Genomic DNA, 48,874 nt, shown 5'->3' with positions numbered 1-48,874 from the left:
CGCCACCGATAATTAGTGGGTAGTCTTGACCTAAGTAACCTTCAACTTTATTTAAAGCCTCTACATAAGCATTGTAGTTTGCCTCTTGTGAAAAATCTGTGAATGGTTCGTGTTTGTATGGAATCATGTCAGTTTCCTCCCAGGTATAAGTGGTGCCAAATGATTATGCACCTATTAAGATTGTGTTAATTATATAATGCAATATAATTTGGCATTAATCAACTCAAATTTTAAAACTTTTTTAATTTTTGCATCTGCTTTTCATATTGGTGTTAGAATAAGTTTAATGGAATACAGGAGGACAAAATGGATAACAATGTACTACTAAGTATTTATAAATACGTCATTGAAAAAGGCGATATGGGAATTTGTGTGGTAGACACAGAGGGCAAATTGCTTATTTACAATAAAAAAATGAGAGAATTAGAAGGCGTTAATGAGGATGAATTTGAGGAGAGGCGAGCCTTAGAGATTATTGATTTTGAAATCGAAAAAAGCGATATTTATAAGGTCCTCAGCTCTGAAACGCCAGTGCACAATATAAAAAAAACGTATTGGAATAAAAAAAATCAAGAAGTGACCTACATAAGCAATATTTATCCGTTGCACTATGAAGGCTCTTTAATAGGCGCTGTGGAATTTGCCCGAGATATTACACAGCTTGAATTCATGATGTATCAGCCATTGAGAAGGTATGGCGCTCCATTGACATTTGACATCATCACGGCTGTATCACCAGTCATGAAGGATGTCATTGAAAAAGCAAAAATTGTGGCGCTAAGTAGAATGCCTGTTGTGTTAATAGGGGAATCAGGGACTGGGATTGATATGGTTGCAGAGGGAATCCATCATGATCTAAAGGTGCAAAATGATATGTTTATTGCTTTAATTTGCCGTCGAGATGAGAAAACGGTATTAAAGCAATTTGAAAAATATATTGTGGAAAAGGAGAAAATAACCTTCTTTGCTGAGCGCATTGAATATTTATCTCTAGAAGCACAAGAAAAGATTGTTGAACTTTTTAATAATCACCCTAATCATCAGCATGTTTTAATTGCTAGTGTTGGCAAAGATCCCATTGATTTGATTCAAAAGCATGAGCTATCCAAAAAGCTTTACAGACTTTTTTCAGGTATTACGATTTATGTACCTCCTTTACGAGAAAGAAAAGAAGATATTATGCCTTTTATCGATGATTATTTCAAAAGACATCGTGATAGCTTTGGTTCATCTATTCACGGGCTTTCAGAAGAAGTGCGAGATACTTTTTTAAAATATGATTGGCCAGGAAATTTAAAGGAATTAGAAGTCCTGCTGGATGAAATAACCTCATTGATCACCAATGAAACGATAGTTGAATCACATATGCTGCCAGTGCATTTCAAATGGAAAATCCAAAGCTCTTGTGAGGAGACGGAAAAAGAGGTTTCTACGAGTGACTTGTTTGTCATTAAAAATCAACAGGATATTCGACCATTAGATGTCTATATGAAAGAGGTAGAGGAGTACTATATTTCAAAGGCATTGGATTTTCATCAAGGAAATATCTCCAAAACGGCTGCTGCATTGGGGATTCGTCGACAAAGTTTACAGTATCGAGTTAAAAACTATAAGCTCAATAAAAAAAGCGAAAACATTGATTAACCATGTTTTCGCTTTTTTGGATAGGTTCCCGAAAGTGCAGGATGGAACGATCTAACTGAAGGATAAAAACACGAAACTGATGGATAGCTTCAAGCTTGTCTAATTATTTTCCTTTTTTCGAAAGGCGACCAAGCGCAAATGCTGCTGCTCCTAAGCCAATTGCCATGTTCGTTTTTTTGTTAAACACTTGTTTTGTCACAAGTGCTACATTTTGTGGACGCTCAGCTAAACGACGCATAAAGTAACCGTACCAATCATTTCCGAATGGTAGGTATGTGCAGAAATTATAACCTTCACGAGCAAGGTCTAGCTGCATTTCTTTACGGAAACCATATAGCATTTGGAATTCGAATTTTTCATTTGGAATATTGTGTTGTTTCACAAATTGTTTTACATGGTTGATCACATTATGGTCGTGTGTCGCAATCGAAGTAAATTTACCATGTAGCAAATGATATTCAATTAGTTTTAAATAATTATGGTCAATATCAGTTTTAGATTGATAAGCCACATTTTCAGGTTCTTTATAAGCACCTTTTACAATACGTAAGCGGAAGTTTTTATATTTCTCAATATTTTCCTCTGATTCGAAGAAGTAAGCTTGAATAACTGTCCCTACGTTATCATACTCTTTGTGTAATTCCTCTAATAATTCAAAAGAGCTATGTAAACGCTCGTAGTTTTCCATATCAAAATTCACGAAAATATTATATTGATGTGCAAGAGCTACGATTTCTTTTAAGTTTTCATAGCAAAATGCGTAATCAATATCTAAACCTAATTGTGAAGGTTTAAGAGAGATGTGTGCATCAAGCTGTTCATCATGAATAGCTTGTACAACAGCTAAAATATTATTTTTGGCAGCAATTGCCTCTGATTTTTCGTAGACGAACTCGCCTAGATTATCGACTGTACAAGAAATATTGGCCTTGTTTAATTCTTTAATCGATTGCACAACTTCTGGTAAACTTGTGCCAGCAACAACACTTTGCGCACCCATTTTCAAACCATATTTTTGTGCAGCGCTGTTTAATAATTTGTTCTCGGATAAGTAAATGAAAAAGTCACGTAATACCATTATATGCCTCCAAAAATGAAAATTTTAAATTCTTGGCGATTATAACACTTTTTTTGAAAAGTAAAATGGTTTGATTTTCAGAAAAAATATTTTTTAAAGCCTGTTAGTGAGATAAAACTATTGCAGTCATTGACTTTTTCATGGAAAAAATTTAAATTAAAAATTTTTTTCAAAAAAAAAGGACTTTTCAAAATAAAAGATTTGCTTTATGTTAATTAGTATATGTCTTAATTTGCGCATAGGCATAATGGTATTTAGGACTTAAAATATATAATTATTATTTTAATATAATTTATTAGTGGGTATTCTTTGAAGTGATTCTTAGATATCCACTTTTTCATTTTTCAATTTAAATATCATATTAATAGTAGTTTATAGTAAAAAAAAACAGGGTGTATTATAATAAAATGGTATATAATCAATATTAAATTATGTACGTTTTGTGAATTTAAAGTTACTTTTGATTTAGAATAGTGTGTCTATATAAACAATATAAAAGGGAATATGACTACTCTAAACTAAGATAAGGTGGAAAGTATGGCAAGAGGCAGAAAATTTAATTCAAATGGCGAACAAAGTAAACAACTATTACTTGAAAAAGCGATAGAGCTATTTTCTGATAAAGGTTATCATCACACAAAAATTAGTGACATTGTAAAGGCTGCCAATGTAACTCAGCCTACTTTTTATCTCTATTTTAAAAGCAAGGATGCCCTTTATAACGATTTGAATGCGCAATTTCAAAGCGGATTCTTGGCAGTAATGAATAGTAAGTCAACTGACATTATTGAATATGGATTACAGGGTTTTATCACGCTATTAGAGCAAAAGTTATTGAACTTGTTCGTATACATAATTGAAAATCCTGAATTAACAAAAATAGGTTTTATTGAATCCAAGCAAGCACAATTGGTGAAAAACCAAATGACACAGCAATTGATCCACCTTATTTATCTGCATGATTGTGACAAAGATCTACAACTGTATAGTGTGGATATAAAAATCATGATAGATAGTTTAGTAGGCTCAATAGAAAGACTCATCATTACGAATTTATTAGAAGAAAAAAGGTTACCTGCAGAACTTGCAAATGATATTGTACAATTATATTTTTGGAAAACCAAAGATGTAATATAAAAAACTGTCATCGATACTTATTATCGATGACAGTTTTTTTAATTGCTTATTTTTATATGCTGATAGTAGCCTTTGTGATCTTTGCTCTTTGGGTGAATAAGTAGCATATATTCCTGATTCGGTGATAAAGCACTCTTAGGTGTAACAGTTATTGAACGACCTTCAATTTTAACTGCTACGGGTATTTCCTTAGCTCCTAAAGCAGCCAGTTGAATGTTGCTCTTAGCAATTTGAGAAGTAAGCCCTGTAGGAATTTTCACTGTAAATTTGTGTGTATCTGCTATATTTTTTACCGTGGAAAGTTGTTTATATTTAGGATATTTCTCCTTTAATGCATCGTAATGTGCCTGGAAAATAGGGGCTGTTGTGGTTTGAACATTTGGCTTAACGCCGACTTCATGAATAGTATGACCCGCAGGACCCGTAAATTTACCAACTGTAAGCTTTAAGTAGCTTCCATCCTGTAATGTGTAAAAGCCTTGCATAGCACCTTTCCCATAGGTTGTTTCTCCGTATAAAATAGCAGCCTTCTGGTCTTTCAGTGATGCGGAAAGCATTTCAGAAGCACTGGCACTATAGCGGTTTACAAGAATACGGGTATCTTTAGGAAACTTTGTGTCTTGTTGAACTGCTGGGATGGTATAAGAGTTATGTGCTTCTTCTAATAAATACGCAACTTTAGCAGATTGGAATAATCCTGTTAGTTCTTCAGCTGTTGTCACATAACCTCCACCATTATTTTGTAAATCTAAGATGAACGATGTTGCACCACGTTTTTTTAAGTCTATCAGCGCATTTTTAACAAGCTGTGCACCATCCTCTGAAAAGGAAGCCAACGAAATATAGCCCACATTTCCAAATAGTAGGTCAGTTTGTACATTCGGTAATGTGAATTTCTTACGTGTAATAGTTTTGGTAGTTTTTGAACCGTCACTATTCTTTAATGTAACTTCCACCCTAGTCCCTTCATTACCAATTAAAAGGGAAGAGGCCTCTTGTGTAGAACGCCCGATAATAGATTCACTATTAACGCTAATAATGATATCTCCAGCCTGAACACCAGCCTCAAAGGCGCCACTGCCTTCGATTACTTGTAAAATATGAATTCCATCTTCGTGTTCTTCAATCACCACACCTATACCTATAGTAGATAGGTTAATGCTATTCATATAATTTTCAAATTCTTGCTTAGTGAAGTAGGTTGAGTAAGGATCAAGCATACTCATGATTTCTGAGATGGATGTAGCCTTCTCTAAGTTTCCATTAATTGTTCCAACGTAAGTATCTTTCACAATCTCCTTAATTTCCTTGATAAGCTGTGGATCATTTTCAGCAGCGATAGTAGTTGTAAAAGGGAGAAGGAAGAAGCCTAGAACAAATACGAATGACCATAGTAACTTTTTCATTGGACACCTCTTTTCTAGAACTCAAAATAGAATGTATCATTATTAGGTATTAAATGGATGGTTACATTATGCAATTGAGTATCTGATTTTTATTATACATGAAGCCATAGCCATAGTGGTGGACTTATATGAGATAGAAAAAAAATCTACTTGTCACTATGGGCAAGTAGATTCTTCTAAATTATTTTTTTATCAATTTATGAATAATAAAACCAATTGATGCACCAACAATAGCTGGTAAAAGCCAGCCTAAATTTTGTTCATACATTGGCAATGCCTTTAGGATAGTTTCATAAGGTGTAATTTCAACTTTCATTTGTTTTAAGCCATCATATAGACTGACAAGGAAAGTTGGAACGAGCGCTAAAATATAAACAATTTGTCCACCTTTAAAGAAATGATCTGCTAGTGACAAGACCATCAATACCATAGCTAAAGGATAAATGATTAATAGAACAGGTAGTGACGCACTAATAATTGTTGAAAGTCCCACATTTGTAATAGCTGTACTAAAAATAGTGAAGACAACTAAAAACGTTTTATATGAAATTTGAGGGAATAGCTTATGGAAAAATTGTGCATTAGCAGTTAATAAACCAACAGCTGTGGATATACAAGCTAGTAAAATAGTCGCAGACAAAATAATGCTTCCAAGGTTTCCAAAGAGCACCTCAGCTGATTTTGCAATAATATTTCCGCCATTATCAGAAATACCGATTGCATTGATACTTGTATTACCAATATGCCCTAGAGAGATATAGACAAAGGATAACCCTATTGCAGCAACGACCCCTGCAAAAATCGTTGTTTTTACTTGTTTTCTCGTATCTTTCATACCCATATCACGCAAGGCCTGTAAAATGACGATACCAAAAACAAGAGCACTTAGAACATCCATCGTTAAGTAACCTTGTACAAAGCCTTCAGCTAAAGGTGACACCTTATAGTTTCCTACGGCTTCTCCTGGTTCACCCATAGGAGAGATGAAACTTTTAACAGCAAGCAATAAAATAACGAAAAGCAGCGCAGGTGTTAAAATTTTACCTACTCGATCAACGAGCTTCGAAGGATTAATAGATAAATATAGAATTAACGTGAAAAACACAATAGATGTGATAAAAAGTGGCGCCCAATGATCTCTCATACCTTCAGAAAGAAATGGCGCAATGCCTATTTCAAAGGACACAGACCCAGTACGTGGTACAGCAAAGAACGGTCCAATTGCTAAGTAGACGATGGAGGTGAAAATCACCCCAAAAGCAGGACTAACACGGTTAGCAAGCAGTTGTAAATCGCCTCCTGCTTTGGCAACAGCAACAATCGCTAACAATGGTAGACCAACACCTGTTATAAGGAAACCAATCATGGCTACAGTGACGTTTTCACCTGCTTGTTGGCCCAATAATGGTGGGAAAATAATATTACCAGCACCCAAGAACAAGGCAAATAGTAGTAATCCTACTGCTAAATTTCCTTTGATGAAATGCAAGATGTTTTTCATAAGTATATTAACTCCTTTAAGATTGAAAAGCTAAAACTTTCTAAAAATTTTAAATACAGAAGTGTATGTTATCATAGGAACACTAATCTTGCAATGAAAACAATATTTCAATATAGTCGGATTTCGTCGTATTCTATAAGTTTCCTATAATGTTTGAAAAATAGTCAGTTTTTCCGATTTTTCATGCAATAGTTATCTAGTATGATAGACACACAAGGGAATATTCTAGCACGAACGGAGGCACTTTGGTATGCAAAAGACAAAAAAATGGAGAATTCTTGTTCTAAGTACTTTAGCAACTTCATTTTTAGCATTACAAACAGCAGAAGCAGCAACATATACTGTACAAAAAGGAGATACTTTAACGAAAATCGCCCAAAATCATCAAGTCACGATTGGGGATATTATGAAGTGGAATAATCTATCGAAAGATACGATTTATGTAGCTCAAAAGCTTGAGATTCCAAAACAATCAACGAATGAGGGAGTAAAGCCCGCCACTCCATCAACATCTGGAAAACCAGCAACTAGTTCTCATACAGTAGCAAAGGGTGACACATTATCAAAAATTGCAAAGCTATATAATGTGACAATTAAGGATATAATGGATTGGAATAAGCTTGAAAAAGACACAATTTTTGTTGGACAAGTACTGAAGCTTTCTTCAGCTGCAGTGATACCCGATGGTGATTCTATACATAATAATGTGACTTCAGGTACGGGCACTCCATCAAAAGTAACAGCGAAAGATCCTACAGCTAATGGACAAGCAATTTATAACAAAACAGTTGAAGTTGCCAATACATTGGTTGGTACACCCTATCTATATGGTGGAAATACACCTGTAGGGCTTGATTGCAGTGGCTTTATTTTTTATGCCTTCAATCAAGGTGGTTTAAAAATAGGAAGAGCAAGCAGTGAGGGCTATTTTTACGGTAATACTACTCATGTAGAAAATCCAGTACCTGGCGATTTAGTGTTCTTTGAAAATACGTATAAAGAAGGTATTTCTCATATGGGAATTTATCTCGGTGATAATAAATTCATTCATGCGGGTACAGATGGTGTAGAAGTTTCGGATGTTACGTACTCTTACTGGTCTTCTAAATTAGTAGCCTACAAACGTTTTGATAGTGTGAAATAAAAAGTAGCGATTTTTGTCTGGGCAAAAATCGCTTTTAACAAAACCCCCTTTCTTCTAAAACAGAAAGGGGGTTTTAGGTTATTGTGTTACACGCGCTGTCCAACGAGAGAGGTCAGCACCTTTTGGATTTACTAATTGGGCAGGGAAAATAAATGTCCATGGCTTTGTTGAATTAGGCTGAACTGTTAAGATAGGATCCATTTTAAATGAACCTTTTGCTATTTGTTTTCCTCTCGCATCAATAATCTCAAGAGGTAGTTGTTCCAAGTTTATAGCCTTATTATGACCATTACGAATAAATATAGAGACATTTAAGCTGCCATTATTCATAAATTTAGCTTGCAAACCTGTAAAGTTTACTTCAGTTTCCCCTAATTTGGGTAAAGATTTAACAATTTTGGCAAGTTCCTCTTTTTGTTCTGCTGGTAACTGTTCTTCCCAGGTAGGGTCTAATTCTAGTTGATGGTCACGTAATGATACTAGATTAAAAGCCAATTTCCAGCCTTCTTCTGGTATCTCATCAATTTTAATAGCTGACTTTTCAAATTCAAATACCCAAGGGCGAGCACTTTTCGCAGGGATTGTACCAAGTGCTTTAAAATCAAATTTTTTAGAAGCTACAAGCTTATCGTTTTTATCCATGATAAAAAGTTCGATTTCACCAAGTTCAATGGCTTCAGAAAGCGAAGAACGGAAAAATGCTCGTACTTGCCATTTTCCAGAGCGATCCTCATCAATACTAATTGAAGAAAGAGATAATTGATTTGGTTTTAATGGTTCTAGCTCATTAGCAAGGAAGTTAAAGATGTATTTTTGCTCCTGAGGTACATCCCAATCTGGGTGGAAAGAAAGTTTTGTTTCAATAATATCCTCATTACTGTCATGTGAAGAAGTGTTTCCTAGTAAGTCCTTTGAGTCAATAGTATTTTCTTGACCAACTTTGTCTGATTTTTTAAAGAATGAAAATAAGCCCATTATTTATTGCTCCTCCTGTTGCGCTTCGATTGTTTTCATAAATCCAATAATTTCTATAATGATCGTACGGCGTAATTCTTGGAAGTTTTTAGCGAATAATTCTAAGCCTTCTCGTTGATAAATACGCATAGGATCTTCTTGTTGATAGTGGCGAAGTCCAATTCCTTCTTTTAAGTGAGCCATAGACTCTAAGTGCTTAATCCAACCACTATCTAAGTTGCTTAACATGATCTGAGGGATGACATCTATTACTTGTTCATTTTGAGCAAACGTATCCATTTTTGCAGTTAACTCATCTACAGGGGCTTGTAGGGAGTCTAAAATAGGTATAACCTTTCCAACTTCTCTATCAATTGTAATAGGAGATAGGAAGAGACTATTTAAAGTTGCCTCTATACCATCATAGTCCCATTCAAACGGTGGAATATCATCAGGTGTAGCATCGCGAACTGCAAAGTCTACTGTTTCATATAACATTTGCTTTAATTGATCTAATAAATCTTCTCCACCTAAAATTTTGTCACGAAGTCCATAAAGAACGGTACGTTGGTCATTGATAACATCGTCTAATTTTAGGTTATATTCTCGCATGCCATATTGGGAACCTTCAACGATACGTTGTGTTCGGTCAATAAGCTCTTGAACCTCTTTATTTTGAATAATACCCTTATCATCTACAATCATTTTTGCAGAGAATTTTTCTACTTCTTCTTTTGCGTAACGGCGGAACATATCATCTTCAATAGAGAGAATGAAGCGGCTTTCACCTACATCACCTTGACGGCCTGAACGCCCACGTAGCTGATTGTCTACACGACGGCTCTCATGCTTTTCTGTCCCAATTACATATAAACCACCAAGCTCGTGTACACCATCACCTAACATGATATCTGTACCGCGACCAGCCATGTTTGTCGCTACCGTAATACGACCCTTTTGACCTGCCTGTGAAATAAGCTCAACTTCTTGTTCAACTGTTTTTGCATTAAGTAATTGGAATGTTAATTTTTCCTTTTTCAGATAGTCAGCTACAGTTTCAGACTGTAAAATCGATGTTGTCCCAATTAAAATTGGCTGGCCTTTTTCATGACGTTTTTTAACCTCAGCTGCAACATACTTATATTTTGCTTCCTGTGTGCTAAAAATAAGATCAGGCTGATCAATACGCTGACGCGGACGGTTTGTTGGGATTTGCACAACTTCCATGCCGTACACTTCACGAATTTCTTTTTCCTGTGTTTTTGCTGTACCCGTCATCCCAGAAAGCCTTGGATACATACGGAAATAGTTTTGAATTGTTACTTGAGCCATTGATTTATTTTCATCTGTAATCGTTACGCCTTCTTTCGCTTCAATCGCTTGATGTAAGCCATCAGAAAGTGAACGACCTTCTAAAATACGACCTGTAAACATATCAACAAGCTCGATTTTGTCTTCTTTGACAATGTAATCAACATCGCGCTTAAACATAACATGTGCACGTACTGCTTGGATTACGTAATGGAAGAGTGTTTGGTGTTCTAAGTCATATAAATTATCGATATTGAAGGCAGCCTCAACCTTTTCAATACCTTTATCCGTTAGAGAAGTAGCCTTTGTTTCATCGTCAAAGTCATAATCTTCATCTTTCTTGAATCGTTTGGCTAACATAGCAGCAATGCGGTGTAATTCCTCATTAGAAGGCATTTTACCTGCGATAATTAAAGGTGTTTTAGCCTCGTCGATTAATACACTATCTACTTCATCGATAATAGCGAAGTGATAAGGACGTTGTACTTTATCTGCTAAGCTATAGGCCATATTGTCACGTAGATAGTCGAAGCCAAATTCAGTACCTACACCGTATGTAATATCTGCGTTATAGGCTTCTTTCTTTTCACCAGGTTCCATCATCGGTACATTTAAACCTACAGTTAAGCCAAGGAAACGATGGATTTGACCAACTAGCTCATAGTCACGCTTTGCTAGGTAATCATTAACCGTGATGACATGAACACCTTTACCTTCTAATGCACGCACATAAGAGGGAAGGGAGGCAACTAGAGTTTTACCTTCACCTGTTGGCATTTCAGCAATATTACCTTCTGTTAATACTAGACCACCGATAAGCTGCACATCAAAATGACGCATTCCTAATACACGCTTTGAGGCTTCGCGTACAACAGCAAATGCGTCGGGGATAATCGATGTAAGAGGCTCACCTTGTTCTAATTGCTCTTTGAAAATAAAAGTCATTTCTCGTAATTCGGCATCTGACTTGTTAACATATTTTTCTTCAAGATTATTAATTTGATCTACTATTTTGTAGTAGCGTTTTAATTGACGAGCACTAGTTTGCTCTTTGTTACTTTTGAAAATTGAGAACATGAAATATACGCTCCTTTAATGTTGTCTACATGCTAGACACACCATTATTCTATCAAATTTTACTTATGGTGACTACAATTGACTATATAGGAATCTATTAATGCTAAAATGTACAAAATATTTGTGAAATCGTGGAAAATGTTTAGAAAAAGTATATTTCAATGCTTGTTCATGCTATAATCAATTTGGATTTCAATGTAGATTATTTATTTGAGGAGGAGAGACATGCTTTACGTGTCTTTAATAGCAGCGTTTGTTGCATCCATTTTGTTAACTCCATTAGTGAAACGTTTAGCGTTTAGAATAGGTGCAGTTGATGCACCAAACTATCGAAAAGTACATGCTCGAATTATGCCAAGACTTGGCGGTTTAGCCATTTTCCTTGCCTTTATTATTGGCGTGACGATTTTATACTCATTCTTAGTTCATACAAAACATGGTAGTAATGAGGCTTTATTAGCTATCATTATTGGTGCTTGTATAATCGTAATCACAGGTGTTATTGATGATATGCGTGAGATTTCTGCGAAAGCAAAAATGCTTGGTCAGCTAGTTGCTGCACTGATTGTTGTTTTTGTAGGCGGTATTGAAATTGAAATGGTTAATCTACCTTTCTTAGGTACATTAGACTTTGGTTTATTAAGTATTCCATTAACGATCATTTGGATCATCGGTATTACGAATGCCATTAATTTAATCGACGGCCTTGATGGTCTAGCTGCAGGTGTTTCTACGATTGCACTGATTACATTAGCTGTCATGGCATTTATTATGAGCAATGTGTTTGTTTTAGCTTTAGCAGCCATCTTAGCTGTAGCTTCACTTGGTTTCTTATTTTATAATTTCCACCCAGCAAAAATCTTTATGGGTGATACAGGGGCATTATTCTTAGGATTTATGATCTCTGTGTTAGCGTTACTTGGTTTTAAAAATATTACATTCGTAGCTTTAATCATCCCAATTATTATCCTTGGTGTTCCGATTTCTGATACATTTTTTGCGATTGTTCGTCGTGTTCGCATGAAAAAGAAATGGTCTGACCCAGATAAATCACATTTACACCATCGATTACTTGATATGGGCTTTACACATCGACAAACAGTCCTAATTATTTACGGAATTGCAGTAATGTTTGGATTAGCAGCTATCATTTTCTCTATGGCAAAGGTTTGGGGAGCTATATTACTTGTAGCGGTCATCCTAACAGCTATTGAAATCTTTGTAGAGGTCATCGGGTTGGCTGGTAAAAACTATAAACCATTATTAAATTTTGTACGGATATTTAGTAAATAAAATATAAGCAATCATACAATTTGTATGATTGCTTTTTTGTTGTTAAATAGGGTTACTATTAAAGTCATTAGACACTGAGAAATTCTTTTAAACCGATTATATATAGGGAATGGAATAGAAGGTAAACTTAAATAAACTTGTTTATCGATTACTAGGAGAGGTAAATGAAAAGGGTAGTCAATCAATGGAGAAGCCACATAAAAAGACCATAGACAAGTTGTTTGTCTATGGTCTGAAAGGTCTATTCAGTAACTGAATTGTCATCGCTGCTAGCAGCACTATCTGTTCCAGTATTGCCACTTGTTAGACTTGATGATTGTTCATTTAGGCCAAGATGGTTTTTGAAAATCTCTTTTGTTTCTTCCACAGAATCTTGATTTAACTGGTAATAATAAATACCTGTAGATGTATCATCCGTGCCATCTAATGTTAAGGAATCGATACGTGGTGCACCTTTTGATAAATAAGATAAGAAGGACTTCATTTCAGTGAATGTCATATCTGTTTTCATGTTATCACCAAGAGCTTTAATGACATCATCATATTTCGTAACAGACTTAACAGAAGCGACTTTTTTAATAATCGAAGTAAGAATTTCCTGTTGACGTTTACCACGCTCAATATCACTATCTTGCTTACGAGTTCTTGCAAGGGCAAGGGCCTGACTACCATTTAAATGCTGTAACCCTGGCTGTAAATTGATTGTAAACTTATCAAACTCATCTAATTCATGTAAAGCATATGGTACTTCAGCTTCAATACCACCTAAAGCATCGACTACATCAATAAAGGCGTTGAAATTCATACGTACATAGTAATTGATAGGAATATCAAATAGTTCCTCTACTGTTTCAATAGTAGTAAGCGTTCCACCCATAGCATGTGCGTGAGTAATTTTATCTTTATAACCTACTTTAGGAATATAAACATATGAATCTCGAGGAATGCTTAGCATTTTAATTGTATGGGTTTTATTATTTAATGTAGCTAAAACGAGTGCATCGGAGCGTGAATGATCCGAACCTTGCCCTCGATTGTCACTATCATCAACACCTACAAATAAAATAGAGACATTGTCTTGTACAGGCTCTACTTTCTCTACACGTTGCGTTGAAACCTCTCGACCTTCTAACTCCTCATATGCTGAGTCTGCAGCATGCTCTACCTGTTTTGTAAGGTAAACAGCATAAGCCGTTACACAAATCACCAAGCTTGCAACAAGGAGTAGTGTAACTTTTATAATTAATGAAGCTTTAGAAGACCTCTTTTTAGTCGGACTAATAGATCTTTTTTTCATAATAAATATATTCTCCTCTAATTATTGGGAATAATAATGCGATAAAGCTAAATTTTATTCAATTTTAACTAAGTAATTGTGTGGACAATAAAATAGCTTAACAAAAAAATTATACTATGCATATTTAGTTTCGACAATTAAAACTATTTAATTGACAATAAATTCTACAAATTGAGCATCTTCGAAAGTGATGGTAGCCTGTCCATTTGTCATTTCTGTTATCCAACTTCGGAACTGTTCTTCTTCCTCTTTTAGCACAGATACAATGATTTCAACACCTTCCAAATAACGTATTTCCTCTAAAGAATATGATGAACTTCTTATTTCATTTTCGACTTTTCCTAGCCATGTATAATCAATAGCTACTTTCATGAAATGATGCAATTTACGTTCAACTATCTGTGCAGCAATTAATCCCTCTGTAGTTGCTTTTCCATAAGCACGAATAAGACCACCACCACCGAGCTTAATGCCTCCAAAATAGCGGGTCACAACAACGACCGTATCTTTTAATCCTTGTTTTTTTAAGACCTCTAACATAGGGACGCCTGCAGTACCACTAGGTTCCCCATCATCATTTGCCTTTTGAATATGATCATGCTCTCCAATAATATATGCGGAGCAGTTATGTGTTGCATTAGGATGCAATTTTTTTATACCATCTATAAAAGAAATTGCATCCTCTTCCGTTTCTGCACGTTCTATATAAGTGAGAAAGCGAGATTTGGAAATGACAATTTCGCTTTCACCATATCCTTTTACTGTTAAATAGTTTTCTCTCATTCGTATCAATCTCCTTTTAACTAGAGTTCTATTCTATAATTTTCATGAAGAAAAAGCATTAAATTTTAGCATGGTAATGCTATAATAGGTGTAGACTATGGAATATGTGATTTTAGTCTATTAAATTAGTAAGTAATCATAAGACATTAGACTGGGGAGTATACTATGTTTTCAAATGATACCTTCGATTTAAAGTCGCTTGATGACATTTTTAATCGGATGTTAGATACAATCATGAGCTCAAAGGATGATATCTTTATTATAAGTGAACAAAGCCGCAGAAGCTTTGAAGATATGCAAAAAGAGCTGGAAATTGTTCGAAAACAAATATCAATCGTAATTGATGATGGCGATGCATTGGAAAAAAGTACGCAGCTTGCTAAGCAACGACTTGTGCTAGTGAGTAAAGCTTTTGATAATTATACCGAAGAACAAGTTAGAGAAGCATATGAAACTGCACATGATTTTCAAGTAAAGCTCTCCGTTATTAGAACACAAGAAAAACAGCTACGGGATAAAAGAGATGATCTAGAGAGAAGATTAAGAGGATTACTCGATACGATTGAACGTGCTGATCATATTGTTAATCAGGTAAATGTCGTTTTGAATTACTTAACTTCAGATTTAAGAAATGTTGGTTTAGCCCTTGAACAAGCAAAAATGAAACAGGATTTTGGGATACGTATTATTGCAGCTCAAGAGGAAGAGCGTAAGCGTTTATCAAGAGAGATTCACGATGGACCTGCTCAAATGCTTGCAAATGTCCTTATGCGCACTGATTTAATAGATAGAACGTATCGTGAAAAAGGTATTGAAAAGGCTTTGGCTGAAATTGCCGATTTAAAGAAAACGGTACGTAATGCTTTATCTGAGGTGCGACGTATTATTTATGATCTACGACCAATGGCACTTGATGACTTGGGAATTATTCCGACATTAAAGAAGTATTTATCGACAGTGACTGAATATAATCCAGGTGTTGAAATTCATTTCCAATCGAGAAGTACAGAAAAACGTATACCTTCAAATTATGAAGTATCCATTTTCCGATTAGTACAAGAATGTGTAACAAATGCCATGAAGCATGGTAAGTGTAAAGACATTTGGGTAAAGCTTGAATGGTTAAAAGATGCCGTCAACATTGTTGTAAAAGATGATGGCATAGGCTTTGACCCACAAGTAGTGAAAGATCATTCCTTTGGAATATTAGGAATGAAAGAACGGATTGAAATATTAAATGGTACTATCACCATTAGTAGTGAAATCAATCGAGGTACGACGGTGTTATTTAAAATACCGTTAAAAACTGAATGATGTAATTGTTGCAGAAATTTAGGGGGTAAAGGACAAATGACAAAGATTATTATTGTAGACGATCACCAGCTATTCCGCGAAGGAGTAAAACGCATTTTAGATTTTGAAGATACGTTTGATGTAGTAGCAGAAGGTGACGATGGTACAGATGTGGTTACGTTATACGCTGAAAACGAACCAGACGTAGTGCTTATGGATATTAACATGCCAGGCAAAAACGGAGTAGAAGCAACGGCAGAGTTAATTACTGAATTTCCAGATGCAAAAGTGATTATGCTGTCTATACATGATGATGAAACATATGTTACGCATGCATTAAAATCAGGTGCTCTTGGCTATATGTTAAAAGAAATGGATGCAGATGAAATCGTTGAGGCGATTAAAGTTGTTGCCAACGGCGGTTCTTATTTACATCCAAAAGTAACGAAAAACCTAGTAGCAGAATTTAAACGACTTTCAGAACATGAAAATAAAGGAAACTTCCATCAAACTGAAATTCGTCGTCCATTCCATTTGCTAACTAAGCGTGAATGTGAAGTATTACAATTATTAACAGATGGTCAATCAAACCGTACAATCGGTGAAACACTGTTTATCTCTGAAAAAACAGTTAAAAACCACGTATCAAGTATTCTACAAAAAATGAATGTGAATGACCGTACACAAGCAGTTGTAACAGCCATTAAAAATGGTTGGGTTGAAGTACGCTAATTGCTAAAACTGTTTTTAAAAGCTACTTTTTTTGAAGTAGTTTTTAAAACAGTTTTTTATTGTTTTTTGGTAATAATTTGTATTGAACTTACTTGATGAAGAACAGGTCATTCACAATTTTGTAACATTACTTTTCATTAGTATTAATATGTTAACTAGCAATTCATGCAACATTTTACAGCCTAATGCGTCATAAGGAAGATGTAGCACTTAAATGTTGAAAAGGCACAACAAAATTCCTACGAAAGCATTTATATGCTACAATATGCGCGGGAGGTTTTTTGATGTTAAAGAAAAGTTTTCTAGCAGTTCTAATCTTATTAGTGTTAACTGCCTGTGGTAATAAAGATGAAAAGATGAGTGATGAAGAACGAGATAAAGTAATAGAGGATGGTACAGTTGGTTTTGAAATGATGGGTGGAAACGTAGAAAAGGCTGATAATGTACCAGCGGAAGATGAAAAGGCGATTTTAGCATCTTTTGATGAGTATATTGCTGCATTAAATGCTGAAGAAATTGATCGTTATATGAATACAATCTCGAAAAATCCAAAGGGTTTTAAATACGATGAAGAAAAAACATATGCATCAGAAGTATTTGATCAATTTGATATTAAGCGTGAAGTAGAAAATGTAACAATTGCAAAGTATGAATCAGAAGAGGCGCAAGTATTTGCCAACATGAAAATGCACTCACTTCAGCTTGAGACAAATGTCGAACATGAAAGTGCAGGACGTCAGGTAACAGTCTTTGTGAAAGAGGACAATGATTGGAAAGTGACGAGTGTCTTTTATATTGGCGATGACTCACAGTCAAGTACAGGAAATTAACAGAAGCTATCTTCATTCAACATAACAATTGAGTGAAGATATGCCTATTATACATAGACAATGAATGTGAAATGGAAGCTAGCTTACTAGCATAACTCTAGAAGGGCGAGAACGGGAATCCGACGTTCGTCATTCATTTCACATTCATTTCTTTTTGTTTTTCGTAATATATGCAAAAGCGACAGTAACAACAACGAACAACAATTGCACCAAGTAGAAATAGATTGTAAACTAAGAATTATAGGAGAGTGGACATGGATGAGGACGGCAATCGTAACAGATAGTACTGCATATATTACAGCTGAGGAACGTGCACGCTTAAACATTCACATGATACCTTTAAGTGTTAATATCTCAGGTCAATTATTTGCAGAAGAAGTAGATATCACAGCATCTGAATTTTATGATAAGGTGCGTGGAGCTAAAGAATTTCCCAAAACAACACAGCCTCCAATCGGAGAATTTGTCGCTCTTTTTGATGAGCTAGCAAAAGATTACGATGAGATTATTTCCATCCATTTATCGAGTGGTATTAGTGGAACATACCAAGGTGCAGTACAGGCCGGTGAAATGGTGGAAGGCATTGATGTTTATACCTTTGACAGTGAAATATCCTGTGCTGTTCAAGGCTTTTACGTATTAAGAGCAGCTGAAATGGCGAAAGAGGGTCATTCAGCAAAAGACATACTTGCAGCATTAGCGGACATGCAGCAGTCTATTCGTGCTTACTTCATAGTAGACGACTTAGCACATTTACAGCGTGGTGGGCGTTTATCTTCTGCGGCAGCATTAATCGGTGGTTTATTGCAAGTAAAGCCTGTTTTACATTTTGTGGATAAGGTAATTGTACCTTTCGAAAAAATCCGAACACGTAAAAAGGCATTAAAGCGTGCGGAAGAATTGCTAGCAGAGGATGCCAAAAAGTATGCAGCGATGGACGCTGTTGTCATTCACGGGAATTGCCCTGCCGAAGCGCAAGAATGGCTAGAGCAATTAGCCGCAACGTACCCGAACGTAAACTTTAAACTAAGCTATTTCGGTCCTGTTATTGGTACCCATTTAGGTGAAGGATCGATGGGATTAGGATGGACAAAAAAATAACGAATTGTGAGAAGTCTCTACAGCAAAAGTAGAGGCTTTTTTCTATGAAAGGGGAGGTTTTAATGAGATATAGGGGTTGGCTGTTGCCCCCAGCATTACGTGATTTTCATGAAGGTCGCATTTGGTTAAAAGAACATTCGCCATTTTCATCTGAAGATATTGAGAAAGCAATACAGCGAAAATACGTCAATATAATAGAAGGAATTCAAATAAAGCCAGTTATGAAATGCAATCGTTGTCACAATACAGACCCACACTTATTCACAAAATTCGATTGCTCAAAATGTCAGCAACAATGTGTCTACTGCCGACACTGTATTAAGATGGGGAGAGTCAGTAGCTGTACACAATTGATAATTTGGACAGGCCCCAGGGCGATAAAAATTAACAAGCATTCATTAAAATGGGTAGGGCAATACACCGAACTCCAGCAACAGGCTGCAAATGAAATCTTTGCAAGTGTGAAAGCAAAACGCTCGCATTTAATTCATGCAGTATGTGGTGCAGGCAAAACAGAGCTACTTTTCCCATCTGTGTATGATGCATTAAAGCGAGGGCTACGTGTTTGTATTGCGACACCACGGACAGATGTAGTGTTAGAACTGTATCCACGCTTTCAACGGGCTTTTCCTGAAACAGTTATTCATGCTTTATACGGTGGAGTACCTTACCAAAATGGCTATGCACAGCTTGTTATAGCAACAACCCATCAACTCTACCGATTTGATAAGGCATTTGATGTCATTATTGTAGATGAGGCAGATGCTTTTCCTTATACATTTGATGAAACTCTACAAAGAGCAGTAGAAAAGGCTAAAAAGGAAAATGCTCCTCTGGTATTTGTGACAGCAACCCCATCAGCATCATTACTCCATACTTTCCAGCAAGAAAGCCACTCTTTTATTCCAAAACGCTATCATAATCATCCATTACCAGTTCCACAAGTTCGTTCTTTATGGAGCTATAATAAATGCTTTATGCGAGGTAAAGTCCCTAAAAGGTTAAAAAAGTGGGTGGAGGAGCGCTTACGCCAAAAGGAACCCTTTTTACTATTTTTCCCGACAATTGACTTAATGAAACGTGCGATACCTCTTGTTCAAGAGTTAAATGAAGGCATATTAGCTGTACATGCAGCTGACCCTGAGCGGAAGGAGAAGGTGTTAAAGCTACGAAATAAAGAAGTTCCCGGCTTATTAACCACTACGATATTAGAAAGAGGCATTACAATCAGCAATGTACAGGTGGCTGTTATTGGAGCAGAATCATTGATTTTTACCGCCAATGCCCTCATTCAGATTGCAGGTCGAGTTGGGCGAGATGTTCAATTTCCTGATGGGGACGTCCTATTCTTTCATCACGGCATCACGGCAGAGATGGATGAGGCATGCGCAAAAATTCAATTTTATAATAAGAAGGGATTTTCTGAATGAATAAAATAGAATCTCATTGTTTAATATGCACCCAGCCGTTAAAAATAACTATTTCCTGGAAAATTATTCTAACCAAGCAATTCTCGCCAACTATATGTGAAAGATGTACCGATCGTTTTGTACCTTCTCAATCTGCTACATCCCTTTATCAATATAATGAGGCGATGAAGGATTACTTACACCAGTTAAAGTTTCTTCAAGATGCGGCTCTTGCAAAGGTATTTCGGCAGGAGCTTCATAATCGTCTCAATAGAGAAAAAGCGATTATTCTCCCCATTCCAATGCATCCTTTCAAGCAGCAGGAGCGTACTTTCTCGCATACTGATGAACTATTAAAGGCAGCGCATATTCCTTTTATGCAATTATTAGAGAAGAAAACGACAGAAACCCAAAGCTCCAAAAATAGAGAGCAGCGTATACAGGCAGCTCCACTTTTTAGATTAAAGGAGGGTGCACAAGTCGAACATAAAAATTATCTTCTTTTTGACGATATAAAAACTACAGGGACAACTCTACAGCATGCTACAACTGTTTTAATGCAGGCGGGTGCTAAAAATGTCCAATACTTCACATTAATTGAAGGATGAAAATACCAATGCATTATGTATAATAGTTAATGAGACAGCAACCGTAGATAAATTTGCTAGAAAGAGGAGGAAAGGCCAATGGCAGAGGTTCGTAATTGTCCGAAATGTAATGAGTTTTTTAATTATACAGGAGTCCGAGAAGTGTGTCATAAGTGTGCACAATCAGAGGAGGAGCTTTATCAAATCGTTTATCGTTTCTTACGTAAACGTGAAAACCGTGCGGCAACTGTAGAACGTATTGTAGAAGCAACGGGAGCAGATAAAGACTTACTATTTAAATGGGTCCGTAAAGGCCGTTTACAGCCAGCAATGTTCCCGAATCTAGGCTATCCATGTGATAACTGTGGCCATCTAACGACGACAGGAAAGCTCTGCTCGAAATGTCAGGATGAATTAAAAGCAGACTTACGGACATTTGAAGCTGCCAAAGAGTTTCGCCAAAGTGTTGAGGAACGTGAGAGAGTAACCTATCACTCAGAGCGTAAACGTTAATTACTCCAAGTGTGTTAATTTTAAACAAAATTAGCACACTTTTTTCTATGTGAAAACTTAACATTATGTGAGACAATCCGAAATAATAGTAAGATAGGATTTAGAGATGGGGGGTATTGAAATGAAAATTACATCTTATGGAGTTAATGCAGTAAACGCCTATAAAAACCAAGTGCGCAATGTGAAATCAAATACAAACAAGGCATCTTTCGCCGATAAAATTGAAATTTCAAAGGCTGCACAAGAGATGCGAGGTGTTTCAACCTACAGTTCGGAGCGTGCAGACCATGTTCAACAGTTGAAAAAGGATATTGCTTCTGGAGAATACAAAGTAGATGCGCGTAAAGTGGCAGAGGATATGCTGAAATATTATCGTTTCTAGGGAATAGCAGAAAGGGTGTATAACGATATGTCTGTAGAAGCAATTAGTTCTACACTAACAATGCTAGAGAGAATGCATAAAAGCTTACTCGAACTAGCCTTTAAAAAGACAGAAATTATTAAAGCTGGCGATATCGAAGCGCTAGACCAATTGCTCAAGGATGAGCAGGCCCACGTAGCAGCCATCGATAAGCTCGAGCAACAGCGTCAGAAACAGGTAACGGACTACCTTGAAGCAAAGGGACTTGCTTCAGCTGACAAAACAACTGTCGCGGATGTCATCGAGGCTACTGAACAACAAGCTGACAAAGCAACACTATCAGCAGTTCGCGAACGTTTAATGCAAATTATTAATGACCTACGAAAACAAAATGATCTAAATCAAAAACTCGTTTTCCAATCCTTACAAATCGTCAACCTAACATTAGATGCAGTAAGACCTCGTACAGAGCAAATGAACTATTCCAGCAATGAGGTCCGTGGCACAAACAATATAGCTAAAAAATCATATTTCGATTCACAAGCATAACAAGGGAGGAAGAAACATGCGCTCAACATTTATGGGCTTAGAAGCTAGTAAACGTGGCCTCTTCACACAGCAAACTGCTTTATATACAACAGGTCACAATATTTCCAACGCCAACACACTAGGCTACTCTCGTCAACGAGTAAACATGCAAGCTACACCAGGTTTTCCAACTGCTGGACTAAATTCACCTTCATATCCTGGTCATCTTGGGACGGGTGTCGAAGCAACATCTATCCAACGTATTCGCGATGAGTTTATTGATCGCCAATATCGTCAAGAAACGAATAAATTTGGCTATTGGGAAGCCCGTTCTAATGCGATTTCACAAATGGAAGATATTATGGATGAGCCATCCCAATTTGGCTTAAATGCAGCATTAGAGCAATTTTGGAAGGGGCTAGAGGATGTTAGTACGAATCCAGAAAATGCATCGTCCCGAACAGTAGCGATTGAACGAGCAAAACATCTTGCACAATCATTTAATTATATGGACACGCAGATAAAAACAATACAAGGTAATTTAGGAAACGAAATTAATGTATCTACAGATCGTATTAATTCTATATTAAAGAGAATTGCATCCATTAATAAGCAAATACAAGAGGTTGAGCCAAATGGGCATGTTCCTAATGATTTGTATGATGCGCGTGATGTGTTAATTGATGAACTAAATAGCTATATACCTGTATATATTGAACGTGTTCCGTCGGGTGGGGTTGCTAGTGAGGTGGCTGAGGGTAGTCTAACAATAAAGTTTAAGCCGTATCCATCAGGTACGCCAATTGAATTAGTTAATGGTACTGAATATGCAGCATTAACTACTACGGGAACAGATACAACAGGTACAGTAGCAAGTATTGATGGCAATGATTTAACAAAGGTTTTTCAGGAAATAAAAATTTCCAAGTTAGGTGAACCACCAACAAAGCCAGCTGCTGATGCTGTAGGATTGGAATCAATTAAATATAACGAACTTGAGCCTGGAAAAGGTAAACTACTATCACTTATTAATTCGTACGGATATGCTGAATATGACGCGGGAGGTGCTTTTTCAGGTATAAAAGGTTACTATCCAGAAGCATTAGCAAATTTGGATAAACTAGCTTCTACCTTTGCTAATACATTTAATGCTGTACATAAGGCAGGCTATGATTTGACAGGTGTACAAAATGGATTAAACTTCTTTGAAACGATGGATGGTTCTACAACAATTAATGCTAGCAACATTAAAATAAATGAAGAATTTTCCAAAGATTCTTCGAAACTAGCTGCTTCTTCTGCTCCTAATGAAGTAGGTAATGGTAAATGGGCAATTGAGCTAGCCAATTTACAATCAAAAGCAATTGGTGCTGGAGGATTTACAATTACAGTTGGTGCAAATTCTGTTGTAATTCCACCTTCAACAGAGCATCTTGATAGCGCAACTTTCAACTCTTTCTATCAAGGAATGATTGGAAAATTGGGTACAGACGGTGAAGAAGCCTATCAATTAAATAAAACCTCTGAAAACCTGTTATTATCAATAACTTATAACCGCGCATCTGTCAGCTCGGTGTCCTTAGATGAAGAAATGACGAATATGATTACGTTCCAACAGGCGTACAATGCCAATGCACGTATGATTACAGTTGTCGATGAAACTTTAGATAAAATTATCAATGGTATGGGCCGTGTAGGACTATAAAATTATTAGAAAGGGGTTTTTCTTAACATGCGTGTGACACAAACGATGCTATCAAATAACATGCTGCTTAACCTAAACAGAAGCTATGGCAGAATGTCTAAACTACAAGACCAAATTAATTCTGGTAAAAAAATTACTAGACCCTCTGATGATCCTGTTATTGCTGTAAAGGGAATGGGCTATCGTCGTGATTTGGGACGAGTTGAACAATATACACGAAATATGAATGAGGTCAATAACTGGATAGATACAACCGATGAGTCACTGAACCAAGTAGGTGAACAAATGAAGCGTGTTCGTGAACTTGTGATTCAAGCAGCCAATGATACAAATACACCTGATGAGCGTGCAAAAATTAAGACAGAAATTGATCAAATTCGCCAACAGATTCAGGATGTATCGAATACAAAAATTGGTGACCGTTATATTTTCAGTGGTACGAATACGGATAAACCTTTATTTGTAGATGCGACTCCCCCAAATACTGATGGTTCAAAAATAATTAATGCGGATTATCAACTTTACGATGGAACAAATATTATTTCTACAGCAGCTGATAAATTAACAGCACCGAATGCTGATGTTCAAATTGAGGTCTATGATGGGATTAAATTACAAGTGAATGCACCTGGTGCTGATTTATTTGGGAATATCGATTCATTAATGGGGAAAATATCAAACTTATTGGATCCTGAAAGAGTTCCTGGGCCAGCGACCAGCGAAGAAATTAGTAAAGCATTAGGTGGTTTTACTTCCAATAGTAAATCGGATGATATAACAAATATACACAATAAAATCCTTGAGACACAGGCCGATATGGGGGCACGCCAAAATCGTGTGGAATTAATGGAAAATCGCTTGTCGCTTCGGGAAATAAGCGTAACTAAACAATTATCAAACAATGAAGATGTTGATTATTCAAAAGCGATAACGGAAATGGTTACTTCAGAGTCTATTCATCAGGCTGCATTATCTGTAGGCGCAAGGATTATTCAGCAAACTCTAGTAGATTTTATTAGATAATACGCACTAGTCATAATCTGAAAACCAAGAGATTATAGGGAAAAGCAAAGTGATAATAGGTATAGCGAACAAATTTTATAAATGAAGAAGGAAAGCGTTTGGACAATTCGTTCAGACGCTTTTATTGAAAGGAGAGGTAAAATGAGACTCCCTCAAATTCAAATTCGTACAACAGATGCCAAATTAGATCTTCATATAGGAAAACCACAACAACACATTGAACAACCAGAGGCTACTCTGCATATTGAACAACCAGCCGCTATCTTGGAGATTCATACAACAAGAGGTGTTTTAAAAATAGATTCCTCACAAGCGAGGAGAGATTTAGGGTTAATTGGACCAATTGAAGCGACTAAAAATGCTGCTAAAGAAGGTCAACAGACTGCTCTAAATGGTATCGAGAGACGAGTAAATGAAGGGCGACAAATAATGATGTCAGCTGGTAAAGGACAAGGACGCGCTATTATGCAAAATATTGCTAAACAAAATCATGGGCCCCATCGTGCACCGTTCAATATCAAATTCGTGCCATCCATAGGCTCTGTAAAAATCGACTATACTCCTGGCACAACAGATGTCAATATTGAGCGGAGAGAGCCAATAATTGACGCAAAGGTGAACAAACCAATCTACGAATACACACCAGGGAAAGTAACTGGTACAATGGTACAAAGACCAAATGTTGACATTGATGTAATTGGTTAAAGGAGAGAGTAATCTAATGGATATTGAAACAAAATTTTTAGGAACAGTTGAAATTAATGAACAAGACATCTTAACATTTGAAACAGGACTGCCAGGCTTCCCAAATGCTTGTAAATTCGTCTTGTTACCTCTCGATGCAGATTTACCGTTAGTAGTCTTGCAATCTGTTGAACATCAAGAACTTGGCTTTGTGCTCGCTTATCCATTTGCCTTTAAAAAGGACTATGAATTCGAAATTGATGAGGACGTTAAAGAGGATTTGCAAATTGAAAAAGAAGATGATATTGTACCTTACACAATTTTGACATTAAAAGAAACGTTCCAAGAATCTACAATGAATTTACTAGCTCCAGTTGTTATAAATACAGTAAAAAAACTTGGAAAACAAATTGTGTTACAAGATAGTGCAAGCTATCCATTACGCTATCCAATCGGTGCTGCGGAAGGAAGTGCCAAGTAATGCTTGTATTATCTAGAAAAAAAGGCGAATCCATCATGATTGGCGACCAAATTGAAGTCAAGATACTTGCGGTCGAGGGTGATCAAATAAAGCTCGGCATCGTGGCACCAAAATCAGTGAAGGTTCATCGCTCAGAAATTTTTGAAGCCATTCAAGAACAAAATAAAGAAGCACTAGCAACTTCTGCAGACTTTTTAAGTAAATTGCAAAAAAACAAATAAAATTTTTTTGAAAACTATTAAACATTCAATCTATCGTACGATATATAGATTGTAAGGCAGAAGTAGTACATACTACAGAAACCAAGCTCTCCCACAAGGATGTGGGTTACAAAAAAACAATTCAAGGAGGAATTCCAAATGAGAATTCAACACAATATTTCAGCGTTAAACGCACACCGTAACTTAGGTTTCAACAACACACAAGCTTCAAAAAACCTTGAGAAATTATCTTCTGGTTTCAAAATTAACCGTGCTGGTGACGATGCTGCTGGTTTAGCAATCTCTGAAAAAATGCGCGGACAAATCCGTGGTCTTGACATGGCTACGAAAAACTCTCAAGATGCAATTTCTTTAATCCAAACTGCTGAGGGTGCATTAAACGAAACTCACTCAATTCTACAACGTATGCGTGAATTGTCAGTTCAATCAGGGAACGATACAAACGTTAACCTTGACCGTGATGCAATCCAACAAGAAATTGAGCAATTAACAAAAGAAATCGATCGTATCGCGGGTACTACAGAGTTCAACACTCAAAAATTACTTGACGGTTCATTCAGTGGTAAATTCCAAATTGGTGCAAACGAAAACCAAGATATGAGTCTTGATATTGGTAATATGGATGCTGCAACTTTAGGTCTAACTAAAACAGTAGTAGCAGACTCAGGAGTTGCTGTTACTGGACTAAAAGATGGTTCTTACAAAATTGAAGGAACTAAAGTTTTAGATGCTAAAGGACAAGAAGTAGGTAAAGTAGCTAATAATAAAATTCAATTAGCTGATGGTTCAGATGCAGCTGAATTTACAAAGGCTACTAATGGCGCAGCTTTAACTCCTGGTTCAATTATTAATATTAAAGATGGCAAAGCTGAATTACGTACACCAGCAGATGCAGATGTACAAAAGCTTGCAGCAGGTAAATATGAAATTAGTGGTAGCAACGTGTTAAAAGATGGCGTTAAAGTCGGTGAATTTGCCACTGGTACTGCAACAATTAAAGTTAATGGTGCAGATGTAGCTATTACTAATACTAAATTAGGTTTGCAGACAGCTTTAGATGACGGTGAAGAATTCACTGTTGGTGGGGTAGATGTTTCTACTCGTGAACAAGCAACAGCTACTATTACATCAGTTGATGATGCAATTAAAAAAGTATCAGAGCAACGTTCTGCACTAGGTGCTGTTCAAAACCGTTTAGAGCACACAATCAATAACTTAGGTGCTGCTTCTGAAAACTTAACAGCTGCTGAGTCTCGTATCCGTGATACAGATATGGCAAAAGAAATGATGGAGTTCACTAAGAACAATATCTTAATGCAAGCAGCTCAATCAATGTTAGCGCAAGCAAACCAACAGCCACAAGGTGTATTACAATTATTAGGTTAATTCCTAACAAGGAGCTTGAAGGTATTTACCTTCAAGCTTTTTTTATGAAGGAGTGGTGAAAATGGGAAAAGTAATGTTAGTTCCTAAAGGGACAGAGCAATTTCGATGTATCGGGGGAGCTTGTGAGGACTTTTGTTGTCGAATATGGAATGTCGATATTGACCGTGTAGGCTTTATGAAAGTAGCAACATCCAGTAACCCTATTATTAAACCGTTAGCAAAAAAAGCTTATCAAAAAAACCAAAAGGCTACGAGAGATGCTAACTATGGGCGAATGAAAATGAATGAACAAAATGAATGCCACTTTTTAGATGATAATAAATGGTGTTTAATTCATAAGGAGCTAGGTGAAAATTCGTTATGTAATACATGTGCCATTTATCCGAGAGAGCACCGTGAAATTGGTCAGTATATCGAGAAATCTTTAACATTATCATGTCCTGAGGTTGTTCGCTCATTGCTATTGCAAATAGAAGGGATAGAATTTGAAGAAGTGTTGGCACAGCCATCAGAACGTATTCAAAGTAAAGCTTTTTTAGATGGGGAACATGCAGATATTTTATGGGCTATTCGAACATTTGTGATTACTTTATTGCAAGAACGGAGTATTTCATTGGACTTGCGTATGATGTTACTTGGTTTACTTGCTGAAAAGTTAAACGAGCAACCAAAAACATTAGAGCATACAGAACAAGTTATCCAAATGATGCAGCAACGCTTTTTAACACCACAATATATAGAAGCAGTTATGCAAATTAAAGGAAATGAACTGGTTCAACTCCAAATGCATAAAGAACTCCTTCGTACAACGGTAGAGGAACTTTCGTTTAACGTACGATATATTGAAGTCGTAAATCAATTTATCCGAGGCTTACAGACAGGTCCATTAGAGAACAAGGAAATTAAAGAAGAAACTTTGCAAAAATATATAGCTGCACAATCTGTTTATCAGCAATTTATTCAAGAGCATCATTATATTTTAGAAAATTATATAGTACATTATATTTTTACAAATGTATTTCCGTATAATGGTAAAACGATATTAGAGGCATATGAAGATGTTGTTATTAATTATCAGTTGATTAAAGCTTTATTAATTGGTATTGCCTCCTATAATGGAAATTTGACTGTTAATGATGCTGTGCTCGCAATTCAAAGCTATACAAAGGCTGTTGCTCATAATAATAAGAGTTATGGCATATTACGTCAGAAGATTAAAGAATCTAATATGGAGACAATAGCATTTTTATTTGCGTATATTAAAACAAATGGATGAAAATAGTAATTATAAGAGGTCTTTGTTAGTAGAAATCTGGGTATCTATTTTGGGATTTCTAAAGAAAATAAGTGTTTTTACTATAGTGGAGAAATGTATTCTAGAAAAAATAACTCAACAAGAGAAGCAACGATTTATTGACATTTGGGTTATTACGCATACATTTTAGCATTTACCTTCGTAGTAATTAGCTATGTTGATAATGTGAATATAATTGTGAAGTATTGCTTTGTAGCGTACGGAAGCTTGCGTATTTTTGAAATTTTAATTTATCAACTAAATGTGATGCTTGTACATCCATATGAAACAAGCAATTATAAATTAAATAGTTACCGCCGTATGACCATTGCATTAATTCATAACTATTTTGAAATTGTCTTTTGGTTTGCTGGCACTTACTTAACATTTCAGTTTATAAATGATATGACACCAGGCGATGCAATATATCACAGTTTTACACATATGGTAACGTATAGCTTAACAATTGATAGCAATAAATGGTCAATATTCACACTAATTGTTTTACAGAGTCAGGCATTAATGGGTGTCTTTATGACGCTTATTTCCATAGCTCGCTTTATTTCACTATTTCTACAGCCAAAGTCAATGGATGAAAATGAAAACAATGACGATAAAAGTGAAGAACTAGCTGATATAAAAAAAGAGTTAAAGGAAATTAAAAAACTTTTGCATGAAAAAACTAGTACCATATCTAGGAAAGAAGATGTCTGAAAAGCCACTATCTTAATGTGTAGGGAGAGATAAAATAATGAATGAATTATTACTAGATACACAACAATCTTACTATGATTATGTTGTAAAAGTACAAGACGGCTGCCAAATGATTGCAAGCTCTTTTCAATCAAGTAATCTAGAACAAGCCTTTCAAATGATTGCAGATTTTAGTGAAGGGCTCGAATGGCTAGTAACAGTAGAGCAACATATGCAAGCTAATCATTACGTTATTAATAGCCGTATACAGGAAGTTATCGAACGACTAACAATCTTAAACGGGCTATTGGAAAAAAGAGAGATAGAAGCAATAACGTATTTATTTCAAAATGAGATTGCACCACTGTTTGCTAGTGCCTCTGAATGGACGTTTAAAAAAGTTCAAATGTAAGTGGCTAGATGGTACTAGCTGCTTATTTAACCTAGTATTATACATTTTTAGAATTGACAAAATAGAATATAAATGTAAAAGAGTGAATTGTCAAAATACATATAAATGGTTTTAATGTTACGAAACACTTTTGAAGGGTTCTCAACAGAAGTACATGTAGATAACATATTTTCATCTGTTAAGAAGAAATTGTTATCAGGTTTTTATAAATATATTCATTATAACTTGTATATCAATAAACTTAAATGAAACAAGGCTGTGCAAATCTATTAAAGGTTTGAATAGTCTTATTTTGTTATATAACTACTAAATAAACCTATGACTTGCATTTGATAGTTAATTAATGAAATAGATAGGATTGTATTCCTCCTATAATTATCCACATAGTTTCAAAAAAAACTGAAATTCTCTGATTTTTATCCGATATTAGTAACAATCATATCTGTATTAGATTCAAGGAGGATGAAATTATGCGCATTTCAGGAAATGCAGATACTGGTGCAGCAACTATTCAACAGCAAGTCTCCTCTAATGCACCAGCAGTGGAGAAAGTAGTAACGCAAGGAAGCGACACTACAATGAAAAGTGCTACACCAATTGTTGAACAAATACAACAACTTAGTAATGATGATGAAACAAAAGCAAAAGTACAAGAAGTTGTCGATAAAATGAATAAAATGCTGGAAGTAAATCAGAGTGCTGCAAAGTTTAAGTATCATGATGGTTTAGAACGTTATTATGTAACTGTAGTAGATAGTGCTACTGATGAGGTATTAAAAGAAATCCCACCGAAAAAATTATTAGACGCTTTTTATGAAATGCAAAAGCTATTCGGAATGATTGTAGACGAAAAAATATAATTATATTTTAAAATGGAGGACTATTTATGGTAATGCGAATAGGTGGATTAGCATCAGGAATGGACATAGATGCTTTAGTAGAAAAATTAATGACTGCAGAAAGAGCGCCATTAAATAAGCTTTTACAAAATAAACAAAGATATGAATGGCAACGTGATGCTTATCGGGATGTCAATACAAAATTAAAAACATTTGATAACTTTATTTCAGATAACTTTGTTATTAAAAACTTAAGTTCAAAAACGGCGAGTAGCTCGAACTCAAATTTAGTTTCAGCTATTGCTACTAGTAAGGCTACGGGAACACTTTCTATTGAAGGTGTTTCACAGTTAGCAGAAGCTGCACGTACAACGAGTGGACAAATTGATGGTACTGGTTCGACAAAAATGAGTGACTTAGTTGGAAGTGATACGAAATATATTGAATTCACTGCACCTTCAGCTGATGGTTCCACTCCAGTAAGTGTAAAAGTAGCCATTACATCCAATATGACAGTCGATAGCTTTGTAGAAAAAGTAAATGAAAGTAATATGGGTGTCTCAGCAATTTTTGAAAATGGTCGGTTCTCCTTCACAGCTAAAAATACTGGTAAAGGCGATATTGCTGTTAAAGGGATTGATGAAAATGGTGCAAATACGAATATAAGCAAATTAAAGTTACAAGAAGGAGAAGGAGCAACCGTAACTGAAGGTAAAAATGCCGTTTTCCAGGTAAATGGTATTGCCACAGAACGTAACACAAATACATTTACACTCAATGGCTATAACATTACATTAAATAAGACGTTTAATGGTACAACAACAAATGTTAATAAATACCTTGCAGCAAGAACTGAACGTGATAATGCGGTGGCAGCTTATAATTCCAAAAACGCAGCTTATGAAACAGCACGTGATGTATATTACGGGGCAGGAGCAACTGATTTCCCATCTTATACAAATACACATCAAGCTGCGTATGATGCCTTATTTGGAAAGCCTCTAAAAATGGTAGAGCAACAAACTTATAACTCAATTGGTTCCTCAGTCTTTAAAGACTTAACAACTGATGAAATTAACTTCTTAGGTAACTATGATGCTACAGGTAAAAGCATTGATCAAATTAAAAATGATATTCAGATTAGTAGTCTAGATGACGCTAGTAAAGCAAAGCTAAGTGGTTTAGGTGATAAATTAGAAAAAGTAGCATCTTTAAATACAACGGATTTAAATAAATTTAGTGATTATGCGAACTACTCCGTCTATGGTAAGAAACTGAAAGATATAGATATCGATTCTCTGAAAGGCTTTAGCTATGACAGTAACGATGACTTAGAGACAATTCATGCAAATATAGATGCCGCTGGGTTTTCTGATGAAATGAAAACGGCATTGAAGTCTTTCACGAAAGATCAGTTAACTAATTTAGTAGCAATGGCGCAATCACCAGATACAGATACAGTCGATGCATTAAATCGTTATAAAGGGCTTGCCCAAGAGGAAGCGGAAGCAGATGATTTACTCGCAAAATATAATAAGTTTGGTGATAAACTAATTACGGATTTGGTTAATGATCCAACAAAAGTCGATGGATTATCAGAAGAACAAAAGCTTTTATGGAATGATTTATCCGCATACCATACTGCATTTAACAATTATGCTGAGCAAAATATTCAAAGAGCAGATTATATTAAAGCAAACAGTGAAAAAATAGCTGCTGAAGCAAGGAAGAGTAATGCTGAATCAGCGTTTTCTACAGCTAAGGCAGAAGCAGATGCTGCAGGTATACTAGAAAGTGGAACCGAGGACATTAAAGCTGGACTACCTACGAATCCAACTGATCCAGCAGTTACCCTATCATCTACAACAAATGTAGATGACATGATGAATAAAATTAAAGACTTTGTGAATACGTACAATGCTTTAATTAAGGATTTAAAAGAGCAAACAACACAAAAAAAATATCGTGATTATGCCCCTCTAACAGAAGAGCAGAAAAAAGATATGAAGGAAAGTGAAATTAAGCTATGGGAAGAAAAAGCGAAAAGTGGCTTACTTCGCAGTGATTCACTTCTTCGTGACGGGCTATCTAAAATGCGCTCACTTGTTTATGAAGCTGTGCCTGGGCTTGAAGACTCAAAATTCAATACATTATTTAGTGTTGGTATCACGACTACGAAAAATTATAATGATGGTGGCACACTAGAGATTGATGAAAAGAAATTACGTGAAGCATTAGAGGCAGACCCAGATGCAGTGGCACGTCTATTTAAAAATGATGCTGGTAAAGACAAAGATGTAGTAGATGGTAAAGTTGTTGATACACGTGGCTTTCTTGCAAGATTACGTGGATCAATGGATGAGTTTAAAATTTCAATTGAACAAAGAGCTGGCCGTGCTACAATGACAGATCAACAATATACGATTGGTAAAAACTTAATTGATACAGATAAGCGTATTTCGACATGGCAAGATAAGCTCAAAAATATTGAGGCACGTTACTGGAAACAATTCTCAGCAATGGAGCAGGCGATGAATAAGGCAAATCAGCAATCTGGAATGTTCATGCAACAAGGCGGAGGCTTCTAAATAAGGTAGGGGAAACATATGCAGCAAATAGATCAACTATTGCAAGCTTCAGCAAATTTATTTAAGCATTTGGGTGAAACTCCAAAAGGTGAAGACCGAGATGAATATATCGACACTATTAACAACATGTTAGACAAGCGTGGTGCCATTATTGAAGAATTGATGAATGATGGATTTCGTTTCGATGAACAAAATCGCATTCATCGTACATTGCTAGAATTAGATAATGGTATTAAAAAGCGTTTAGCAGATGTAATGGATGCAGTTAAACAAGACATGGCAAACCTACAAAAAACGAAGAAAAGTGAACAGCAATATTATAATCCTTACTCGAATGTTCGCGTAATGGATGGCATGTATTATGACAAAAAAAATTAATCGTTTATCTTCATTCATCGTGCTGGAAGTTGCTAGATGAATGAAGATAAAGCATTGGCAGATGTCATCCGATTTTAAAAGAAGTGAATTGTGATCATACAATTCAAAATCCAGACAAATTTACGCTGAGACGTAAATAGCTTTTCTTCGGAAAATGGTTTAAACTAGTAAATAAGTAACCTTTCAAAGGAGTTGTCCTTTATTGGCAGCAAATTTAACAGCACAAAACGCGTATAAACAAAATAGTGTGACTACAGCTTCACCTGGCGAATTGACATTAATGCTTTATAATGGATGCCTAAAATTCTTGCATAAGGCGAAACAAGCTATCCAAGATAAGAATATTCAAGAGAAAAATACAAACATTCAAAAAGCTCAGGCGATTATTAGTGAACTGATGTCTACACTCAATATGGATATTGAGATTTCGAAACAAATGCTACCTCTTTATGAATATATGAATCATCGTTTAGTAGAAGCCAACATTCAAAATGATGTTGCCATTATTGAGGAAGTGGAAGGATTTGTGACAGAATTTCGCGATACGTGGAAGGAAGTAATTCGCATTAATCGACAACAGCAATTTGGTCAGGGAAACAGCGGACAAATTTAGACACAATTAGAGACCATCGAAAGTGATGGTCTCTTTTTTGTTAAATCGTTATGATCATGAAATAGTCATAAATTAGGCCATACAAAGGTAAAATATGTTACTTATTCCCTGTGGCTGTTAGTTGGGCATCATGGCATAATCAAAGCAATAAACATGTTTAAAAGAGTACTGGGGTGGGAATATGATCTTTAAGCGTCAAGAAGGTTTCCGATTTAAATTTAAGGAGCCTATTCAAATAACTTTTGCTATTTATGAGAATGGAAAGGTCAATCATGGCCAAACGGCTATGGCTGACTTGTTGGATATTAGTCCACGTGGGTTGAAGATGTTTACGGAAGTGGATTTAGGTATAAACCCTCCTCCATTAGATATCCATTTTGTGCTTGATACACAAGAAGTTCGCGCTTATGGAGAAGTAATTTGGAGTCGTCCATTTGGGAATGGCAAGCAATACGGCATCTATTTCAATAATCAAGGACCCGTGGAAGATTTGATTATTGAAGAGCTAAAGCTTCGACGAAAAAAGGAAGCAGCAGAAGCGAAAAAACAAAATAATAATTTATAAAAATTTTTGTAAAAAAAAGAATGATTTTAGAGGAATTTCACACACTTGTGTAGAAATAGATAGTATAGCAGTTATAAAGGAGGAGTTTACATGTTAAACTTTAACATTCGTGGTGAAAATATTGAGGTAACTCCAGCTATTCGAGAGTATGTTGAGAACAAAATCGATAAAGTTGAACGCTATTTTAACGAAGATGTTAATGCCAACGCTAATGTCAATTTAAAGGTTTACAATGACAAACAAACGAAAGTGGAAGTCACTATTCCAATGAAGAATCTAACTCTTCGTGCTGAAGAGCGTCATAATGATATGTATGCTGCTGTTGATCTAATTGTTGATAAATTAGAGCGTCAGATCCGCAAGCATAAAACAAAAGTAAACCGTAAATTCCGCGAGCGTGAAGGTGCAGGCCTTTATTTTGCTACTACTCAAGCAGCCGCTGATGCTGTGTCAGAGGAAGAAGAATACTCAATTGTTCGTACAAAGCAATTTGATTTAAAACCGATGGATCAAGAAGAGGCAGTTCTACAAATGAATATGCTTGGACATGATTTCTATGTCTTTACAGATGCTGAATCGAACGGCACAAATATTGTATATAAACGTAAAGATGGAAAATATGGCTTAATTGAAACTACTTAAAACTTCATGATGACGAAGGCTCTCGCGATGGCGAGGGCCTTTTTTTGGTATGACAATCATATGTAGCCGGGGTGACAGTTTGCATGAAACTGTTACACAATGGTAAAATGAAAGTTGAATCTATATAGGAAGTGAAAAACATTCATGGCAAACCTATTAAATAAATTATTTGATTTCAATAAACGTGAGCTAAAAAAATTAGAAAAAATCGCTGACCAAGTTGAGAGATTCGCTTCTCAAATGGAACAGCTTTCAGATGATCAACTACAAGCGAAAACAGATGAATTTAAAAAGCGCTACGCTGAGGGTGAGCATTTAGAGTCGATTCGTGCCGAAGCGTTTGCTGTTTGTCGAGAAGCGGCAAAACGTGTATTAGAGATGTACCCATTCCGCGTTCAAATCATGGGGGCAGCTGCTCTTGATGAGGGGAATATCGCGGAGATGAAAACCGGGGAAGGTAAAACTTTAACAGCGACAATGGCTGTTTATTTAAATGCGATCACTGGTAAAGGTGTACATGTTGTAACAGTCAACGAATATCTAGCGAGTCGTGATGCTGCTGAAATGGGACAACTTTATAATTTCTTAGGCTTATCTGTTGGGCTTAATCTGAATAGCCTTTCAAAAGATGAAAAACGTACTGCTTATGAGGCTGATATTACGTATAGTACAAACAATGAGCTAGGATTTGACTACTTACGTGATAACATGGTGCTTTACAAAGAGGAACGTGTCCAACGTCCATTGCACTATGCTGTCATTGATGAGGTGGACTCGATCTTAATTGATGAAGCGCGTACGCCATTAATTATTTCGGGTCAAGCTGGGAAATCAGCACAGCTTTATAAACAATCGAATGCCTTTGTACGTATGTTAAATGCAGAGACAGACTATACGTATGAAGAGTCCACAAAAGGTGTTACGTTAACAGATGCAGGTGTGGAAAAGGCGGAAAAAGCATTCGGCATTGATAATCTGTTTGATTTGACACATGTTCGTTTAAATCATGCGATCAATCAATCATTAAAGGCGCATGTGAGTATGCATAATGATGTGGATTATGTTGTGCAGGATGGCGAAATTGTGATCGTTGATGGCTTTACTGGTCGTTTGATGAAGGGTCGTCGTTATTCTGATGGCTTACACCAAGCAATTGAAGCTAAAGAAGGCGTTGAGATTCAAAATGAATCGATGACAATGGCGACAATTACCTTCCAAAACTACTTCCGTATGTATCAAAAGCTTGCAGGGATGACAGGTACAGCGAAAACAGAGGAAGAGGAATTCCGTAATATTTACAATATGAATGTCGTCGCTATTCCGACGAATAAACCGATTGCTCGTGATGACCGTGCTGACTTGATTTTTGCAACGATGGAAGGGAAATATAAAGCAGTTGCTGCTGATATCGCAGAGCGTCATAGAGCTGGTCAACCTGTTCTTGTTGGTACAGTTGCTATTGAAACGTCTGAGATTATTTCTAAACTATTGGATAAACATAAAATTCCTCATAATGTATTAAATGCGAAAAACCATGAACGTGAAGCTGAAATCATTGCGAACGCTGGTACAAAGGGTGCAGTGACAATAGCAACAAACATGGCTGGCCGTGGTACAGATATTAAACCTGGCGAAGGTGTACTGGAAATTGGCGGTTTAGCGGTAATCGGTACAGAGCGACATGAATCACGTCGTATTGATAATCAGCTTCGTGGCCGTTCTGGTCGTCAGGGGAATCCAGGGGTTACACAATTCTACCTATCCCTTGAGGATGATTTAATGCGTCGTTTTGGCTCTGATAATATGAAGTCGATGATGATGCGCTTAGGTATGGATGATTCCCAGCCATTGCAATCTAAAGTTGTGTCGAGAGCTGTAGAATCAGCGCAGAAACGTGTCGAAGGTAATAACTTTGATGCGCGTAAACGATTATTACAATATGACGATGTACTACGTCAGCAACGTGAGATTATTTATAAAGAGCGTTATGATGTGCTGGAAACAGAAAATATGCGTGTGCTTGTTGAGTCTATGATTCAAGAAACAATTGATAATGTTGTTAGCCTGTACACTCAAGGTGAACAGAAGGATTGGAACCTAAAGGCTATTGAAGACTTTGTAGCAGCTAATCTTTTAGAGGAAGGTCAACTTAAAGTATCTGATTTCCAAGGCAAGTCTGCTGAAGATATTAATCAGTTAATCTCTGATGCTGTTCATGTTCGTTATGATGAAAAAGAGGCAGAACTGACACCAGAGCGTATGCGTGAGTTTGAAAAGGTTATTTTATTACGTTCAATCGATACAAAATGGATAGATCATATTGATGCAATGGATCAACTACGTCAAGGTATCCATCTGCGTGCTTATGGTCAAAACGATCCACTTCGTGAATATCAACAAGAAGGCTTTGCAATGTTTGAGGATATGGTAGCCTCTATTCGCGAGGATGTTGCGAAATATGCGATGAAAGCAGAAATCCGCAATAATCTGGAGCGTGAAGAGGTGGCGAAGGGGCAGGCTGTTAATCCAAAAGAAGAAGGTGGCACTGCGCCGAAAAAGCAACCAGTACGTAAAGCTGAAAACATTGGCCGTAATGATTTATGTCCTTGTGGTAGCGGTAAGAAATTTAAAAACTGTCATGGCACAGCTCAATAATATCTAGGTGAAAGAATCATTTTAACTACGTGTTGAAATGATTTTTTCTTTGTAAAATAACTCAAAAATGAAGAAATTTTAGTATAAAAAGTCAGAATTTATAGACAATTGAAAAATATGGGTATACAATAGCTGTAATAATAGGTATATAGTACAAGTTATTGATCCTATTATTATCCTGAATTTTTGATTGTGATACTAAGTCTTAAGGAGGATCGGAATTTTCAAGCAATCTTACTCATTGAAAATAGCGGGAATGTACGCATATTTAGTATATTCCTTTTTATTTTGACTGGAAGCAACATAAAATGTATAAAGGGGGACTATAGATGCATAAAAAAGATATTATGAATAGTGAAACAATGATGTATATGCCTGTGTATGATTCCTTTGGAAATTTATGTACGCAGGTGTATGAGAAAAATAATGAGTATATATCTACGCTACCACCAACGAAATTATTGGACTTTAATCTGCGTTATTTTGGTTCTAGTTTAAGAGGAGCGTTCGATGGTTCGAAAATGATCCTAGGCAAGCTTAATAAAAATCCTATTGTCGTGCACGAACGTTGTAATATTTTATGGTTCCCTAGTAGGTCTCCTCTACATCCTGACTGTATTTGGTTCGCTGTCCATCATATAGATGACTATGTAGCTGTGGATAAAAAGAGGACAAAGGTTACTTTTATGAATGGCAAGGAATTTATTGTAGATGTCAGTGTGAATGCGTTAGAGTCACGGATTCAAAGAGCTTTTTTATTAAAATATAGACTAGAGAAACGAACAAAATATTTACTTGTTCAGTATGACCGTGTGAAAGTATTTCAACGTCTTGCCAAGAATATGTTTGAGGACGAGACGCAGGATAGTTGACTTATTTCCACAAAACATCTGCTAGATAGTATGTTTTCGTTTCTAAAAACGTTATAATAAAAAGATACGGAGCTTTATGAATAAAGTGTTAGCTCCATGACTAACGTTCGGAGGATTTAACGATGATTGAATTAGCAGATGTACGCAATGTATTAGACACTACAGCCAAAAAATTGGCGGACTTTAGGGGGTCTCTTTGACTTAGAGAACAAAGAGGCACGTATTCAGGAGCTAGATGAAATGATGCTAGAGCCAGGCTTTTGGGATGATCAGCAGGGTGCTCAGGTGATTATCAATGAAGGAAATGGCTTAAAAGCGATAGTCAATGAATATAAAGATTTAGTGGAAACACATGAAAATTTAGATATGACACTGGAACTTTTGCGTGAAGAACCAGACGATGAATTACAAGAAGAACTAGGCAAAGAACTAGCAGAATTTCAACAAAAGATGGCTGATTTTGAGCTTCAATTACTGCTAAGTGGCCCATACGATCAAAACAATGCCATTTTAGAGCTGCATCCTGGTGCTGGTGGTACGGAGTCACAGGACTGGGGTTCAATGCTATTACGTATGTATACACGGTGGGCTGAGAAGCGTGGATTTAAAGTGGAAACAGTGGACTATCTACCAGGAGATGAAGCTGGGATTAAATCTGTAACATTGTCAATTAAAGGTCACAATGCTTTCGGTTATTTACAAGCGGAAAAGGGTGTGCATCGTCTAGTACGTATTTCTCCATTCGATTCGTCTGGCCGCCGTCATACATCTTTCGTTTCCTGTGATGTTATGCCAGAGTTTGACGACAATATTGAAATCGATATTCGTACAGAGGATTTAAAAATTGATACGTATCGTGCAACAGGTGCAGGTGGTCAGCATATTAATACCACAGATTCTGCCGTTCGTATTACGCATATTCCTACTGGTACGATCGTACAATGTCAAGCTGAGCGCTCACAGATTAAAAACCGTGAAAAAGCGATGACGATGTTAAAAGGGAAGCTATATCAATTAGAACTTGATAAACAGCAGGCGCAATTAGATGAAATACGCGGTGAACAAAAGGAAATAGGCTGGGGCTCCCAAATTCGTTCGTATGTCTTCCACCCATACTCGATGGTGAAGGATCATCGTACAAATGAAGAAACAGGTAATGTGGGTGCAGTAATGGATGGCGATTTAGATCCATTTATTAATGCCTATTTACGTTCAAAAATAAATTAATACACAGATTCCCCAAGAGTGAGATGCTCTTGGGGAATTTTTGTTAAAAGGGTGGATGGTAGGGTGCATCTTGGCTAAGCTGTTTTCGTTCATTCATGTAATATTTATACAGCATAGAAGCGTTAAGAAATTGTTTACTAATGGAAGCATATCGAATAGGTAGTTCGATTTGTTTATTATTTTTTAACGTTACAATACACCCCATTTCACTAGGTGTAATATTAATAATTGCATGAAGCCCTATCCATATATTGTGAATGGAGCTGGGTGAATAAGTTGGCAGAAAAATACAGGGATAACCGTAATCAAAGGCCACGACGATTGGTAGCTTGTGTTGATTGCCGAAAAAACGTTTAGCCGATTGTTTTGCGGCTTCATAAGTTGATCCTAATGAGAGACAGGATTTTCGAAGGACATGCATCGGTTTGCGTGTAACAATCAGCTCATTATGCTTATCAATCACATGCGTGAAGACTTTGGAGTCATGCTGAATAGGTTGCAGTAAATAAGTATTGAATGACATTAAGTAGCCGTTTACAAAGTTAGTTGTCATATAGGGAGTGCCTCCTTTTTTCTAGTGATAACGGTAGTGTAAAACAGAATATGACTTTCTTAAATTAAATGAAATAGTTGAAAATCGTTCAGAAAAGCGCGAAACGCCTAGAGAATTTGCTCTAAATATCAATTGATTAATAGCTAATCCAAGATATTTTCGAATCGTAAGCATTGCTTTTTAATTTCAATTTTCATATAATTTAGAAAAGGATCGAGGTGAGATCGTTGGATAAATATTATTCGTATACAGATTTTCTGAAAGCCGTTGGTCAGTCGAAAAAAGTTGATGAGGCAGAGAAATTATTAAACGAGATTTATTTAGATTTATTTTTAAATCGTATCCAGCGTATGCATCGGCAAGAGCAGCTCATGGTTCTGATAGATAGAGCACTCGATGAAAAAGATGAAAACGCATTTTATCAATACGCATCCGAACTAACTTCCTTACAGCAAACAGAAGATGAATCATATTGACGAACCCGCTCTCCATATCTATTGGAGAGGGGGATTTTTTTTGCTTTTGAAAATAGTTGCAGTGGATGTGAGGAGTGTATGTTTTGGTTAGAAGAAGTGGTTTTGCTTATAGAATGTGGAAAGTCATTTAAAAAGTTTGAGACGCTGTTTATAAAAAAAGTGAGAGCCGCTCCAAAGGGAAGCGCCCCGCTCATAAGAGGAGAAGAGCCGCTCCAAAGGGAAGTAACCCCGCTCATAAAAGAATAGAGCCGCTCTAAATGGACAAAGCCCCGCTCTTGAGAGAGTGTGAGCTGCACATAAAGCAAAACAGGAAATCTCATCCATTGATGAAGCTTGAAAAACTAATAAAACGGCTATTATAAGAGTAACAAGTTAAATTGACCGTATTGTTATGTAATAAAAATTTTAGAGATGAAAAAAAAATTTACAAACATTCGTTCGTTAAATGTTCGAAATTTTAATATTGCTATGCTAAAATGTATGTACAAATTGGAAGGAAAGGACGGGGACATGAGTGCAAACATTTGATTTACAAGCGCCATATCAGCCTAACGGGGATCAGCCACAGGCCATTGCGGAATTAGTGGAGGGTGTGAAAGCAGGCAAACGTCATCAAACATTGCTTGGTGCTACTGGAACAGGTAAGACGTTTACCATTTCGAATGTCATCCAGCAAGTCAAAAAACCAACACTAATCATGGCACACAATAAAACACTAGCTGGCCAGTTGTATAGTGAATTCAAAGAATTCTTCCCGAATAACGCCGTTGAATATTTTGTCAGCTACTATGATTACTACCAACCAGAAGCTTATGTACCGCAGACAGATACCTATATAGAAAAAGACTCTAGCATTAACGATGAAATTGATAAGCTGCGTCACTCTGCTACCTCTGCATTGTTTGAGCGTGAGGATGTCATTATTATTGCATCTGTGTCCTGCATTTATGGTTTAGGTTCTCCCGAAGAATATCGAGAAATGGTTGTTTCCATTCGTACAGGTATGGAAATTGAACGTAATCAGCTATTACGCAAGCTTGTGGACGTTCAGTATGAGCGAAATGATGTTAGTTTTACTCGCGGAACATTTCGGGTACGTGGAGATGTTGTGGAAATCTTCCCAGCCTCTCGTGATGAGCATTGTATTCGTGTGGAATTTTTTGGGGATGAAATCGATCGCATTCGTGAGGTAGATGCACTAACGGGAGAGATTTTATCGGATCGAGAGCATGTTGCTATTTTCCCAGCATCCCACTTCGTTACACGAGAAGAGAAATTGCGTAAAGCGATTGAAAATATTGAAAAAGAATTAGAGGAACGACTTGCATTATTACGTGCAGAAGATAAATTACTAGAGGCACAACGTTTAGAACAACGTACACGTTATGACTTAGAGATGATGCGTGAAATGGGCTTTTGCTCTGGGATTGAAAACTATTCACGTCATTTAACATTGCGTGAAGCAGGTGCTACTCCATATACGTTACTAGACTACTTCCCAGAAGATTTTTTACTTGTGGTTGATGAAAGTCACGTAACACTTCCACAGGTACGTGGGATGTACAATGGTGACCAAGCGCGTAAAGGTGTGCTCGTAGAACACGGCTTCCGCTTGCCATCTGCTCTAGATAACCGTCCATTACGTTTTGAAGAGTATGAAAATCGTATACATCAAGCAATTTATGTATCAGCCACACCAGGTCCTTATGAGTTGGAGCATACACCAGAAATGGTAGAGCAAATTATCCGACCAACTGGATTATTAGATCCATTAATCGATGTACGTCCTATTGAAGGGCAAATCGATAATTTAATTGATGAAATACAAGATCGAATTGCGCGTGATGAGCGAGTTTTAGTGACAACGCTAACGAAGAAAATGTCCGAGGATTTATCGGCCTACTTGAAGGAAATGGGCTTAAAAGTAGAATACCTACATTCAGAAATTAAGACACTAGAGCGTATTGAAATTATCCGTGAGCTACGCAAAGGAACGTATGATGTGCTAATTGGTATTAATTTATTGCGTGAAGGTCTTGATATTCCTGAGGTGTCCCTTGTGGCGATTCTAGATGCTGATAAAGAAGGATTTTTACGTTCAGAGCGTTCTTTGATTCAAACTATTGGTCGTGCTGCTCGTAATGCGAATGGTCATGTCATTATGTATGCAGACCATGTAACAGACTCGATGAAAAAGGCGATTGATGAAACGAAACGTCGTCGTGCGTTACAAATGGCTTATAACGAGGAGCATGGTATAACACCTCAAACGATCATTAAGAAAATCCCAGATGTGATTCGTGCAACACAAGTAGCAGAAGAAGAGGAATCCTATGTAACAAAGGCAACAAAAGGCAAAAAGCTGACAAAGGCGGAAAGAGAACAGCTTGTTGCTTCTCTAGAAGTCGAAATGAAGGAAGCAGCAAAAGCGCTTGATTTTGAACGTGCGGCTGAGTTACGAGATACAATATTTGAATTGAAGGTAGAAGGGTGAATGACTTGTGAAAAATACTGAAATCGTCGTGCAAGGTGCACGTGCTCATAATTTAAAAAATATTAATGTCACAATTCCGCGTGACCAATTAGTCGTTTTAACAGGATTATCGGGCTCTGGAAAGTCTTCTCTAGCATTTGACACAATTTATGCGGAGGGCCAGCGTCGTTACGTTGAGTCCCTTTCCGCGTATGCCCGTCAATTTCTTGGACAAATGGATAAGCCAGATGTCGATGCGATAGAAGGTTTATCCCCTGCTATTTCCATTGACCAAAAAACGACAAGTCGTAACCCACGATCTACTGTTGGTACGGTAACGGAAATTTATGATTATCTACGTTTACTTTATGCCCGCATTGGTAAACCAATCTGTCCAAATCATGGTATAGAAATCACTTCCCAAACGATTGAGCAAATGGTGGATCGTTTATTAACCTATCCTGAGAGAACTAAGATGCAGCTCCTTGCTCCAATGGTTTCTGGACGTAAGGGTACCCATGTTAAACTGCTAGAAGATTTAAAAAAGCAGGGGTTTGTTCGTGTACGAATTGATGGGGAATTGCGTGATTTAGATGATGCTATCGAACTTGATAAAAATAAAAAGCATTCCATCGAAGTAGTAGTGGACCGTGTTGTTATGAAGGAAGGGATTGCTGCTCGTCTGAGTGATTCTTTAGAAACGGCTTTACGTCTGGCAGATGGACGTGTGCTTGTCGATGTGATGGAACATGAAGAGTTACTATTTAGTGAGCATCATGCCTGCCCATTATGTGGTTTTTCTATTGGTGAGTTAGAGCCTCGTATGTTTTCATTTAATAGTCCGTTTGGTGCTTGTCCAAGCTGTGATGGCTTAGGTTCAACACAAGAGGTGGATTTAGATTTAGTGGTGCCTGATTGGGATCGTTCCTTGTTAGAGCATGCCATCGCACCATGGGAACCAACAAGTTCGCAGTACTACCCACAATTACTAAAAGCTGTATGTGATCATTACGATATTCCTATGGACGTGCCTGTGAAGGATTTGCCAAAGGAAAAGATGGACAAGGTTTTATATGGCTCTGGAAAAGACAAGATACACTTCCATTATGAAAATGAGTTTGGCAATGTGCGAGATCAAATGATTGAATTTGAGGGTGTTGTGCGCAATGTTGAGCGACGTTTTAAAGAGACGACATCCGATTATGTTCGTGAGCAGATGGAAAAATACATGGCACAGCAGGCTTGTCCTTCATGTAAAGGTTATCGTTTAAAGCCTGAAACGCTCGCAGTGAAAGTAGCTGATAAACATATCGGTGAGGTCACACAATATTCAATTCAGGAAGCAGACACATTCTTCAAAGAGCTTAATCTTACTGAAAAGGATATGCAAATTGCTCGATTAGTTTTACGAGAAATCGAAGAACGATTGGGCTTCCTTGTGAATGTTGGTTTAGACTATTTAACATTGAGTCGTGCAGCAGGTACATTATCCGGTGGAGAAGCACAACGTATTCGCCTTGCTACACAAATTGGTTCACGATTAACGGGAGTCCTCTATATTTTAGATGAGCCTTCGATTGGTTTGCATCAGCGAGATAATGATCGACTGATTAGCACATTACAAAATATGCGTGACATTGGAAATACGCTGATTGTGGTAGAGCATGATGAAGATACGATGCTTGCTGCAGATTATCTCATCGATGTAGGACCTGGAGCAGGCGTCCATGGCGGTCAAATTGTGGCAGCAGGAACACCGCAGGAAGTTATGAATAATGAAAAATCTTTAACTGGACAATATTTAAGCGGTAGAAAGTTTATTCCTTTACCAATAGAAAGACGCCAACCAAATGGTCGAAAGCTCTCTATTAAAGGTGCCAAAGAAAATAATTTACGCAATGTTAAAGTAGATGTTCCACTAGGCTTATTTGTAGCAGTGACAGGTGTGTCTGGTTCAGGGAAATCTACACTGATTAATGAAATTTTATATAAATCTTTGGCACAGAAGCTGAATCGTTCAAAGGTTAAGCCTGGTGAGCATAAAGAAGTGACAGGCATTAATGAGCTTGAAAAAGTAATCGATATTGACCAATCGCCAATTGGGCGTACACCTCGTTCAAACCCAGCAACTTATACAGGTGTTTTTGATGATATTCGCGATGTTTTCGCAACAACAAATGAAGCAAAGGTACGAGGCTATAAAAAAGGACGCTTTAGCTTTAATGTCAAGGGCGGTCGCTGTGAAGCATGTCGTGGTGACGGCATTATTAAAATTGAAATGCATTTCCTTCCAGATGTTTATGTACCATGTGAAGTATGTCATGGCAAACGGTATAACCGTGAAACACTTGAAGTGAAGTATAAAGATAAGAGTATTGCAGATATTCTCGATATGACGATTGAGAATGCAGTAGTGTTCTTTGAAAATATTCCAAAGATCCAGCGTAAGCTACAAACGATTGTTGATGTGGGATTGGGCTATATGAAATTAGGGCAACCAGCAACAACCTTATCAGGCGGTGAGGCGCAGCGTGTAAAACTAGCCTCTGAATTACATCGACGCTCAACAGGGAAATCCTTCTATATTTTAGATGAACCAACGACAGGATTACATGCCGATGATATTGCTCGTTTACTTTTCGTTTTACAGCGTCTTGTTGAAAACGGTGATTCGGTATTAGTTATTGAGCATAACTTAGATGTGATTAAAACAGCTGATTATATCATTGACTTAGGTCCAGAAGGCGGAGACAAAGGTGGTACGATTGTTGCAACTGGTACACCTGAAGAGGTAGTAGAAGTAGCAGGCTCCTATACGGGCAAATACTTAAAACCAATCTTGGAACGTGATCGTATGAGAATGGATGCATTGCTAGCAGAAGCTTCTAAATCTTAAGGGTTTTACATTCGAACGTAAATGATTAATCTGGATTGAAAGGTGATCTGAAAGTGGAGAAAGTCGCTCAATCCAGATTGAAAATGATCGAAAATAGGAAAGAACCCGCTTAAACAGAGGTCAGAAATGATCCAATAGGAGAGGCCCCTGCTCTATTCAAAGAAAAAGTGATTTAAAAAACGATGTTGTAATGAAAAGACCCAATTTATTCAATTTTGCAGTGAAACTTTTCACATGATGAATCGTATAAATAGTATAACGAACTGAGGGAGGCTATTTATTTATGCAAAATGAACGTCAACGAATTTTAGAACTTGTAGAAAAAGGAACAATTTCGGCACAAGAGGCGATTACATTATTAGAAGCATTAGAGCAACCTGGCAAGTCTACTCAACATGTTATGAATGATGTGTCGAAAGAGACGCAATCCTTTTCAAGTGAAAAAGAGCCATTATTTGAAGAAAAATCAAAAGATGGTGACAAGAAAAAAGATGATTTTATGAAATACTTCCAAGATGAAATGCAGGATTTTCGTAAGGATTTAACGCAAATCGGTTCTCTTTTTATGGATATGATGAATACGGCTGTTAAAAAGGTAAAGGAATTTGATGTAGCTTCTCCATTTGGAGATAAAATTGAATTTACCCATACAGAAGAAGTGGCTGCTGCCAATGTAGACAATATTATCGTTGAATTACCTAATGGTAACTTCTCATTGGAATCCAGTGAAGGAGAAACTATTCAGGTGATTTGCAAGGTAAAGGCACCTTTGATGAACGAAAGTGAAGAAGAAACTCGTAATCACTTCTTAGAGCAATTTGTTGTGAAAGAGGAAGAGCAATCACTTCGTATTTTGAGCCAATTAAAGCTTGTTCAAGTCAATGTGAAGGTGCTAGTACCAAAGGATAAACTTGAAAAATTATCTGTTCGTCTAATGAATGGTAGTGTTTCATTACAGGATACAGAATTTGAAGAATTAAAAGTGAAAACGTTAAACGGTGCCATTAAAGGTACGAAGTTTAATTTTGGAAAAGCTGAAGTGGATTCTTCTAATGGTTCCATTGAATTAACGAATGTTCGAGGTAAGGATTTAGAGGCTGAAACATTGAATGGGCGTGTTTATTTGGATGGCGCATTGGATGAAGTTGAAGCTAAGTCTGTCAATGGACATGTAGTCGTAACAACATGCTCGACAAATTCTTCTAAAATTAAAGCTCAAACAGTTGCTGGAGCAGTGGAATTGTATGTCCCACGAACAATTTCATTGAGCGGTAAAGTCGTTACGAATTTCGGTAAAGTGGATGTGGGTATCCAGGATGTTTCTAAAATGGAGTCACAAGATCAATTCTTATCCAAAGTAGTCCGTTTCGACAAAGAAGTTGAAAATGCGAATCGCCTATTTATCGAAGGTGAATCGAAAACTGGTGCTGTTTTAGTACGCTACACAACAACAGATGAACAACAAATTTAACAGTAGAAGCATTCAAGGTAAAGCTTGAATGCTTTTTCTTTTCAAACAGGATTCGACCTAGCACATAGAGGCGAATCTTGTTTTTATTTTTGTCATATTTTTAAGGATAATGGCAAGGAAAGAATGAAATAGAAGGAACTGCCACGGATTGAAATGAAACTGTAATAAAAAAACAGAAATAGAGTGCTATAATAGTAAAAGAAATACCTCTTACATAGATGAGAGTTTTAGGTGGTTTAATCATGATAGAAATGAAAAATGTGACAAAGAAATACCCAAACGGTGTTGTTGCGACAAATGGTATTTCCGTTAATATAAAGCAAGGCGAATTTGTGTATGTAGTTGGCCCAAGTGGGGCAGGGAAATCCACATTTATTAAATTGATGTACCGTGAAGAAAAAGCAACATCAGGGCAAATAATTGTAAATGGTATTGATTTAGCAACTTTAAAGAATAAGAAGGTTCCTTTTTTGCGCCGTCAACTTGGTGTGGTTTTCCAAGATTTCAAATTGCTACCTCGTTTAAATGTCTATGAGAATGTAGCGTTTGCGCTTGAAGTAATAGAGGAAAAGCCAGATGAAATCCGACGTCGGGTTATGGAAGTGCTAGAACTAGTTGGATTGAAGCATAAAGCAAGAATGTTTCCAAATGAACTTTCAGGCGGAGAGCAGCAACGTGTATCGATTGCTCGTTCAATCGTCAATGTTCCAAAAGTGGTGATTGCAGATGAACCTACAGGGAACCTTGA

Annotated in this window: 44 protein-coding genes (1 of these 44 only partly in view); 36 read left to right on the top strand and 8 right to left on the bottom strand. The window is 36.7% G+C overall.

The window, feature by feature from the left end:
* The first annotated feature begins 306 nt into the window (after positions 1 to 306).
* Positions 307 to 1,644 carry a helix-turn-helix domain-containing protein gene (locus RCJ95_RS11855; protein ID WP_446722347.1) on the top strand — a complete coding sequence of 446 codons (1,338 nt, stop codon included), beginning with the start codon at positions 307 to 309 and terminating at the stop codon, positions 1,642 to 1,644.
* Between the two features lie 103 nt (positions 1,645 to 1,747).
* Here RCJ95_RS11855 and RCJ95_RS11850 read toward each other — a convergent pair whose 3' ends face one another.
* On the bottom strand, positions 1,748 to 2,722 hold the full coding sequence (locus RCJ95_RS11850; RefSeq protein WP_446722346.1) for a proline dehydrogenase family protein: 975 nt from the start codon (positions 2,720 to 2,722) through the stop codon (positions 1,748 to 1,750).
* 537 nt (positions 2,723 to 3,259) lie between these two features.
* On the opposite strand from RCJ95_RS11850, the gene RCJ95_RS11845 reads away from it, so the two are divergent.
* A complete protein-coding gene (locus RCJ95_RS11845) occupies positions 3,260 to 3,859 on the top strand; it encodes a TetR/AcrR family transcriptional regulator (protein ID WP_446722345.1) in 600 nt (199 codons plus the stop codon).
* A gap of 38 nt (positions 3,860 to 3,897) precedes the next feature.
* Here RCJ95_RS11845 and RCJ95_RS11840 read toward each other — a convergent pair whose 3' ends face one another.
* Together RCJ95_RS11840 and brnQ are read right to left on the bottom strand one after the other, a co-directional pair.
* Entirely contained in the window at positions 3,898 to 5,265 is a 1,368-nt protein-coding gene (locus tag RCJ95_RS11840) for a S41 family peptidase (protein ID WP_446722344.1), read from the bottom strand.
* 181 nt (positions 5,266 to 5,446) lie between these two features.
* A complete protein-coding gene (gene brnQ / locus RCJ95_RS11835) occupies positions 5,447 to 6,766 on the bottom strand; it encodes a branched-chain amino acid transport system II carrier protein (protein WP_221679422.1) in 1,320 nt (439 codons plus the stop codon).
* A 250-nt stretch (positions 6,767 to 7,016) separates the two neighbouring features.
* On the opposite strand from brnQ, the gene RCJ95_RS11830 reads away from it, so the two are divergent.
* Positions 7,017 to 7,910 carry a C40 family peptidase gene (locus RCJ95_RS11830; protein ID WP_257521159.1) on the top strand — a complete coding sequence of 298 codons (894 nt, stop codon included), beginning with the start codon at positions 7,017 to 7,019 and terminating at the stop codon, positions 7,908 to 7,910.
* A 78-nt stretch (positions 7,911 to 7,988) separates the two neighbouring features.
* Here RCJ95_RS11830 and RCJ95_RS11825 read toward each other — a convergent pair whose 3' ends face one another.
* Both RCJ95_RS11825 and secA2 read right to left on the bottom strand, forming a co-directional pair.
* Positions 7,989 to 8,885, bottom strand: a complete 897-nt coding sequence (locus RCJ95_RS11825) for an accessory Sec system S-layer assembly protein (protein ID WP_257521160.1) — start codon at positions 8,883 to 8,885, stop codon at positions 7,989 to 7,991.
* Between the two features lie 3 nt (positions 8,886 to 8,888).
* Complete coding sequence (secA2, locus tag RCJ95_RS11820) at positions 8,889 to 11,252, bottom strand: accessory Sec system translocase SecA2 (RefSeq protein ID WP_446722343.1); 2,364 nt, start codon at positions 11,250 to 11,252, stop codon at positions 8,889 to 8,891.
* A 225-nt stretch (positions 11,253 to 11,477) separates the two neighbouring features.
* Here secA2 and RCJ95_RS11815 point away from each other — a divergent pair, with 225 nt between their 5' ends.
* Positions 11,478 to 12,545, top strand: a complete 1,068-nt coding sequence (locus tag RCJ95_RS11815; RefSeq protein WP_004230902.1) for a glycosyltransferase family 4 protein — start codon at positions 11,478 to 11,480, stop codon at positions 12,543 to 12,545.
* Positions 12,546 to 12,786: 241 nt separating this feature from the next.
* Here the strand turns inward: RCJ95_RS11815 and RCJ95_RS11810 are convergent, their stop codons facing one another.
* A complete protein-coding gene (locus RCJ95_RS11810) occupies positions 12,787 to 13,842 on the bottom strand; it encodes an LCP family protein (RefSeq protein WP_257521162.1) in 1,056 nt (351 codons plus the stop codon).
* 147 nt (positions 13,843 to 13,989) lie between these two features.
* Positions 13,990 to 14,625, bottom strand: coding sequence for a YigZ family protein (locus RCJ95_RS11805; RefSeq protein WP_446722342.1), 636 nt, complete (start codon positions 14,623 to 14,625; stop codon positions 13,990 to 13,992).
* 165 nt (positions 14,626 to 14,790) lie between these two features.
* Between RCJ95_RS11805 and RCJ95_RS11800 the strand changes: the two genes are divergently transcribed.
* The 27 genes from RCJ95_RS11800 (at position 14,791) to prfB (ending at position 40,257) form a co-directional block, all read left to right on the top strand.
* Positions 14,791 to 15,939, top strand: a complete 1,149-nt coding sequence (locus RCJ95_RS11800; protein WP_221679434.1) for a sensor histidine kinase — start codon at positions 14,791 to 14,793, stop codon at positions 15,937 to 15,939.
* 36 nt (positions 15,940 to 15,975) lie between these two features.
* The gene (locus RCJ95_RS11795) at positions 15,976 to 16,650 is read left to right on the top strand and encodes a response regulator transcription factor (RefSeq protein WP_004227590.1); all 675 of its coding nucleotides are present in this window, start codon (positions 15,976 to 15,978) and stop codon (positions 16,648 to 16,650) included.
* A 284-nt stretch (positions 16,651 to 16,934) separates the two neighbouring features.
* A complete protein-coding gene (locus RCJ95_RS11790; RefSeq protein WP_004227588.1) occupies positions 16,935 to 17,480 on the top strand; it encodes a DUF3225 domain-containing protein in 546 nt (181 codons plus the stop codon).
* Positions 17,481 to 17,738: 258 nt separating this feature from the next.
* Positions 17,739 to 18,581 carry a DegV family protein gene (locus tag RCJ95_RS11785; RefSeq protein WP_328025696.1) on the top strand — a complete coding sequence of 281 codons (843 nt, stop codon included), beginning with the start codon at positions 17,739 to 17,741 and terminating at the stop codon, positions 18,579 to 18,581.
* Positions 18,582 to 18,625: 44 nt separating this feature from the next.
* Positions 18,626 to 20,011, top strand: a complete 1,386-nt coding sequence (locus tag RCJ95_RS11780; RefSeq protein ID WP_446722341.1) for a DEAD/DEAH box helicase — start codon at positions 18,626 to 18,628, stop codon at positions 20,009 to 20,011.
* Complete coding sequence (locus RCJ95_RS11775) at positions 20,008 to 20,598, top strand: ComF family protein (RefSeq protein ID WP_446722340.1); 591 nt, start codon at positions 20,008 to 20,010, stop codon at positions 20,596 to 20,598. The genes RCJ95_RS11780 and RCJ95_RS11775 overlap by 4 nt, the downstream gene beginning before the upstream one ends.
* A 78-nt stretch (positions 20,599 to 20,676) precedes the next feature.
* A complete protein-coding gene (locus tag RCJ95_RS11770; protein ID WP_004227580.1) occupies positions 20,677 to 21,090 on the top strand; it encodes a TIGR03826 family flagellar region protein in 414 nt (137 codons plus the stop codon).
* Positions 21,091 to 21,211: 121 nt separating this feature from the next.
* The gene (gene flgM, locus RCJ95_RS11765; protein WP_054549755.1) at positions 21,212 to 21,472 is read left to right on the top strand and encodes a flagellar biosynthesis anti-sigma factor FlgM; all 261 of its coding nucleotides are present in this window, start codon (positions 21,212 to 21,214) and stop codon (positions 21,470 to 21,472) included.
* 27 nt (positions 21,473 to 21,499) lie between these two features.
* Entirely contained in the window at positions 21,500 to 22,000 is a 501-nt protein-coding gene (locus RCJ95_RS11760) for a flagellar protein FlgN (RefSeq protein WP_312130502.1), read from the top strand.
* A gap of 16 nt (positions 22,001 to 22,016) precedes the next feature.
* Complete coding sequence (flgK, locus tag RCJ95_RS11755) at positions 22,017 to 23,684, top strand: flagellar hook-associated protein FlgK (protein WP_313150307.1); 1,668 nt, start codon at positions 22,017 to 22,019, stop codon at positions 23,682 to 23,684.
* 27 nt (positions 23,685 to 23,711) lie between these two features.
* Positions 23,712 to 24,707, top strand: a complete 996-nt coding sequence (gene flgL / locus RCJ95_RS11750; RefSeq protein ID WP_313150306.1) for a flagellar hook-associated protein FlgL — start codon at positions 23,712 to 23,714, stop codon at positions 24,705 to 24,707.
* 141 nt (positions 24,708 to 24,848) lie between these two features.
* Positions 24,849 to 25,412 carry a DUF6470 family protein gene (locus tag RCJ95_RS11745; RefSeq protein ID WP_313150305.1) on the top strand — a complete coding sequence of 188 codons (564 nt, stop codon included), beginning with the start codon at positions 24,849 to 24,851 and terminating at the stop codon, positions 25,410 to 25,412.
* A 16-nt stretch (positions 25,413 to 25,428) separates the two neighbouring features.
* Positions 25,429 to 25,872, top strand: a complete 444-nt coding sequence (gene fliW / locus RCJ95_RS11740; RefSeq protein WP_313150304.1) for a flagellar assembly protein FliW — start codon at positions 25,429 to 25,431, stop codon at positions 25,870 to 25,872.
* Entirely contained in the window at positions 25,872 to 26,093 is a 222-nt protein-coding gene (gene csrA / locus RCJ95_RS11735) for a carbon storage regulator CsrA (RefSeq protein WP_313150303.1), read from the top strand. Before fliW ends, csrA begins: the two co-directional genes overlap by 1 nt.
* Positions 26,094 to 26,231: 138 nt before the next feature.
* Positions 26,232 to 27,479 carry a flagellin N-terminal helical domain-containing protein gene (locus tag RCJ95_RS11730; protein ID WP_446722339.1) on the top strand — a complete coding sequence of 416 codons (1,248 nt, stop codon included), beginning with the start codon at positions 26,232 to 26,234 and terminating at the stop codon, positions 27,477 to 27,479.
* 61 nt (positions 27,480 to 27,540) lie between these two features.
* Positions 27,541 to 28,755 (top strand): flagellin lysine-N-methylase, encoded by a 1,215-nt coding sequence (fliB, locus tag RCJ95_RS11725; protein ID WP_446722338.1) that lies wholly within the window; start codon positions 27,541 to 27,543, stop codon positions 28,753 to 28,755.
* Positions 28,756 to 28,971: 216 nt separating this feature from the next.
* Positions 28,972 to 29,487 (top strand): hypothetical protein, encoded by a 516-nt coding sequence (locus RCJ95_RS11720; RefSeq protein ID WP_446722337.1) that lies wholly within the window; start codon positions 28,972 to 28,974, stop codon positions 29,485 to 29,487.
* A gap of 37 nt (positions 29,488 to 29,524) precedes the next feature.
* Positions 29,525 to 29,878: a hypothetical protein gene (locus RCJ95_RS11715; protein ID WP_258860695.1), complete on the top strand. Its 354-nt coding sequence runs from the start codon at positions 29,525 to 29,527 to the stop codon at positions 29,876 to 29,878.
* A 470-nt stretch (positions 29,879 to 30,348) separates the two neighbouring features.
* Positions 30,349 to 30,738 (top strand): flagellar protein FlaG, encoded by a 390-nt coding sequence (locus RCJ95_RS11710; protein WP_313150290.1) that lies wholly within the window; start codon positions 30,349 to 30,351, stop codon positions 30,736 to 30,738.
* 26 nt (positions 30,739 to 30,764) lie between these two features.
* Entirely contained in the window at positions 30,765 to 33,305 is a 2,541-nt protein-coding gene (gene fliD, locus RCJ95_RS11705) for a flagellar filament capping protein FliD (RefSeq protein ID WP_313150289.1), read from the top strand.
* Between the two features lie 18 nt (positions 33,306 to 33,323).
* Complete coding sequence (locus tag RCJ95_RS11700; protein ID WP_313150288.1) at positions 33,324 to 33,683, top strand: flagellar protein FliT; 360 nt, start codon at positions 33,324 to 33,326, stop codon at positions 33,681 to 33,683.
* A 202-nt stretch (positions 33,684 to 33,885) separates the two neighbouring features.
* A complete protein-coding gene (gene fliS / locus RCJ95_RS11695) occupies positions 33,886 to 34,296 on the top strand; it encodes a flagellar export chaperone FliS (RefSeq protein ID WP_048392059.1) in 411 nt (136 codons plus the stop codon).
* 181 nt (positions 34,297 to 34,477) lie between these two features.
* A complete protein-coding gene (locus tag RCJ95_RS11690) occupies positions 34,478 to 34,861 on the top strand; it encodes a PilZ domain-containing protein (RefSeq protein WP_257521194.1) in 384 nt (127 codons plus the stop codon).
* A 90-nt stretch (positions 34,862 to 34,951) separates the two neighbouring features.
* Positions 34,952 to 35,503 (top strand): ribosome hibernation-promoting factor, HPF/YfiA family, encoded by a 552-nt coding sequence (hpf, locus tag RCJ95_RS11685; protein ID WP_004227537.1) that lies wholly within the window; start codon positions 34,952 to 34,954, stop codon positions 35,501 to 35,503.
* 144 nt (positions 35,504 to 35,647) lie between these two features.
* Positions 35,648 to 38,158: a preprotein translocase subunit SecA gene (gene secA, locus RCJ95_RS11680; protein ID WP_221679467.1), complete on the top strand. Its 2,511-nt coding sequence runs from the start codon at positions 35,648 to 35,650 to the stop codon at positions 38,156 to 38,158.
* 329 nt (positions 38,159 to 38,487) lie between these two features.
* Positions 38,488 to 39,030, top strand: a complete 543-nt coding sequence (locus RCJ95_RS11675; protein WP_048392056.1) for a competence protein ComK — start codon at positions 38,488 to 38,490, stop codon at positions 39,028 to 39,030.
* A gap of 122 nt (positions 39,031 to 39,152) precedes the next feature.
* Positions 39,153 to 40,257 (top strand): peptide chain release factor 2 gene (gene prfB, locus RCJ95_RS11670; RefSeq protein ID WP_255600420.1). Its coding sequence is split into 2 segments (ribosomal slippage): positions 39,153 to 39,227 and positions 39,229 to 40,257, totalling 1,104 coding nucleotides; the frame shifts between segments, so codons are not numbered across the junction.
* Positions 40,258 to 40,300: 43 nt separating this feature from the next.
* Here prfB and RCJ95_RS11665 read toward each other — a convergent pair.
* Positions 40,301 to 40,810: a competence protein ComK gene (locus RCJ95_RS11665; RefSeq protein WP_131522091.1), complete on the bottom strand. Its 510-nt coding sequence runs from the start codon at positions 40,808 to 40,810 to the stop codon at positions 40,301 to 40,303.
* Positions 40,811 to 41,037: 227 nt separating this feature from the next.
* Here RCJ95_RS11665 and RCJ95_RS11660 point away from each other — a divergent pair, with 227 nt between their 5' ends.
* The 5 genes from RCJ95_RS11660 to ftsE all read left to right on the top strand — a co-directional run.
* Positions 41,038 to 41,286: an IDEAL domain-containing protein gene (locus RCJ95_RS11660; protein WP_004227526.1), complete on the top strand. Its 249-nt coding sequence runs from the start codon at positions 41,038 to 41,040 to the stop codon at positions 41,284 to 41,286.
* 514 nt (positions 41,287 to 41,800) lie between these two features.
* On the top strand, positions 41,801 to 43,780 hold the full coding sequence (gene uvrB, locus RCJ95_RS11655) for an excinuclease ABC subunit UvrB (protein ID WP_221679470.1): 1,980 nt from the start codon (positions 41,801 to 41,803) through the stop codon (positions 43,778 to 43,780).
* A 7-nt stretch (positions 43,781 to 43,787) separates the two neighbouring features.
* A complete protein-coding gene (gene uvrA / locus RCJ95_RS11650; RefSeq protein WP_446722336.1) occupies positions 43,788 to 46,655 on the top strand; it encodes an excinuclease ABC subunit UvrA in 2,868 nt (955 codons plus the stop codon).
* A gap of 283 nt (positions 46,656 to 46,938) precedes the next feature.
* Positions 46,939 to 48,126, top strand: coding sequence for a DUF4097 family beta strand repeat-containing protein (locus tag RCJ95_RS11645; protein ID WP_112117404.1), 1,188 nt, complete (start codon positions 46,939 to 46,941; stop codon positions 48,124 to 48,126).
* 242 nt (positions 48,127 to 48,368) lie between these two features.
* Positions 48,369 to 48,874, top strand: the 5' portion of a protein-coding gene (gene ftsE, locus RCJ95_RS11640) for a cell division ATP-binding protein FtsE (protein ID WP_016991524.1). 181 nt of this gene lie beyond the right edge of the window; the window shows 506 of its 687 coding nt (coding positions 1-506); its start codon is at positions 48,369 to 48,371; the stop codon falls past the right edge of the window.

The organism is Lysinibacillus sp. BSL11 (assembly GCF_052928325.1).
The sequence above is the reverse complement of the archived record's forward strand: the minus strand, read 5'-3'. Positions and strand labels throughout refer to the sequence as shown.

What these genes read in the sequence shown, in the direction of transcription:
- RCJ95_RS11855 (WP_446722347.1), top strand. Translation starts at nt 307, where the DNA reads ATGGATAACAATGTACTACTAAGTATTTATAAATACGTCATTGAAAAA.
- RCJ95_RS11850 (WP_446722346.1), bottom strand. Translation starts at nt 2,722, where the DNA reads ATGGTATTACGTGACTTTTTCATTTACTTATCCGAGAACAAATTATTA.
- RCJ95_RS11845 (WP_446722345.1), top strand. Translation starts at nt 3,260, where the DNA reads ATGGCAAGAGGCAGAAAATTTAATTCAAATGGCGAACAAAGTAAACAA.
- RCJ95_RS11840 (WP_446722344.1), bottom strand. Translation starts at nt 5,265, where the DNA reads ATGAAAAAGTTACTATGGTCATTCGTATTTGTTCTAGGCTTCTTCCTT.
- brnQ (WP_221679422.1), bottom strand. Translation starts at nt 6,766, where the DNA reads ATGAAAAACATCTTGCATTTCATCAAAGGAAATTTAGCAGTAGGATTA.
- RCJ95_RS11830 (WP_257521159.1), top strand. Translation starts at nt 7,017, where the DNA reads ATGCAAAAGACAAAAAAATGGAGAATTCTTGTTCTAAGTACTTTAGCA.
- RCJ95_RS11825 (WP_257521160.1), bottom strand. Translation starts at nt 8,885, where the DNA reads ATGGGCTTATTTTCATTCTTTAAAAAATCAGACAAAGTTGGTCAAGAA.
- secA2 (WP_446722343.1), bottom strand. Translation starts at nt 11,252, where the DNA reads ATGTTCTCAATTTTCAAAAGTAACAAAGAGCAAACTAGTGCTCGTCAA.
- RCJ95_RS11815 (WP_004230902.1), top strand. Translation starts at nt 11,478, where the DNA reads ATGCTTTACGTGTCTTTAATAGCAGCGTTTGTTGCATCCATTTTGTTA.
- RCJ95_RS11810 (WP_257521162.1), bottom strand. Translation starts at nt 13,842, where the DNA reads ATGAAAAAAAGATCTATTAGTCCGACTAAAAAGAGGTCTTCTAAAGCT.
- RCJ95_RS11805 (WP_446722342.1), bottom strand. Translation starts at nt 14,625, where the DNA reads ATGAGAGAAAACTATTTAACAGTAAAAGGATATGGTGAAAGCGAAATT.
- RCJ95_RS11800 (WP_221679434.1), top strand. Translation starts at nt 14,791, where the DNA reads ATGTTTTCAAATGATACCTTCGATTTAAAGTCGCTTGATGACATTTTT.
- RCJ95_RS11795 (WP_004227590.1), top strand. Translation starts at nt 15,976, where the DNA reads ATGACAAAGATTATTATTGTAGACGATCACCAGCTATTCCGCGAAGGA.
- RCJ95_RS11790 (WP_004227588.1), top strand. Translation starts at nt 16,935, where the DNA reads ATGTTAAAGAAAAGTTTTCTAGCAGTTCTAATCTTATTAGTGTTAACT.
- RCJ95_RS11785 (WP_328025696.1), top strand. Translation starts at nt 17,739, where the DNA reads ATGAGGACGGCAATCGTAACAGATAGTACTGCATATATTACAGCTGAG.
- RCJ95_RS11780 (WP_446722341.1), top strand. Translation starts at nt 18,626, where the DNA reads ATGAAAGGGGAGGTTTTAATGAGATATAGGGGTTGGCTGTTGCCCCCA.
- RCJ95_RS11775 (WP_446722340.1), top strand. Translation starts at nt 20,008, where the DNA reads ATGAATAAAATAGAATCTCATTGTTTAATATGCACCCAGCCGTTAAAA.
- RCJ95_RS11770 (WP_004227580.1), top strand. Translation starts at nt 20,677, where the DNA reads ATGGCAGAGGTTCGTAATTGTCCGAAATGTAATGAGTTTTTTAATTAT.
- flgM (WP_054549755.1), top strand. Translation starts at nt 21,212, where the DNA reads ATGAAAATTACATCTTATGGAGTTAATGCAGTAAACGCCTATAAAAAC.
- RCJ95_RS11760 (WP_312130502.1), top strand. Translation starts at nt 21,500, where the DNA reads ATGTCTGTAGAAGCAATTAGTTCTACACTAACAATGCTAGAGAGAATG.
- flgK (WP_313150307.1), top strand. Translation starts at nt 22,017, where the DNA reads ATGCGCTCAACATTTATGGGCTTAGAAGCTAGTAAACGTGGCCTCTTC.
- flgL (WP_313150306.1), top strand. Translation starts at nt 23,712, where the DNA reads ATGCGTGTGACACAAACGATGCTATCAAATAACATGCTGCTTAACCTA.
- RCJ95_RS11745 (WP_313150305.1), top strand. Translation starts at nt 24,849, where the DNA reads ATGAGACTCCCTCAAATTCAAATTCGTACAACAGATGCCAAATTAGAT.
- fliW (WP_313150304.1), top strand. Translation starts at nt 25,429, where the DNA reads ATGGATATTGAAACAAAATTTTTAGGAACAGTTGAAATTAATGAACAA.
- csrA (WP_313150303.1), top strand. Translation starts at nt 25,872, where the DNA reads ATGCTTGTATTATCTAGAAAAAAAGGCGAATCCATCATGATTGGCGAC.
- RCJ95_RS11730 (WP_446722339.1), top strand. Translation starts at nt 26,232, where the DNA reads ATGAGAATTCAACACAATATTTCAGCGTTAAACGCACACCGTAACTTA.
- fliB (WP_446722338.1), top strand. Translation starts at nt 27,541, where the DNA reads ATGGGAAAAGTAATGTTAGTTCCTAAAGGGACAGAGCAATTTCGATGT.
- RCJ95_RS11715 (WP_258860695.1), top strand. Translation starts at nt 29,525, where the DNA reads ATGAATGAATTATTACTAGATACACAACAATCTTACTATGATTATGTT.
- RCJ95_RS11710 (WP_313150290.1), top strand. Translation starts at nt 30,349, where the DNA reads ATGCGCATTTCAGGAAATGCAGATACTGGTGCAGCAACTATTCAACAG.
- fliD (WP_313150289.1), top strand. Translation starts at nt 30,765, where the DNA reads ATGGTAATGCGAATAGGTGGATTAGCATCAGGAATGGACATAGATGCT.
- RCJ95_RS11700 (WP_313150288.1), top strand. Translation starts at nt 33,324, where the DNA reads ATGCAGCAAATAGATCAACTATTGCAAGCTTCAGCAAATTTATTTAAG.
- RCJ95_RS11690 (WP_257521194.1), top strand. Translation starts at nt 34,478, where the DNA reads ATGATCTTTAAGCGTCAAGAAGGTTTCCGATTTAAATTTAAGGAGCCT.
- hpf (WP_004227537.1), top strand. Translation starts at nt 34,952, where the DNA reads ATGTTAAACTTTAACATTCGTGGTGAAAATATTGAGGTAACTCCAGCT.
- secA (WP_221679467.1), top strand. Translation starts at nt 35,648, where the DNA reads ATGGCAAACCTATTAAATAAATTATTTGATTTCAATAAACGTGAGCTA.
- RCJ95_RS11675 (WP_048392056.1), top strand. Translation starts at nt 38,488, where the DNA reads ATGCATAAAAAAGATATTATGAATAGTGAAACAATGATGTATATGCCT.
- RCJ95_RS11665 (WP_131522091.1), bottom strand. Translation starts at nt 40,810, where the DNA reads ATGACAACTAACTTTGTAAACGGCTACTTAATGTCATTCAATACTTAT.
- RCJ95_RS11645 (WP_112117404.1), top strand. Translation starts at nt 46,939, where the DNA reads ATGCAAAATGAACGTCAACGAATTTTAGAACTTGTAGAAAAAGGAACA.